Origin of the sequence: Demequina sediminicola (assembly GCF_000975055.1) — a bacterium.
In the GTDB taxonomy this organism is placed as follows: Bacteria; Actinomycetota; Actinomycetes; order Actinomycetales; family Demequinaceae; genus Demequina; species Demequina sediminicola.
In genome coordinates this window covers 173,015-229,540 of record NZ_BBRB01000005.1, presented here as the reverse complement: position 1 = coordinate 229,540, position 56,526 = coordinate 173,015, and the positions used below count along the sequence as shown (strand labels likewise).

Annotated in this window: 57 protein-coding genes and 1 tRNA gene (2 of these 58 only partly in view); 44 read left to right on the top strand and 14 right to left on the bottom strand. The window is 61.6% G+C overall.

The annotated features are described in order from the left end of the window. From AOP79_RS10685 to AOP79_RS10670, 4 genes are all read left to right on the top strand, one after another. Window positions 1-109: the end of a copper transporter gene (locus tag AOP79_RS10685; RefSeq protein WP_062073401.1), read on the top strand. 824 nt of this gene lie to the left of the window's left edge; 109 of the gene's 933 nt are visible here — the last part of the coding sequence; its start codon lies off the left edge, out of view; the stop codon is at window positions 107-109. A gap of 55 nt (window positions 110-164) precedes the next feature. Further along, window positions 165-1,826, top strand: a complete 1,662-nt coding sequence (pyrG, locus tag AOP79_RS10680) for a CTP synthase (protein WP_062073399.1) — start codon at window positions 165-167, stop codon at window positions 1,824-1,826. A gap of 72 nt (window positions 1,827-1,898) precedes the next feature. Further along, entirely contained in the window at window positions 1,899-2,480 is a 582-nt protein-coding gene (locus AOP79_RS10675; RefSeq protein ID WP_236683400.1) for an NUDIX domain-containing protein, read from the top strand. Between the two features lie 150 nt (window positions 2,481-2,630). Then, a complete protein-coding gene (locus tag AOP79_RS10670) occupies window positions 2,631-3,197 on the top strand; it encodes a TetR/AcrR family transcriptional regulator (protein ID WP_062073397.1) in 567 nt (188 codons plus the stop codon). A 10-nt stretch (window positions 3,198-3,207) separates the two neighbouring features. Here the strand turns inward: AOP79_RS10670 and AOP79_RS10665 are convergent, their stop codons facing one another. Next, on the bottom strand, window positions 3,208-4,146 hold the full coding sequence (locus AOP79_RS10665; RefSeq protein ID WP_062073395.1) for a COX15/CtaA family protein: 939 nt from the start codon (window positions 4,144-4,146) through the stop codon (window positions 3,208-3,210). A gap of 312 nt (window positions 4,147-4,458) precedes the next feature. On the opposite strand from AOP79_RS10665, the gene AOP79_RS10660 reads away from it, so the two are divergent. The 8 genes from AOP79_RS10660 to AOP79_RS10625 are packed head-to-tail and all read left to right on the top strand — an operon-like array spanning window position 4,459 to window position 10,931. Next, entirely contained in the window at window positions 4,459-5,109 is a 651-nt protein-coding gene (locus tag AOP79_RS10660; RefSeq protein WP_062073393.1) for a helix-turn-helix transcriptional regulator, read from the top strand. Then, entirely contained in the window at window positions 5,106-6,548 is a 1,443-nt protein-coding gene (gene sufB, locus AOP79_RS10655) for a Fe-S cluster assembly protein SufB (RefSeq protein WP_201774459.1), read from the top strand. The genes AOP79_RS10660 and sufB overlap by 4 nt, the downstream gene beginning before the upstream one ends. Further along, window positions 6,545-7,747: a Fe-S cluster assembly protein SufD gene (gene sufD, locus AOP79_RS10650; RefSeq protein WP_236683398.1), complete on the top strand. Its 1,203-nt coding sequence runs from the start codon at window positions 6,545-6,547 to the stop codon at window positions 7,745-7,747. The genes sufB and sufD overlap by 4 nt, the downstream gene beginning before the upstream one ends. Continuing rightward, window positions 7,744-8,082 (top strand): Rieske (2Fe-2S) protein, encoded by a 339-nt coding sequence (locus AOP79_RS10645; RefSeq protein WP_062073387.1) that lies wholly within the window; start codon window positions 7,744-7,746, stop codon window positions 8,080-8,082. The genes sufD and AOP79_RS10645 overlap by 4 nt, the downstream gene beginning before the upstream one ends. Window positions 8,083-8,104: 22 nt before the next feature. Continuing rightward, complete coding sequence (gene sufC / locus AOP79_RS10640; RefSeq protein WP_062073385.1) at window positions 8,105-8,860, top strand: Fe-S cluster assembly ATPase SufC; 756 nt, start codon at window positions 8,105-8,107, stop codon at window positions 8,858-8,860. 15 nt (window positions 8,861-8,875) lie between these two features. After that, window positions 8,876-10,150 (top strand): aminotransferase class V-fold PLP-dependent enzyme, encoded by a 1,275-nt coding sequence (locus tag AOP79_RS10635; protein ID WP_062073383.1) that lies wholly within the window; start codon window positions 8,876-8,878, stop codon window positions 10,148-10,150. Next, window positions 10,147-10,608, top strand: coding sequence for a Fe-S cluster assembly sulfur transfer protein SufU (sufU, locus tag AOP79_RS10630; RefSeq protein ID WP_062073380.1), 462 nt, complete (start codon window positions 10,147-10,149; stop codon window positions 10,606-10,608). Before AOP79_RS10635 ends, sufU begins: the two co-directional genes overlap by 4 nt. Then, a complete protein-coding gene (locus AOP79_RS10625; RefSeq protein ID WP_062073378.1) occupies window positions 10,605-10,931 on the top strand; it encodes a metal-sulfur cluster assembly factor in 327 nt (108 codons plus the stop codon). Before sufU ends, AOP79_RS10625 begins: the two co-directional genes overlap by 4 nt. Before the next feature lie 131 nt (window positions 10,932-11,062). On the opposite strand, the gene AOP79_RS10620 is transcribed toward AOP79_RS10625, so the two are convergent. From AOP79_RS10620 to AOP79_RS10605, 4 genes are all read right to left on the bottom strand, one after another. Beyond that, window positions 11,063-12,514 (bottom strand): basic amino acid/polyamine antiporter, encoded by a 1,452-nt coding sequence (locus tag AOP79_RS10620; RefSeq protein WP_062073376.1) that lies wholly within the window; start codon window positions 12,512-12,514, stop codon window positions 11,063-11,065. A gap of 64 nt (window positions 12,515-12,578) precedes the next feature. Further along, window positions 12,579-13,409, bottom strand: coding sequence for an energy-coupling factor transporter transmembrane component T family protein (locus tag AOP79_RS10615; RefSeq protein ID WP_062073373.1), 831 nt, complete (start codon window positions 13,407-13,409; stop codon window positions 12,579-12,581). Then, a complete protein-coding gene (locus AOP79_RS10610; RefSeq protein WP_062073371.1) occupies window positions 13,406-14,116 on the bottom strand; it encodes an energy-coupling factor ABC transporter ATP-binding protein in 711 nt (236 codons plus the stop codon). The genes AOP79_RS10615 and AOP79_RS10610 overlap by 4 nt, the downstream gene beginning before the upstream one ends. A gap of 9 nt (window positions 14,117-14,125) precedes the next feature. Beyond that, entirely contained in the window at window positions 14,126-14,737 is a 612-nt protein-coding gene (locus AOP79_RS10605; RefSeq protein WP_062073369.1) for a biotin transporter BioY, read from the bottom strand. A 155-nt stretch (window positions 14,738-14,892) separates the two neighbouring features. Between AOP79_RS10605 and AOP79_RS10600 the strand changes: the two genes are divergently transcribed. Next, complete coding sequence (locus AOP79_RS10600) at window positions 14,893-16,467, top strand: ABC-F family ATP-binding cassette domain-containing protein (RefSeq protein WP_439644687.1); 1,575 nt, start codon at window positions 14,893-14,895, stop codon at window positions 16,465-16,467. 20 nt (window positions 16,468-16,487) lie between these two features. On the opposite strand, the gene AOP79_RS10595 is transcribed toward AOP79_RS10600, so the two are convergent. Continuing rightward, complete coding sequence (locus tag AOP79_RS10595; RefSeq protein ID WP_161794262.1) at window positions 16,488-17,399, bottom strand: SURF1 family protein; 912 nt, start codon at window positions 17,397-17,399, stop codon at window positions 16,488-16,490. A 122-nt stretch (window positions 17,400-17,521) separates the two neighbouring features. On the opposite strand from AOP79_RS10595, the gene fabG reads away from it, so the two are divergent. The 4 genes from fabG to AOP79_RS10575 all read left to right on the top strand — a co-directional run bounded on the left by fabG (window position 17,522) and on the right by AOP79_RS10575 (window position 20,159). Then, entirely contained in the window at window positions 17,522-18,226 is a 705-nt protein-coding gene (gene fabG, locus AOP79_RS10590) for a 3-oxoacyl-ACP reductase FabG (protein ID WP_062073363.1), read from the top strand. Window positions 18,227-18,307: 81 nt separating this feature from the next. Continuing rightward, window positions 18,308-19,075, top strand: coding sequence for an enoyl-ACP reductase FabI (gene fabI, locus AOP79_RS10585; RefSeq protein WP_062073361.1), 768 nt, complete (start codon window positions 18,308-18,310; stop codon window positions 19,073-19,075). A gap of 1 nt (window position 19,076) precedes the next feature. Further along, complete coding sequence (locus AOP79_RS10580; RefSeq protein ID WP_062073359.1) at window positions 19,077-19,583, top strand: SixA phosphatase family protein; 507 nt, start codon at window positions 19,077-19,079, stop codon at window positions 19,581-19,583. A gap of 21 nt (window positions 19,584-19,604) precedes the next feature. Further along, entirely contained in the window at window positions 19,605-20,159 is a 555-nt protein-coding gene (locus tag AOP79_RS10575) for a pyridoxamine 5'-phosphate oxidase family protein (protein ID WP_062073357.1), read from the top strand. Between the two features lie 68 nt (window positions 20,160-20,227). Here AOP79_RS10575 and serB read toward each other — a convergent pair whose 3' ends face one another. Both serB and AOP79_RS10565 read right to left on the bottom strand, forming a co-directional pair. After that, window positions 20,228-20,866, bottom strand: a complete 639-nt coding sequence (serB, locus tag AOP79_RS10570) for a phosphoserine phosphatase SerB (RefSeq protein WP_062073355.1) — start codon at window positions 20,864-20,866, stop codon at window positions 20,228-20,230. Beyond that, window positions 20,863-22,104: a glucose-1-phosphate adenylyltransferase gene (locus AOP79_RS10565; protein ID WP_062073353.1), complete on the bottom strand. Its 1,242-nt coding sequence runs from the start codon at window positions 22,102-22,104 to the stop codon at window positions 20,863-20,865. Before AOP79_RS10565 ends, serB begins: the two co-directional genes overlap by 4 nt. Before the next feature lie 71 nt (window positions 22,105-22,175). Here AOP79_RS10565 and glgA point away from each other — a divergent pair, with 71 nt between their 5' ends. From glgA to AOP79_RS10535, 6 genes are all read left to right on the top strand, one after another. Beyond that, the gene (glgA, locus tag AOP79_RS10560) at window positions 22,176-23,378 is read left to right on the top strand and encodes a glycogen synthase (RefSeq protein ID WP_062073444.1); all 1,203 of its coding nucleotides are present in this window, start codon (window positions 22,176-22,178) and stop codon (window positions 23,376-23,378) included. 10 nt (window positions 23,379-23,388) lie between these two features. Continuing rightward, window positions 23,389-24,171: an ABC transporter ATP-binding protein gene (locus AOP79_RS10555; protein WP_062073351.1), complete on the top strand. Its 783-nt coding sequence runs from the start codon at window positions 23,389-23,391 to the stop codon at window positions 24,169-24,171. A 76-nt stretch (window positions 24,172-24,247) separates the two neighbouring features. Further along, the gene (locus tag AOP79_RS10550) at window positions 24,248-24,688 is read left to right on the top strand and encodes an NfeD family protein (protein WP_062073349.1); all 441 of its coding nucleotides are present in this window, start codon (window positions 24,248-24,250) and stop codon (window positions 24,686-24,688) included. 4 nt (window positions 24,689-24,692) lie between these two features. Then, entirely contained in the window at window positions 24,693-25,769 is a 1,077-nt protein-coding gene (locus tag AOP79_RS10545) for an SPFH domain-containing protein (RefSeq protein WP_062073347.1), read from the top strand. 119 nt (window positions 25,770-25,888) lie between these two features. Further along, window positions 25,889-26,680, top strand: coding sequence for a TrmH family RNA methyltransferase (locus AOP79_RS10540; RefSeq protein ID WP_236683396.1), 792 nt, complete (start codon window positions 25,889-25,891; stop codon window positions 26,678-26,680). 47 nt (window positions 26,681-26,727) lie between these two features. Further along, window positions 26,728-27,921: a hypothetical protein gene (locus tag AOP79_RS10535; RefSeq protein WP_062073343.1), complete on the top strand. Its 1,194-nt coding sequence runs from the start codon at window positions 26,728-26,730 to the stop codon at window positions 27,919-27,921. A gap of 147 nt (window positions 27,922-28,068) precedes the next feature. Here the strand turns inward: AOP79_RS10535 and AOP79_RS10530 are convergent, their stop codons facing one another. Further along, the gene (locus AOP79_RS10530; protein ID WP_062073341.1) at window positions 28,069-29,043 is read right to left on the bottom strand and encodes an IS481 family transposase; all 975 of its coding nucleotides are present in this window, start codon (window positions 29,041-29,043) and stop codon (window positions 28,069-28,071) included. 31 nt (window positions 29,044-29,074) lie between these two features. Continuing rightward, window positions 29,075-29,314 (bottom strand): shikimate kinase, encoded by a 240-nt coding sequence (locus AOP79_RS11625; RefSeq protein WP_439644686.1) that lies wholly within the window; start codon window positions 29,312-29,314, stop codon window positions 29,075-29,077. A gap of 173 nt (window positions 29,315-29,487) precedes the next feature. Between AOP79_RS11625 and imuA' the strand changes: the two genes are divergently transcribed. From imuA' to AOP79_RS10510, 6 genes are all read left to right on the top strand, one after another. Then, entirely contained in the window at window positions 29,488-30,192 is a 705-nt protein-coding gene (gene imuA', locus AOP79_RS10525) for a DnaE2-dependent mutagenesis accessory factor ImuA' (protein ID WP_062073339.1), read from the top strand. Next, window positions 30,192-31,886 (top strand): Y-family DNA polymerase, encoded by a 1,695-nt coding sequence (locus AOP79_RS11920; RefSeq protein ID WP_082093567.1) that lies wholly within the window; start codon window positions 30,192-30,194, stop codon window positions 31,884-31,886. The genes imuA' and AOP79_RS11920 overlap by 1 nt, the downstream gene beginning before the upstream one ends. After that, window positions 31,879-35,265: an error-prone DNA polymerase gene (locus tag AOP79_RS10520; protein WP_236683395.1), complete on the top strand. Its 3,387-nt coding sequence runs from the start codon at window positions 31,879-31,881 to the stop codon at window positions 35,263-35,265. Before AOP79_RS11920 ends, AOP79_RS10520 begins: the two co-directional genes overlap by 8 nt. Before the next feature lie 225 nt (window positions 35,266-35,490). After that, window positions 35,491-35,576 (top strand) — tRNA-Leu (locus tag AOP79_RS10515). Window positions 35,577-35,775: 199 nt separating this feature from the next. Further along, window positions 35,776-35,922, top strand: coding sequence for a GPGG-motif small membrane protein (locus AOP79_RS11895; protein WP_162836188.1), 147 nt, complete (start codon window positions 35,776-35,778; stop codon window positions 35,920-35,922). Between the two features lie 91 nt (window positions 35,923-36,013). Further along, window positions 36,014-37,309, top strand: coding sequence for a M20/M25/M40 family metallo-hydrolase (locus AOP79_RS10510; RefSeq protein ID WP_062073335.1), 1,296 nt, complete (start codon window positions 36,014-36,016; stop codon window positions 37,307-37,309). A 13-nt stretch (window positions 37,310-37,322) separates the two neighbouring features. On the opposite strand, the gene AOP79_RS12000 is transcribed toward AOP79_RS10510, so the two are convergent. Continuing rightward, window positions 37,323-37,574 carry a DUF5703 family protein gene (locus AOP79_RS12000; protein ID WP_236683394.1) on the bottom strand — a complete coding sequence of 84 codons (252 nt, stop codon included), beginning with the start codon at window positions 37,572-37,574 and terminating at the stop codon, window positions 37,323-37,325. A 42-nt stretch (window positions 37,575-37,616) separates the two neighbouring features. Here AOP79_RS12000 and AOP79_RS10500 point away from each other — a divergent pair, with 42 nt between their 5' ends. Further along, complete coding sequence (locus AOP79_RS10500; RefSeq protein WP_174435658.1) at window positions 37,617-37,943, top strand: primosomal protein; 327 nt, start codon at window positions 37,617-37,619, stop codon at window positions 37,941-37,943. Between the two features lie 18 nt (window positions 37,944-37,961). On the opposite strand, the gene AOP79_RS10495 is transcribed toward AOP79_RS10500, so the two are convergent. After that, window positions 37,962-38,924 carry an aldo/keto reductase gene (locus AOP79_RS10495; protein ID WP_062073333.1) on the bottom strand — a complete coding sequence of 321 codons (963 nt, stop codon included), beginning with the start codon at window positions 38,922-38,924 and terminating at the stop codon, window positions 37,962-37,964. A gap of 86 nt (window positions 38,925-39,010) precedes the next feature. Between AOP79_RS10495 and AOP79_RS10490 the strand changes: the two genes are divergently transcribed. Beyond that, window positions 39,011-39,871: an undecaprenyl-diphosphate phosphatase gene (locus AOP79_RS10490; protein ID WP_062073331.1), complete on the top strand. Its 861-nt coding sequence runs from the start codon at window positions 39,011-39,013 to the stop codon at window positions 39,869-39,871. 15 nt (window positions 39,872-39,886) lie between these two features. On the opposite strand, the gene AOP79_RS10485 is transcribed toward AOP79_RS10490, so the two are convergent. Continuing rightward, window positions 39,887-40,753: a PAC2 family protein gene (locus tag AOP79_RS10485; RefSeq protein WP_062073329.1), complete on the bottom strand. Its 867-nt coding sequence runs from the start codon at window positions 40,751-40,753 to the stop codon at window positions 39,887-39,889. Window positions 40,754-40,777: 24 nt separating this feature from the next. Here AOP79_RS10485 and AOP79_RS10480 point away from each other — a divergent pair, with 24 nt between their 5' ends. Then, a complete protein-coding gene (locus tag AOP79_RS10480) occupies window positions 40,778-41,467 on the top strand; it encodes an HAD family hydrolase (RefSeq protein ID WP_236683392.1) in 690 nt (229 codons plus the stop codon). On the opposite strand, the gene AOP79_RS10475 is transcribed toward AOP79_RS10480, so the two are convergent. Beyond that, window positions 41,464-42,324: a RecB family exonuclease gene (locus tag AOP79_RS10475; protein ID WP_201774458.1), complete on the bottom strand. Its 861-nt coding sequence runs from the start codon at window positions 42,322-42,324 to the stop codon at window positions 41,464-41,466. The two genes, AOP79_RS10480 and AOP79_RS10475, sit on opposite strands and share 4 nt — an antisense overlap. 62 nt (window positions 42,325-42,386) lie before the next feature. Between AOP79_RS10475 and AOP79_RS10470 the strand changes: the two genes are divergently transcribed. The 12 genes from AOP79_RS10470 to AOP79_RS10415 all read left to right on the top strand — a co-directional run. Then, window positions 42,387-43,529, top strand: a complete 1,143-nt coding sequence (locus tag AOP79_RS10470) for a site-2 protease family protein (protein ID WP_161794261.1) — start codon at window positions 42,387-42,389, stop codon at window positions 43,527-43,529. A gap of 19 nt (window positions 43,530-43,548) precedes the next feature. After that, window positions 43,549-44,571 carry a tRNA (adenine-N1)-methyltransferase gene (locus tag AOP79_RS10465; protein WP_062073323.1) on the top strand — a complete coding sequence of 341 codons (1,023 nt, stop codon included), beginning with the start codon at window positions 43,549-43,551 and terminating at the stop codon, window positions 44,569-44,571. Between the two features lie 6 nt (window positions 44,572-44,577). Further along, the gene (gene arc, locus AOP79_RS10460; RefSeq protein ID WP_062073322.1) at window positions 44,578-45,987 is read left to right on the top strand and encodes a proteasome ATPase; all 1,410 of its coding nucleotides are present in this window, start codon (window positions 44,578-44,580) and stop codon (window positions 45,985-45,987) included. Between the two features lie 3 nt (window positions 45,988-45,990). Continuing rightward, a complete protein-coding gene (gene dop, locus AOP79_RS10455) occupies window positions 45,991-47,520 on the top strand; it encodes a depupylase/deamidase Dop (RefSeq protein WP_062073320.1) in 1,530 nt (509 codons plus the stop codon). Between the two features lie 20 nt (window positions 47,521-47,540). Further along, window positions 47,541-47,720, top strand: coding sequence for a ubiquitin-like protein Pup (locus AOP79_RS10450; RefSeq protein ID WP_062073319.1), 180 nt, complete (start codon window positions 47,541-47,543; stop codon window positions 47,718-47,720). Window positions 47,721-47,785: 65 nt separating this feature from the next. Further along, complete coding sequence (gene pafA, locus AOP79_RS10445; protein WP_062073317.1) at window positions 47,786-49,141, top strand: Pup--protein ligase; 1,356 nt, start codon at window positions 47,786-47,788, stop codon at window positions 49,139-49,141. Between the two features lie 50 nt (window positions 49,142-49,191). Beyond that, window positions 49,192-50,184, top strand: coding sequence for an FKBP-type peptidyl-prolyl cis-trans isomerase (locus tag AOP79_RS10440; protein ID WP_062073315.1), 993 nt, complete (start codon window positions 49,192-49,194; stop codon window positions 50,182-50,184). After that, window positions 50,184-50,954, top strand: a complete 771-nt coding sequence (gene hisF / locus AOP79_RS10435; protein WP_062073313.1) for an imidazole glycerol phosphate synthase subunit HisF — start codon at window positions 50,184-50,186, stop codon at window positions 50,952-50,954. The genes AOP79_RS10440 and hisF overlap by 1 nt, the downstream gene beginning before the upstream one ends. Beyond that, window positions 50,951-52,825, top strand: a complete 1,875-nt coding sequence (locus AOP79_RS10430) for an ABC transporter ATP-binding protein (protein WP_062073311.1) — start codon at window positions 50,951-50,953, stop codon at window positions 52,823-52,825. The genes hisF and AOP79_RS10430 overlap by 4 nt, the downstream gene beginning before the upstream one ends. After that, window positions 52,822-54,606 carry an ABC transporter ATP-binding protein gene (locus tag AOP79_RS10425; RefSeq protein ID WP_062073309.1) on the top strand — a complete coding sequence of 595 codons (1,785 nt, stop codon included), beginning with the start codon at window positions 52,822-52,824 and terminating at the stop codon, window positions 54,604-54,606. The genes AOP79_RS10430 and AOP79_RS10425 overlap by 4 nt, the downstream gene beginning before the upstream one ends. Before the next feature lie 77 nt (window positions 54,607-54,683). Next, window positions 54,684-55,043 carry a phosphoribosyl-AMP cyclohydrolase gene (gene hisI / locus AOP79_RS10420; protein ID WP_062073307.1) on the top strand — a complete coding sequence of 120 codons (360 nt, stop codon included), beginning with the start codon at window positions 54,684-54,686 and terminating at the stop codon, window positions 55,041-55,043. Next, window positions 55,040-56,526, top strand: partial view of an anthranilate synthase component I gene (locus AOP79_RS10415; protein WP_062073305.1) — the 5' portion only. The gene runs 64 nt beyond the window's last position; 1,487 of the gene's 1,551 nt are visible here — the first part of the coding sequence; its start codon is at window positions 55,040-55,042; the stop codon falls past the right edge of the window. The genes hisI and AOP79_RS10415 overlap by 4 nt, the downstream gene beginning before the upstream one ends.

The window sequence follows — 56,526 nt, the reverse complement described above, 5'->3', positions numbered from 1 at the left end:
GGGATACTTCGGACAGCTGTCGACGGCGCTTGTGCTCGCCGAGAACATCGGCGGCAATGTGGCCCAGTATTCGGCGGGTGCGGATGCCTCATACGTACCGACACCCTAAAAATTGATGCGATTACGCGCCCGTGATGCCCCGGTGACTGTTAGAGTTAAAGCCCGTGGAGCGATCTAGAAACTCGTCCGGTACGGACCATGTCACACGGCACATCTTCGTCACAGGTGGGGTAGTTTCCTCCCTTGGCAAGGGCCTCACCGCATCTTCCTTGGGACGCCTGCTGCGTTCACGCGGGCTCAGGGTCACGATGCAAAAGCTCGATCCCTACCTGAACGTGGATCCGGGCACCATGAACCCCTTCCAACACGGCGAAGTCTTCGTCACCGAAGACGGCGCCGAGACCGACCTGGACATCGGCCACTACGAGCGCTTCCTCGACGTCAAACTCTCCGCGAGTTCGAACGTCACGACCGGTCAGGTGTACTCACAAGTGATCGCGAAGGAACGTCGCGGCGAGTACTTGGGTGACACCGTGCAGGTGATCCCGCACATCACGGATGAGATCAAACGGCGCATGCGCGACCAGGCAGGCCCCGACTGTGACGTGATCATCACCGAGGTAGGCGGAACCGTCGGTGACATCGAGTCGCAGCCGTTCCTCGAAGCAGCTCGACAGATTCGCCACGATGTGGGTCGCGACAACGTGTTCTTCCTTCACGTGTCGTTGGTGCCGTTCATTGGCCCCTCTGGAGAACAAAAGACCAAGCCGACGCAGCACTCGGTGGCGACACTGCGTTCGATCGGAATCCAGCCTGACGCCCTCGTGCTTCGTGCTGACCGCGACATCCCCGCTTCCGTCAAGGCCAAGGTCGCACTCATGTGTGACGTGGAGAACGAAGCAGTCGTGACGGCAAAGGACTCGCCGAGCATCTACGACATTCCTAAGGTCCTGCACTCTGAAGGCCTCGATGCCTACGTTGTACGCCGCCTGGACCTCCCATTCCACGACGTCGAATGGGGTGCGTGGAACGACGTCCTCGAACGTGTGCACCGTCCACAGCATTTTGTTGAGGTCGCATTGGTGGGCAAGTACGTTGACCTTCCCGACGCATACCTGTCGGTCTCCGAGGCTTTGCGCGCAGGTGGATTCCACCACAACGCGAAGGTTCGCGTGCGCTGGGTCGCGTCCGATACGTGTCAGACCCCCGAAGGTGCAGAAGAAGCGCTCTCTGGTGCGGACGCCATCCTGGTCCCCGGAGGCTTCGGTGTACGCGGCGTCGACGGCAAGATCGGGGCACTCCGTTGGGCACGCGAAAACCAGGTGCCGACGCTCGGAATCTGCCTGGGTATGCAGACGATGGTCATGGAGTACGCACGAAACGTGCTGGGCCTCGACGGAGCCTCGAGCTCGGAGTTCGACCCTGAGACCCCGCACCCCGTGGTCGCCACGATGGAAGAGCAGCGACAGATCGTCGACGGCGGGGGAGACCTCGGCGGCACCATGCGCTTGGGTGAGTACCAAGCAGTGCTCAAAGAAGGGTCTGTGGTCGCCGACACGTATGGCACCACCACCGTCGGTGAGCGCCACCGTCACCGCTATGAAGTAAACAACACCTACCGTGCCCAGCTTGAAGAAGCAGGCCTCGTGGTGTCAGGTGAGTCGCCCGACCGTGAATTGGTGGAGTTCGTGGAACTGCCACGCGAGACGCACCCGTACTACGTCGCCACCCAGGCACACCCCGAGTACCTGTCTCGACCCACCAAAGCCCACCCGCTGTTTGCTGGACTTATCGGCGCCGCCATTACCGCTCAGCAATCGGCGTAGACAGTGGAAGAACTGTGTGACACGCCCCGTTCCGCACCGGTGATCTCTCGTACGCGAGGGTTCACTGGTGCCGTGTGGGATATCGACTCGGACGTGATCGACCTTGGCGATGACGAGCGCGTCACACGCGACTATGTGCGGCACACCGGTGCCGTAGCGGTCATGGCGATGAATGAGCGCCGCGAGGTTTACCTCGTCAAGCAATACCGGCATGCAGTGCGCGCCGAGTGCTGGGAGCCACCCGCGGGGCTGCTCGACATGCCCGGCGAAGACCCACTTGAGGCTGCGCGCCGTGAACTCTGGGAAGAAGCCGATCTCACCGCATCGCAATGGGACTTGCTGATTGACGCGTACACGTCGCCTGGCGGTTCCACCGAGGCAATACGCATCTTTCTTGCGCGTGATCTAGTCGAAGTCCCGGAGGCGGAGCGCTTCTCGCGGGAAGCAGAAGAAGCCCAGATGGAGGGCGCCTGGGTGCCCCTCGATGAGCTGATGGCTGCGGTGCTCGAGGGACGGGTCCATGGCCCCACGACGGTCATCGGCGCTTTTTCGCTTTCCGAGGCGTTGCGTAGCGACGGTGCGACATTGCGACCGGCTCAGAGCGATTGGAACCGGCCGCCCGCGCGCGACGCTCAGAACTCGGAAACTGCCTAGTCCATAGCTGGAGTGCCGGCAACGGTACCGGTCGCAGAGCTGCTTGCGACCGTGCGCGTTGCTTGGCCTGTCGCGACCAGGTGTCACGAAGTTGCACCACGCTCGTGAGCATCCGCACGCGACGAAGAGCAGTGAACTACGGTTGTCGCCATGGTGGATTCCCCTTTGGCAGAGCAGCGAGCGGTGATCGGTGACGCCGCTCTGTTAGTACTGCGCTCGCATGGCGTTGCTGGCATGACGGTCCGTCGCGTAGCGGAAGAGGCGGGCTGCTCAACCACGGGCGTGTATACGTGGTTTGGCGGCAAGCAAGGGCTACTTGATGAGCTCTTCATTCAAGGATTTTCGGACTTCATGTGCACCGTCTTCCCTCAGGAGCAGTCGTTGCCGCTTGTGCAGGCCTCCTCGCGCTACCGGCGATGGGCTCTCGACCACTCTGACGAGTACCTACTAATGTTTGCTGCGCGTGCGTCCGGTTACAGTCCAGGGTCAGTGGCGTGGGAGGCTGCCGATGCGGCCTACGGTGCCCTCGTGGAGGCCGTCGCTGGCGAGGCAGGAAGTAGCCAAGACTCGCCATTGACAGTACGCATCGCGGCTCAACTGTGGGCTTTCCTCCATGGACGCGTCATGTTGGAGCTGGCCGGGCCGCCCGAGCAACCGCTCGAGCCCGAAGAGGTGCTCCTCTCCGGCGTCGATGTAGTCCTGGCACAGATTCGCTAGCGCAAACTCGCTACGAGCGCGGTAGGGCCGGGTCGTCTGCCGTCTTGAGCAGATAGTGAGTTGCGGCATGGGCCGCAGTAAACAGGCCGATGCCCAGAAGGTGCACTGCGACGAGGACTTCCGGCAAGCCAGTGAAGTACTGGACGTAGCCCACCAGGCCTTGGGCGGCAGTCACACAGGCGAGGACAATCCATGCCCGACGAACCTCGTCACGGTCACCTTCAGAATGGTCGCGACGCACGCGCCACACGAGGACGATGAAGAGCGCGAGGAAGATCCACACAGCTGCTGCGTGTGTTCGCGCGATCAAGGCTGGGTCGAGTGCAAGGCGTTCCGTTGCCTCAATATCGCCCGAGTGTGGTCCCGCTCCTGTGGTGAGCGCACCGAGGAACACAATGGCAAACACTGCGATCGCGATCGCGCGCTGATGCCACATCACCGATGATCCTGATCTGCGCGGTGCTCTCCGATATGTGAGCGAGAGCCATACGGCGTACCAGACCAGCCCGGCGGAAAGCATGAGATGCGGTGCCACCACCAGTGGGTGAAGCTCCACCAACACGGTGATTCCACCGACGACCGCCTGAATGATGATCCCGATTCCGGGAATCAGCCCCCACCACTTGAGGTCGGGACGTGAACGCCACACCGCAATCGCGACGCCTAAGGCGACAGCCGCGAGCACGAAGGTCAGCAGCCTATTGCCGAACTCAATCGCGGGGTGGAACCACTGTTCGGGGTGGAAGTCAGGTGTGAAGCTTCCCGGCTCGCACTGAGGCCACGTCGAGCAACCCAGGCCTGAACCGCTGAGGCGCACAATTCCGCCCGTCACGATAATGCCTGCTTGCGTCGCAATGTTGGCAAGGATGAATCCGCGGCCGTGACGGGTGATCCAGTCGAGGACTGCCGTCCAGGCGCGGACAAGAGGGGAAGCCGTGCGGGAAGTCACCGTGCCATCCTAGTTTCGCGTGGGAGTGGTGATGGACATCGCCTGCTCACGAGCGGCCGAGGGACGTACCGTCGCTCGCTCCGGGATGTCTTCCACGTGCTGACAGGCACTGTCTCGTCCTGTCAGGAACACTCTCGTAGGCCTCCGCGTTACCGATGTGTGCGGCGTGTAGAGAGGTCGCCCGCTCGTCCCCAAGAAACCGAATTACGCAACACTGAGGTAAGGCTTCCCTTGCTTGCAGGGAACGAATTTAGCAACAAGAATGTTGTCTACTAAGAACACCATGACAACGGCACCAGTTGGGAGAGCGTCTTGACGGCAGACACCACACGCGACCGCGTGCTGGGGCTCATCACCTCGGCAGGCCCTATCACGGCATCGGCATTGGCCCATGAACTTGGTGTCACAGCCGCTGGCGTTCGACGCCACCTCTCGGCTCTCATCGCCGATGGCCTTATTGAGGACCACGAGCCTCCCGGCCAACACGCGCGCGGACGTGGCCGACCCGCGAAGTCCTACGTGGCGACTACCGAGGGACAGCAGTCGTTGACGGCCGCCTACTCGAGCGTCGCTGTAGATGCGGTGGCTTTCATGCGTGAGCATGGCCAACTCGACGAGTTCGTCGAATCCAAGGCCCGTGAACTTGAAGAACAACTGTCCGCGTCGATTCCCGAGGGAGCTTCGATCGAAGAGCGTGTGAAGTTGCTCTCCGACGGCCTTGCGGAGCAGGGCTATGCCACGTCGGTCCGCCCGGGCCCCGGCGGCTACACCGTTCAACTTTGCCAGGGGCATTGCCCCGTGCAGTCAATTGCCGAGGAGGCTCCCGAGTGGTGCGAGGCCGAGACCCGCGTCATTTCCCGCCTCCTTGACGTCCATGTCCAGCGCTTGTCGACTCTGGCAGGCGGCGCACACGTGTGCACCACGACCATCCCCGTCGCAATGGCGACGTCCCAGGAAGGATGACTATGAGCACCCCTACCGAAAACGCCCCTCAGGCGACTGACGATGAGATCATCGCGTCAATCGGCGGCTACGAGTACGGATGGCACGACTCTGATGAGGCCGGCAAAATTGCCGAGCGTGGCATCGACGAGTCGGTCGTTCGCAACATCTCGGCTCTCAAGAACGAGCCCGAGTGGATGCTGAACATGCGTCTCAAGGGCCTGAAGATGTTCGAGAAGAAGCCCTTGCCGCACTGGGGATCCGACCTCTCCGGCATTGACTTTGACCGCATCAAGTACTTTGTGCGCTCCACCGAGAAGCAGGCGACGACGTGGGACGAGCTCCCAGACGACATCAAGGAAACCTACGACAAGCTAGGAATCCCTGAGGCTGAGAAGCAGCGCCTCGTTGCCGGTGTTGCCGCTCAGTACGAGTCTGAAGTCGTCTATCACCAGATTCGCGAAGACCTTGAAGAGCAGGGCGTTATCTTCATGGACACCGACACCGCTCTCAAGGAGCACCCGGAGATCTTCGAACAGTACTTCGGCACTGTGATCCCCGTCGGCGACAACAAGTTCGCCGGCCTGAACACCGCAGTGTGGTCGGGTGGATCGTTCGTGTACGTACCTCCGGGCGTACACGTCGAGATTCCGCTGCAGGCCTACTTCCGTATCAACACGGAGAACATGGGCCAGTTCGAGCGGACGCTGATCATTGCGGATGAGGGCTCGTACGTTCACTACGTTGAGGGATGCACCGCGCCGATCTACTCGTCGGACTCGTTGCACTCCGCCGTGGTGGAGATCGTCGTGAAGAAGAATGCCCGGGTGCGTTACACGACCATCCAGAACTGGTCGAACAACGTGTACAACCTCGTCACCAAGCGTGCGACCGCTGCTGAAGGCGCGACCATGGAGTGGGTGGATGGCAACATCGGCTCCAAGGTCACCATGAAGTACCCCGCGATCTACATGCTCGGTGAGCACGCTCGTGGAGAGACGCTCTCGATTGCGTTCGCCGGCGAGGGCCAGCACCAGGACGCGGGAGCGAAGATGGTGCACGCGGCGCCCAACACCTCCAGTTCGATTGTGTCGAAGTCGGTTGCCCGTGGTGGCGGCCGCACCTCGTACCGCGGTCTGGTTCAGGTGCTCGAGGGCGCCAAGAACTCCAAGTCGAACGTGCTGTGCGATGCGCTGCTTGTCGACCAGATCAGCCGCTCCGACACCTACCCCTATGTGGACGTCCGTGAAGACGATGTTCACATGGGTCACGAGGCCTCTGTCTCCAAGGTGTCCGAGGACCAGCTGTTCTACCTGATGTCCCGCGGTATGGACGAGACCGAAGCCATGGCGATGATTGTGCGCGGGTTCGTTGAGCCCATTGCGCGCGAGTTGCCCATGGAGTACGCGCTCGAGCTGAACCGCCTTATTGAACTGCAGATGGAAGGATCCGTCGGTTGACCGTCACTGACCACTCACAAGCAACTGCCGACACCGCGCACAGCCACGGTCTCGGTACCCCCACCCCAGACGCATCGCGCGCCGACCGGCCCACCTCGTGGGACGTGGACACGTTTACCGTGCCCAGCGGCCGTGAGGAAAACTGGCGTTTCTCACCGCTCAAGGACATCAAGCCGATGCTCCAGGCAGAGGACACAGACGGTCACCTTGAGTGGGACATCCCCACTCTTCCTGAAGGCGTGACCATCTCGGATATCGACACCGCCGCTGCCCAGGAACGTTCCGTTCGCGCGCCAGGGGACAGGGCGTCTGCTGTAGCCGCTGCCCACTCTGGCGGCGCACGCGTGCTGTCGATCGCCCCCAACACGGTGCTGGATGAACCTCTTCAGATCACTGTGACGGGGACTGGACAGGACGTCCGTGGACACCTGCTCGTGGAAGCAGGCGCTTCATCCGAGGCGACCATCATCCTCGAACGCAAGGGCACCGCCACGTACTCGGAGTTCGTCTCCGTGGACCTCGCACAGAATGCTGGGCTCAACCTGGTGCTCCTGCAACTGTGGGACAACGACTCTGTTCACGCAGGTGAAGTGGTGGCGCGTTTGGGCCGCGACTCACGCCTCCGTGGATCTGTGGTGACGCTTGGCGGTAAGTCGGTACGCCTGAACACCTCCGCGGCATTTGCCGGCGAGGGTGCACGCGTCGACCTGTTCGGCCTGTACTTCGCTGACTCCGGCCAGCACCAGGAGCACCAGCTCTTCGTGGACCACGCGGTGCCGCGCTGCACCTCGCGCGTGACGTACAAGGGTGCACTCGCAGGCAAGACAGCCCGCACCGTGTGGATTGGCGATGTGCTGATCCGCAAGGAAGCCGAGGAGACCGACACTTACGAGCTCAACCGCAACCTTGTGTTGACGGATGGCGCGCGTGCAGACTCGGTGCCAAACCTCGAGATCGAAACCGGCGAGATTGCTGGCGCAGGTCACGCATCCGCGACTGGCCGCTTTGACGATGAGCAGATGTTCTACCTACGTTCACGCGGTATCTCGGAGGACCAGGCACGCAAGCTGGTCGTCCGCGGGTTCTTCGCTGACCTGGTGCAAGAGATTGGCGTCGCGAGCGTTGAGGAATCCCTCATGAAGGCCATCGACGCTGAACTGGACCACGTGAATGAGGAACTGGCCGAGGAGGACGCGTGAGCGAGCAGCTCGCCTGCATGGTCGCTGACCTGCAGCCCGGCTCTGCGATGGATGTCGAGTTGACGCTCGAGTCCGGCAGCGACACACCGGTGGCGATTGTCCGCAGCGACGACGGCGACTTCTACGCCATCGGCGGCATGTGTACCCACGGCGAAGTGCCGCTGGGTGAAGGCGACGTCGAAGGCTGCTTCATCGAGTGTTGGGCCCACGGCTCACGTTTCGATGCGCGCACAGGTGTCCCCGATGAGCTTCCGGCCATCACGCCCGTAGCGACCTATCCCGTACGTATCGACGGCGAGCGCGTGCTCGTCGACGTCGACAACCCCAAGTCTTAAGAAGAGTGAATCAAGGAGCATCATGAGCACCCTGGAAATCAAGAACCTCCACGCCTCCGTGGAGACCCCTGAGGGCACCAAGCAGATCCTCAAGGGCGTCAACCTGACCATCAACTCCGGCGAGACCCACGCGATCATGGGCCCCAACGGTTCGGGCAAGTCGACGCTGGCCTACGCCATCGCCGGTCACCCCAAGTACGACATCACCGAGGGCTCCGTGTTCCTTGACGGTGAAGATGTTCTCGAAATGAGCGTCGACGAGCGTGCCAAGGCCGGTCTGTTCCTCGCGATGCAGTACCCCGTTGAGGTTCCTGGCGTATCTGTCTCGAACTTCCTGCGTACCGCGAAGACCGCCATTGACGGCGAAGCCCCCAAGCTCCGTACCTGGGTCAAGGACGTGAAGGTCTCGATGGAGCAGCTGCGTATGGACTCGTCCTTCGCCGAGCGCAACGTGAACGAAGGCTTCTCTGGTGGTGAGAAGAAGCGTCACGAGATCCTCCAGATGGAGCTGCTCTCGCCGAAGATCGCCGTTCTTGATGAGACGGACTCGGGCCTGGACGTCGACGCACTGCGCATCGTCTCCGAGGGCGTGAACCGCGTCAAGGAGAACACGGGCTTGGGCGTCATGCTCATCACCCACTACACGCGTATCCTGCGCTACATCAAGCCCGACTTCGTCCACGTGTTCGTCAACGGCCAGGTTGCTGAAGAAGGCGGCCCTGAACTCGCCGAGCGTCTTGAGGCAGAAGGCTACGACCGCTACCTGGTCGAGGCGTAAGGACCGCTGACACCGATGCTGCTGCCCGACCTACGAGGAGACTTCCCGATCCTGGCCCGAACGGTCAGGAATGGGAAGCCCCTCGTATACCTGGATTCGGGTGCCACCGCACAGAAGCCGCGGGTGGTACTCGACGCTGAACGCGAGTTTTACGAGCGTCACAATGCTGCGGTGCAGCGCGGCGCCCACCTCATGGCCGAAGAAGCAACGGAAGCATTTGAGGGAGCCCGTGCCGCAGTAGCAGCCTTTGTTGGTGCGGACAGCGACGAGATTGTGTGGTCGGAGAACGCCACCGCAGCGCTGAATCTTGTCGCGAGTGGCATCGCGAACGCCTCGGCGGGTATTGGTGGTGAGGAGTCTGCCCGATTCCGCGTGGGTCCAGGTGACGAGATATGTGTCACTGAGACCGAACACCATGCCAACCTCGTTCCGTGGCAGGTGCTCGCCGCCAAGACTGGCGCGGCACTGCGCTGGATTCCGGTTGACGACGAGGGTCGAATGATCCTTGACGACCTTGAGACGCTCGTCAATGAGCGGACTCGAGTCCTCGCCTTTACACATGCGTCGAATGTCACCGGCATCATTTCTCCTGTGCAGGCCCTGGTGGCCAGGGCACAGGCCGTCGGAGCGCTGACCGTTCTCGATGGGTGCCAGTCGGTGCCGCACATCCCCGTCAATGTCAAGGCGCTCGACATTGACTTCATGGCGATGAGCGCGCACAAGATGCTCGGTCCCACGGGCATCGGCGCGTTGTATGGGCGCAAGGACCTGCTCGATGTGCTCCCGCCGTCGATCTTGGGCGGTGGAGCCGTCAAGGTCGTGACGATGGAGGAGACCAGCTGGCAGGCCGCGCCTACGCGCTTCGAAGCGGGCTCTCAACCTGTGGCGCAAGCCGTGGCTATGGGAGCTGCGGTGGGGTACCTCAGTTCTCTAGGTATGGACCGCGTGGAAGCTCACGAGCGTGAGATCGCCGCGATAATGCGCGAAGGTGTCGCTCAGATCCCGGGAGTGCGGCTCTTGGGACCTGTGGGAGATGCCAATGCGCGCGATGTCATCGGCGTTGCCGCGGTGTCAGTTGAGGGGGTCCACCCTCACGACGTCGGTCAGGTTCTGGACGATTCCGGTATAGCTGTACGTGTCGGGCACCATTGCACTCAGCCCCTGCATCGGCGATTTGGAGTGACTGGCTCAACCCGAGCCAGCGCACACGTGTACACGACCGCTGACGACGCACACGCCTTTGTCGAGGCGTTGGCGACCGTCCCTGCATTCTTCGGAGTGAATCGATGAGCAGTCTTGAACAGATGTACCAACAGGTGATTATGGATCATGCCCGTGAGGCTCACGGGCGAGGTTTGAAGGACCCTGGACTCATTCAGGTGGGGGAGTCGCATCAGGTCAACACCACGTGCGGTGATGAAATCAGGCTCCGCGTGGGACTGGACGGCGACACTGTTGCTTCCGTGTCCTGGGAGGGCCAGGGATGCTCGATTTCCCAGGCATCCGTCTCGGTGCTTCACGAACTCGTCGAAGGTGAATCCCTCGAGACTGCGGAAAAGACCGCTGAAGCATTCCGTGATTTGATGCAAGCCAAGGGCGAGGCCCTTGGTGACGACCGTGACGACCTGCTCGACGACGCAACGGCGTTTGTCGGTGTGGGCAAGTACCCAGCACGCATCAAATGCGCCATGCTGGGATGGATGGCTTTTAAGGATGCCCTCATCCAGGCACGAAAGGACCAGTCATGACTGAAACGACCACTCCTCCCAATGCGGCGGACGTCGAAGAGGCGCTGCGCGATGTCATCGACCCGGAGCTCGGCATCAATGTCGTGGACCTGGGCCTGGTGTACGGAGTTTCTCTCGACGAAAACCAGCACGCTGTTGTCGACATGACGTTGACCTCTGCCGCGTGCCCTCTTACCGACGTGATTGAAGACCAAGCTGGACAGGCGCTTGAGGGGCTTGTGAATGGCTACCGGATCAACTGGGTCTGGATGCCGCCGTGGGGTCCGGACAAGATTACGGACGACGGCCGCGAGCAGTTGCGCGCTCTGGGATTCAACGTCTAAACCGCACCAGATTTAGAGCGATCGATGGCCTGCGGCCCCGGCATCCACGCCGGAGCCGCGGGCCATCGGTGTGTGTGGCAGCGTAAACGGGCGAAGCGCATGAATCCGTGGCGTGTGAAGTTCTCCGTGGGCTAGAAGGATATTCGGCCGGTAGCCAACGCAATGACGCCCAGGATTGCCCCCACGGTAGCCAGAGCGCACAACACTGCTTCGACGCGGGTGAAGACCCGGGCCCCTTGTTCCCTACGCGACCAGACATACAACACAGTCGAAGGCGCATAGATGATGAGAGCAATGAGCGCGTACACCAAGCCCATGGCGTAGACCAGATAGATGGAGTAGATCGTCGCGACTACTGCTGCGACCGTTGCCGTCGCGACTCGCGTTCCCTTGAACGCGAGTTTCGCCGCGAATCCTGCCGTCAGCAGGTAGGGGAGGATCACCAGTGCTGACGTCAGTTCCAAGGAAAACTCGAATGCACTCTCAGCCGTAAACGCCACCAACAGAAAGATCTGCGTGACAACCGACGTGGCAAGCAGTGCGCGATGTGGCACGTCGTTGCGATTCGTCGCAGCGAGAGCTCGAGGTGCGTCACCGTGGGCGGCAGTCATGTAGAGCGATTCCACGGCAAGTAGAGACCATGCGAGGTAGGCGCCAAGGACGGAGACGATGAGCCCGATGCCCACCACCCATGCACCCCAGGGCCCGACCACCGATTCAAGGACACCCGCCATGGAAGGCTGGCGAAGGTCCGCAATGTCGTCGCGTGGCATGACGCCGTAGCTCAGCATGGTCACACTGACAAAAACTGTCAGGACCGTGAGGAAGCCCCACACGGTGGCCTTGCCGATGTCTTCGCGCCGCCTAGCCCATCTTGAGTAAACGCTCGCTCCCTCGATGCCAATAAAGACGAACACCGTGACGAGCATGGTGTTACGGACCTGGTCTGGCAGTGATCCGAGCGACCCGTCCTCGGCATAGAGGTTGTCGGTGAAGACCTCCCATGAAAACCCTCCGCCCATGATGAGGACTACAAAAATCGCGAGCGGCACTAACTTTGCGACCGTCGCGATGCCGTTGATGAGCGTCGCACGAGTCACACCACGTTGAATCACGAAGTGAAACACCCAGATACCAAGTGTGCCGAGGCCGAGGGCCCAGATAGTGTCTCCGTCACCGAATTCAGGGGCAACGCCGCCCAATGTCGAGCCGATCAACACCCAGTACGTGACGTTCGCGACACAAGCGCTCACCCAGTAGCCGATTGCGGAAAAGAACCCCACGTAGTTCCCGAACCCAGCGCGCGCGTACGCAAACACACCCGAGTCAAGGTCGGGGCGTGCGAGTGCAAGCCGTTGAAAGACGAACGCAAGCGCGAGCATTCCCGTGCCAGCGATCGCCCAAGCAATGGCCGCACCCACCACTCCCGTGGTGTCTGCAAACTCTCCCGGAAGCGAGTACACACCCGCGCCGATCATGGTGCCGACCACCATTGCAGTCAGCACTGGCGCTGACATGGTGCTACGGGTGCGCGGTGCTGGCTCGATGGGCGCACCTAGCGGCGAATCGCCGTTTGCTTTCATGCGGGCTCCAGGAAGTGGACGGGTATCGCCAGCGTAGACCTAGAGCAACGTCCTGGCAGGGTGTCTACTTGTCGTTTTTCCCACGCGGTGCGATGAGCCGTTCGAACGCCTCTTCGGTAGACATTGCTTCGCCAGTGGACTCCGATGAGCGCGTCTCGATGTCTTCGGACCCCTCTGGACCAGTTCCACGCGAAGGAGCTTGCTGAGCCTTGCGACTGCGCGTCGACGCCTGGGTGCGTTTCTTGGTGCGCTTCTTGTCGCGTGCGTCGCGCGCTTCATGGGAAGCGTCAAACTCCTCACCGATGCCACGAGCGTGGATAGCCTGACCAAGTTGCAAAGCGAAGCCGACGGTCCGCGTCGTGGTGGGGAACACTACGGCGCGGATAGATTTGTCGAGACCTCGGGCACGAGCGGCTTGGCGGGACTCCATGTAGATGCGGGCGACTTCTGGAAGCGCTCTGAGCATGAGAGCGAACATCAGGCCTAGAGTTTCAGGAGGGAGCACAGCTCGGATGGGCCGTGCCGCATAAGCGACGAAGTCCAGCATCTCCGCCATCGACGTCGAGGTGGTGATGGCGAGCGCGAGAGACACGATGGTCAGAAGATCGGCAGTGACATCGAGAGCTCGGTCGTAGTCACCGCGCCACAGGAACAGTGTGGATGACACCAGGCCGATGAGCGCAGTGCCCACGAGGGTCCACATCGTGACGCGAAGCGGGGGAGCGGTGCTTGCCAACAGGAGCAAGGCTGCGCACATGATGCCGAGCGACGTCACGGTGTCGCTGGTGACGAGCACCACGACCGTAGTGATGATGAGCAGCAGGACCTTGAGCCACGCTGGCGCGCGGTGAAGCGGGGTGTCTCGTGGCCGGTATAGGCCAAGAGTGGAGATCATTCTGGCGGCGCCTGACGTGCGGCGCGTCCAAACATGAGGTCGCGGTAGTGCTGAATCGCCTCGCGCGGGTCGCCGTCAAAGGCGATGCCCCCGTCGTCAATGACGATGGTGCGTTCGGCACGCGAAGCTGAGTCGAGGTCGTGTGTCACTTCAATAAGTTGCACGGGAAGTGAACGAAGCAGAGCGCCCACGTGTGCCCGCCACCGAAGGTCCAGCAGCGTGGTGGGCTCGTCCGCGATAAGGACGGAGGGAGTCACCGCGAGGACGCCTGCGAGGGCAAGAAGCTGACGTTGGCCACCAGAGAGGGCACTCACAGAGACATCGGCACGCTCGCCTAGCCCCATCTCTTCAAGAGCTGCCAGTGCTGCACGTGTTCGTTCGTCTTTGTTTTTGACAGACCTGCGCAACGACAGCATGACGTCTTCGACGGCGGTCGGCATGATCAGCTGTGCGGATGGGTCAGTAAAGAGGAAGCCCACACGGCGCCGCACCTCGGCACCGTGCTTCGCGACATTGAGTCCTTCGACTTCGACGGACCCCTCGGTTGGAGGGATCAGACCGTTGATGAGGCGAACTAGCGTGGACTTCCCGCCGCCGTTTGCGCCCACGATGCTGATGTGGCGTTCGGCCAGCGTCAATGTCGTTGGCCGGAGAATCGTCACGCCCGTATCGGGCGCGACGACACTGGCCCCCTTGAACTCGATCATGCGTTAAGGCTATGCGGTCGCGGGCTCTTCCACGTCCACAGCAGACGATTTCTTGGTCTGAGCAGGCAAAAGTTGGGGATAAGCGCGGTGGATGATTGCGGCCAGCGATGCGGCGATGACGACCTTGATGACGTCGGGAAGATAGAACGGGGCGAGAACCACGGCAGCTTGCGACATGCTGAGGCCCGTGACGATCGACATCCATGGGATCCCTACCGCGTAGATGATGGGAATAGAGACAAGCCCTGCCAGTGTGAGCGTGAAGAAGTTTGCCTTGACCCGATTGCGCAGAAGCTGGGCCACGAGCCCAACCGCGAACGCGGCCGGCAGGAACCCGACGATGAACCCTCCGGTGGGGCCAACGAAGACGGCAAGGCCTCCGATGTTGTTGGCGAAGATCGGCATGCCTGCGGCGCCGACGACAATGTAAAGAGCGACTGCAGCGGTTCCTCGCCACGGTCCGAGGCAGAGTCCGGCAAGCACCACAGCCAACGTTTGCAGGGAGAATGGCACTCCGAATGCAAGTGTGACTTCCGGGACAAGTGTGGACGCGGCGATGAAAGCGGCAAAGACAGCGATCAGGGCGATGTTGGGCCCTGAGAACGTGTGGCGCGGGGACATGCATTCTCCTTGCGATAATTGATCGGCGCCACGCTACTGTGGCCGTTGCCCGTGGACTTTGCCTTTCGTGCTCAATGCGCGATCGTTGTAGACATCCCACCAAATGCATGTCACCTGAGGAGTTGTTTTTAGTGATCAGCGCGCAAAATCTTGAGATGCGCATCGGCGCACGGGTGTTGTTGAACCCGACGTCGTTTCATGTGAACGCGGGCGACCGCATCGGCTTGGTGGGACGCAACGGCGCAGGCAAGACCACCATGACGCGCATTCTTGCGGGGGAGGGGCAGGCCTCCGGTGGAACGGTGACCCACAAGGGCACCGTGGGCTACCTTCCCCAGGACCCGCGTTCCGGCGATCTGTCGCAGTTGGCGATGCACCGCATTTTGGCCGCACGTGACCTCGCCGGCATCGTCGCGAAGATGCGCGAGGCTGAAGACGCCATGGCAGGAAGTGACGAAGCCGCCTCGATCAAGGCGATGGAGCGTTACCCGCGGCTTGAAGAGCGGTTCCGTGCGGCAGGTGGCTATGCAGCCGAATCTGAGGCGTCGCGTATTGCTTCAAACCTTGGGCTCGATGAACGGATTTTGGCTCAGCCTCTTGAGACTCTTTCTGGTGGTCAACGCCGCCGTGTCGAATTGGCGCGAATATTGTTCTCCGACGCTGAGACGTTGCTTCTGGACGAACCGACTAACCACCTTGACGCGGACTCGATCGTCTGGCTCCGTGAATTCCTGCGCCAGTATTCGGGCGGTCTCATTGTGATCAGTCACGATGTCGACTTGGTTCGTACCGTGGTGACCAAGGTGTTCTATCTCGATGCCAACCGCGGCCAGTTGGATCAGTACGCGATGGGGTGGGATCTGTATCTTCGCCAGCGTGAGGACGATGAGAAGCGTCGTCACACCGAGCGCCGTATCGCGGAGAAGAAGGCGGGGGCACTGGTTGCTCAGGCGGAGAAGATGCGGGCAAAGGCGTCCAAGGCGGTCGCCGCTCAGCAGATGCTCAAGCGGGCGGAAAAGATGCTGGAGGGCACCGAGGGTGAGCGTGTCTCAGACAAGGTCGCATCCCTGCGATTCCCGACGCCTGCTGCGTGTGGCAAGACGCCGTTGCGAGGCTACGGCTTGTCCAAGAGTTATGGCTCTCTTGAAGTCTTCATGGACGTGGATCTCGCCATTGACCGTGGCTCACGTGTGGTCATCCTTGGGTTTAACGGCGCCGGCAAGACCACATTGTTGAAGCTGCTGGCAGGCGTGGAGCAGCCTGACACAGGCGAGATTGAGCCGGGACACGGCTTGAAGCTCGGGTACTACGCCCAGGAGCACGACACCCTGGATATGGACGCCACCGTGGCTGAGAACATGCGTCACTCCGCGCCCGACTTGGGTGATACGGAGGTGCGCAAAGTCCTGGGTTCGTTCTTGTTCTCCGGTGACGACGCAGACAAGCCCACGCGCGTCTTGTCCGGTGGAGAAAAGACGCGTCTGGCGTTGGCGACACTCGTGGTCAGCCAGGCGAACGTCCTCCTCCTCGATGAACCGACGAACAACCTTGATCCCGCGTCACGCGCAGAGATTCTTGGTGCATTGCGGACATACGAGGGAGCTGTTGTCCTCGTGACACACGATGAGGGCGCCGTTGATGCCTTGGAGCCGGAACGCGTTCTGCTCTTGCCCGATGCCGACGAGGACCTGTGGAACGACAACTATCGCGATCTCATCACGCTCGCCTAGCCGGGGCCCGGCGCACTGAGTTACAGCGCGTCCTCAATCTCCTCATCGGAAGGGCCACGACGTCGTTGTCGACGCGACTTTTTGGTGTGGGAAACCGCCGATGTTGGTGCGGGTGACGGGGTCGACGCTGGGGTGTCGTCTGCGAGATCGTTCGGGGGATGTGCCGGGCCAGTTCCGGAGGCATCGTCGCGGCGATCAATGAGTGCCTGTTCACGGCTATCGCGGCGCAAGAGAAGCACCGCGCCGAGCGGAGCGAGTGCGGCGAATACCCACCACTGCCAAGCGTAGGAAAGGTGTGGCCCCACAGAGAGCTCAGGTAGCGGGACTTCTTGACCCACGAGGGTGTTTCGGCAGCCACTGTCGTCGCAGTACTCACGCATCATGAGGTAGCCAGGCACGGCCGGATGGTGTGGCTCATCTAACTGCGCTGGCGTGATGCGTGAGACGGAGTCATCGGCGCTCTTGCCGTCGTCTTCTTCCCACTCGCGCACCACGCCTGTCACCGTCACGACTTGGTCTGAATAGGGAACGGCGACGGGGTCTTCATTGGGGCCGGGCTGCGGGATCCACCCCACAGAGACAAGTACCGATTCGCCGCTGTCAGTGTCGAGCCATGCGAGGTACTGCCATGCGGGTGTTGAGTCGATCGGTCGCCCGCGCAACACTGTGGCCGTCTCAGAGTCGAAAACACCAGTAACGGTCACCGTTCGCCATTGTGCACTTTCGGGGAGGTCGGTGGAGCCCGGAGGAACCACCACCTCGAGTGGTGCGACTGGTTCCTCCTGCGCGGCGGCATACGCGTCGCGCGCATCAGTTTTCGCTTCGTGGCGACCGTGCTGCCAGTCGCCCAGCACAATCGCGACAGCGCTGATCGCGACAGCCACACCGAGCGTGACGATCACGCGAACGGGAGATAAGCCACGAAAGATCACGCCTGCGATAGTAGTCGCGTGACAACGGACCTCGTGTCGCTACGCACAACTCCATCCACGAGACGGCGAGTGCGTGACGGGTATGGCCCTACGGCGCGTCCAGGTTCGGTACCGTGGCACCCATGACACGACATGTCCTCGTCACAGGAGCCAACCGCGGCATCGGCCGTGCCATCGCTGAGTCTTTTGTCGCCGCCGGCTATAACGTCAGCTCAATTCACCGCAGCGGGCAGTTACCCGAAGGTGTCGACGGCGAGATTGCCGACATCACCGACACCGACGGAGTCAATGCGGCGTTTGATGCGCTTGAGGAACGGCATGGGCGTGTCGAGGTACTCGTCGCCAACGCCGGCGTCACTAAGGACGGACTCCTCATGCGGATGTCCGACGATGACTTCGCTTCAGTGCTCGACGTCAACCTCACCGGAACATTCCGGACCGTCCGTCGTGCGGTCCAGTCCATGATGCGTCAGCGCTTTGGCCGGATCATCCTGGTCGGCTCCGTCGTGGGCCTGATGGGCAACCCCGGCCAGGTGAACTACTCATCGTCGAAGGCCGCATTGGTGGGCATGGCGCGGTCCATTACCCGCGAGGTCGGCCAGCGAGGTATCACGGCGAACGTCATCGCCCCAGGGTTTATCACCACTGACATGACAGACGAACTTGCTGAAAATCTTCAGAAGCAATACGAAGCCAACATTCCCGCCAAACGTTTTGGCACCACGGACGACGTGGCCGCTGCAGCGCTGTACCTTGCATCTGACAGCTCTGGCTACGTCTCAGGCGCCGTCCTGCCCGTGGATGGCGGCCTGGGGATGGGCCACTAACGCTTTCCACAACTTCACGCTCAAGCTCACGCCAGTAACCGTGAGCGACCGCTAGGCTTCCGCACAGGAGGAAACACATTCATGGGAATTCTTGACGGGAAAAACATCCTGGTCACTGGTGTATTGACCGAAGGGTCAATCGCCTTTGACGTTGCACGTCTCTGCCAGGAGCAGGGCGCCACCGTTGTGCTCACCGGCGTGGGTCGCACGGTAAAGATCACGCAGGCCATGGGGCGTCGATTGCCCGTCGAGGCCCAGGTGGTGCCGCTTGATGTCACGGACCCAGAGCAGCTTGAGGGCCTCGCGGATGCTGTGCGTGAGCACGTTCCTCACCTTGACGGGGTCGTGCACTCCATTGGTTTCGCGCCACAGAACGTGATGGGTGGAAACTTCATGGAGGGGCCGTGGGAAGACGTTGCCACCGCCATGCACATCTCTGCGTTCTCGCTCAAGGCGCTCGCGCAGGCAACGCTGCCCCTGATGCCCAACGGCGGCTCGATCGTCGGCCTCACCTTCGATGCCACTGTCGCATGGCCCGTCTATGACTGGATGGGCGTCGCAAAGTCGGCGCTCGAGTCGACAAGCCGGTACTTGGCTCGTGACCTCGGGCCGCAGGGGGTGCGTTGCAACATGGTCTCCGCCGGACCTATCAAGACGACGGCAGCGAAGAACATCCCGGGCTTCGAACAGATGGAAGGCACCTGGTCGGAGCGGGCCCCTCTGGGCTGGGACTCTGCAGCGACCGAACCAACAGCCAAGGCCGTGACAGCACTTCTCAGTGACTGGTTCCCCGCGACCACAGGAGAAATGGTGCACGTCGACGGTGGCGTGCACGCGATGGGACAGTGACATGCCAACTTTGATTCTTGCCCGCCACGCCAAGGCCGAAAAGCCTGGTGGCATCCAGGATATGGACCGCCCTCTGGCGCTCATCGGCCGCCAGGCTTCAGCCAAGCTCGGCGCCGAACTCGTTGAAGCGGGCCTCAAGCCCACGCTGGCCTTAGTGTCTCCAGCGAACCGTACGCAGCAGACGTGGAACCTCATGTCGAAGGCGTTCGCTGACTGCCAAGAGCGCATCGTTGACGACCTCTACGAGACTCACGTTGACGGACTACTTGAGGTCCTTCACGACATTGAGGACGAGGAAACCGTCATTGTCGTGGGTCACGAGCCCACGTCATCAGCGGCGACCGCATATCTCGCAGCCGATGGCTCGGACACACCGTCCTTGAAATTTGTTGCACACGGTTTGCGCACGGCCACTGCAGCAGTGCTGACCTTCGACGGTCCCTGGTCCAGCCTGGGTTCGCGCACCGCAACGCTCACGACTGTGATCTCCGGCCGCGACGTCGACTAGGCCCTACGACAAGGGATTCACATGGCCAACGAGCACGACACGCTCGACGGGTTTATCGGGGACTTCATCAGTCGCCAACCGATGTTCTTCGTTGCCACGGCAGCTGCCGACGGCTTGGTCAATGTGTCGCCCAAGGGTGGCGACGGCACCCTCGTGGTGCTCGATAGCCGTCGAATCGCCTACCTCGACCTCACTGGCTCAGGTTCGGAAACGATCGCGCACGTGCGAGCGCTGAACCGCATCACTGTGATGTGGTGTGCGTTCGAGGGGCCACCCATGATCGCGCGCATTCACGGTCGAGCCGAAGTGATCACCAGGGACACGCCTGAGTGGGATGAGATGGCGTCCCGATTTCCCGACAAGCCCGGAGCTCGCGCCATCATCGTGGTCACGGCTGATCGCATCAGTGACTCGTGCGGCATGTCGGTACCGTTGTTGGAGTACCGCAGTGACCGGGACCAGCTTGACCGGTGGGCTCGAGGTAAGGGAGACGAGGGCTTGCGTGACTATCGGGACCGCAAAAACGCGACGAGTCTCGATGGTCTCCCGGCACTCAAGGAGCACGAGCGAGGCTAAGTATCGCCGTTCAACCGTGTGCAGTTCGCGCCGCGTGTCTCCTGAACCACGCTTGATACCAGTGTGGCTCAGGCCCGAGCGTCGATCACGTCGAGAACCGCCGCGAGGGAGGGCTCATTCACCGCGGCATCGGCGTGGCTCTGAACCACGGGCTTTGCGTTGAACGCGATGCCGAGCCCTGCCACTGCCATCATGTCCAGGTCATTCGCACCATCGCCGACGGCAACGGCATCGGCCGTATCGATGCCCAACTGTGAGCAGTACTCCCGTAGCGCCTGGGCTTTTGCTGCACGGTCGATCACAGGGCCGTAGGTACGGCCAGTGAGCCTCCCGTCGGCGACCTCAAGGCCGTTGGCACGGAACAGATCGATATTGAGCTGTCGCGCCAACGGGCCGACGATCTCGTGGAAGCCGCCAGACACCAACGCGGCGGTCCAGCCTCGCTCCTGGAGAGTTGAGATGAGGTACTCGGCACCAGGAGTGAACTGGACTTCCTCGATGACCTCGTTGAAGACCGTGTCGGAGACACCCGCAAGCGTTGCCACCCGTTGGGTCAGCGACTCTCCAAAGTCGATCTCTCCGCGCATCGCTGCTTCTGTGACGCGAGCTACCTCAACTTGAGTACCCGCCCGGGCCGCAATGAGTTCAATGACTTCGGAGGTGATGAGCGTCGAATCAACGTCGAGGACAATGAGACGACGGGTCATCCGGCAATCACCGTGTTCTTGGGTACAACCGTGATGCCTGACTCCGTGACGGTGTATCCACGCTCGATATCGGCTTGGCGATCGATACCCACGCGTGCGCCTTCCTCGACAATGACGTTCTTGTCCAAGATGGCGCGGTGAACCTGCGCGTGGCGGTTCACGATCACATCGTCCAGGAGAATCGAATCAGAAACTGTCGACCACGAGTGGAGACGCACGCCAGGGGAGAGAACCGAACCCGTGACAGTCGCACCCGACACAATGGTGCCGGGAGAGACAATCGAATCCGCGGCGTGGCCCAAACGACCCTCTTCAGAGTGGATGAACTTCGCCGGAGGCTCAGTGATAAGCCCCTGGTGCACTGGCCACTCACGGTTGTAGACGTTGAAGATCGGCTCTACCGCGATGAGGTCCATGTGCGCGTCGTAGTAGCTGTCCAACGTTCCAACATCACGCCAATAGTCGCGATCGCGATCCGTCGAACCGGGCACGTCGTTGTCAACGAAATCGTAGAAGCCACAGGTGCCCTTGTCGACGAAGTACGGAACGATGTCTCCACCCATGTCGTGCTTAGAGGTGGGCGACTCAGCATCGGCCTTGAGGGCCTCGAGGAAAGGTTCCACCGAGGCGACATAGTTGCCCATGCTCGCCAGGACTTCGTCGGGGCTGTCGGGCAAGCCCTCCGGCTCCGTGGGCTTCTCGAGGAACTTGTTGATGAAACCTGGGCGGTCCTTGTCGGTGTCAATGACGCCGAACTGATCCGCCAAAGAGATGGGCTGGCGGATTCCCGCGACCGTGAAGTCGGCACCGGAGGCGATGTGTGCATCGACCATCTGCGAGAAGTCCATGCGATAGACGTGGTCAGCGCCCACGATCACCACGATGTCCGGCTCTTCATCTTCAATGATGTTGACCGTCTGATAGATGGCGTCCGCACTGCCGAGGTACCAGTGCTTGCCGCGACGCTGCTGAGCAGGAACGGGAGCAACATAGTTGCCGAGCAGTGGCGACATTGGCCATGTCTGCGCGATGTGACGGTCCATCGAGTGGGACTTGTACTGCGTTAGCACAACGATGTGCAGATAGCGGGAGTTCGCCAGGTTCGACAGTGCAAAGTCAATGAGTCGGAACGTGCCGCCGAAGGGGACAGCAGGCTTGGCACGGGCTGCAGTGAGGGGCATCAGGCGCTTGCCCTCACCTCCAGCGAGGACGATCGCGAGAATCTTGGGTGCAGGCATAACTTCACCATAGTGGCGAATAGTTGTTGAGGGAATGCGCAACACCACATTCGAGCGATAGCGTGTCCTTTATGCGAGCAGACATCCTCACACGTGAATATCCACCTCACATTTATGGCGGCGCCGGCGTGCACGTCACAGAGTTGGCCGCGGTGCTCCGTCAACACATGGACGTGGAGGTACGTGCGTTCGATGGCCCGCGTAGCGAGCCTGGTGTGACCGGGTATGACGCTCTCGGTGGAGGGGTGGGGGACGCATCGCTGGATGTGTTGGCGCACAACCTGCCGATGGCCAATGACTGCAAGGGTGCCGACCTCGTACATTCACACACGTGGTACGCAAATATGGCCGGCCACCTCGCGGCAAAACTCCATGGAATCCCTCATATTGTGAGCGCACATTCACTTGAGCCGATGCGGCCATGGAAGGCAGAACAGCTCGGCGGCGGGTACCGAGTCTCGTCGTGGATAGAGAAGACCGCGTATGAGGGGGCCGATGCGATCATCGCCGTCTCTGCGGGCATGCGGGATGACGTCTTGCGGTCATACCCCAATGTTGACCCCGACAAAGTGAAGGTCATCCACAACGGCATCGATGTCGACGCTTGGGCCGCTCCTGCCACGCCGGAAGAGCGCGCCAAGGCCGATGCCGTAGTCAAGAGGTGGGGTATTGATCCCAGTCGCCCCGCCATCGTCTTCGTGGGCCGGATTACCCGTCAGAAGGGGCTGCCGTACTTCCTGAGGGCCGTAGAGACGTTGCCTGATGACGTTCAGGTGGTGTTGTGTGCGGGTGCTCCCGACACCCAGGAGATCGCCGCCGAGGTGAGCGGGCTGGTCGCCGGCCTCCAAGAGCGTCGTAGCGGAGTCATCTGGATCGACGAGCACTTGCCACGCCCCGAACTGGTGGCAGTCCTTGATGCCTGCACCGCATTCGCTTGCCCGAGCGTGTATGAACCGCTCGGCATCGTGAACCTTGAGGCCATGGCAGTGGGACTGCCGGTCGTTGCTACTGCCACGGGCGGAATCCCTGAGGTCGTTGTCGACGGCGAAACAGGGATTCTGGTACCCATCGACCAAGTCTCTGATGGCACGGGCACTCCCACTGATCCCGACGCCTTCATTGCAGACCTGGCTGCAGCACTGACTGACGCAGTGTCCGACCAGGATAGGGCCAGAGCGTGGGGACGAGCAGGACGGGAACGCGCCACCGAACACTTCTCGTGGCACACCATCGGTGAACGTACTGCTCACCTGTATCGGGGAATCCTCGGATAGGCTGAGCGACATGACCGAGGTGCTCAGTTTTTCCGGTGTTCAGTTGCGTCGTGGCGACAACCCCATCCTGCGTGACATCAACTGGTCCGTGGACTCCGCGGAGCGATGGGTTGTACTTGGACCCAATGGCGCAGGCAAAACCACACTGACAAACTTGGCGTCGGCACGAATGCACCCAACGGAGGGCACTGTCATGGTCCTCGGAGAGACACTTGGTCACTCCGACACCCAAGATTTGCGTACCCGGGTGGGACTGACATCGGCCGCCTTGGCTGACAGGATTCCCGACGACGAAACTGTGCGCGACGTCGTGATGACCGCCGCTTATGGAGTCACGGGGCGGTGGCGCGAAGAGTACGAGCACATTGACGAGTCACGTGCCGACGATCTTCTTGCCGCGTTCGGAATGTCGGACTTCGCCGAGCGAGCTTTCTGGACGCTGTCCGAGGGCGAGCGTAAGCGGGTTCAGATCGGGCGCGCCCTGATGACAGACCCAGAACTCCTGATCCTCGATGAGCCTGCCGCGGGCCTCGACCTCGCCGGGCGCGAAGAACTCCTGGCAGCCCTCGCTGAGCTCGCAGGAGACCGCCGTTCGCCAGCGATCGTGATGGTCACCCACCACGTAGAAGAGATCCCGGAAGGCTTCACCCACGCGCTGCTCCTACGTGAAGGAGAAGTTGTAGCCGCTGGCCCGCTCCATGCCACCATCACGTCAGCAAACCTGACGCAGGCATACGGAATGCCCGTTGCTCTTCATGCGCACCAAGGGCGTTGGACCGCACGAAAAGGCTGACTCAAGAATCATCCTTCAGGCCGATGCTGTCGCATCGTCAGCGCTGATAGATTGCCGGTCATAGGAGGTGAATGCCATGGATTCACTGTGGTGGTTTATTGCGGCGCTAGTGTTCGGAATCATCGAGATCTTCACTCTAGATCTGGTGTTCGCGATGCTCGCGGCGGGTGCGATCGCCGGTGGAGTTGCCGCTGTGCTGGGAGCCCCGCTGTGGCTCATTGTCGTGATCGCCTGCTCGGTTGCCGCGTTGATGCTCTTCACCTTGCGGCCCTGGCTACTGAAATCAATCCGAGCTCGTTCGGTGCTGGTGGAAACCAACTCTGCGGCGCTCGTCGGAGTCGAGGCCCGATCACTTGATCAGATCACGGAGTTCCGTGGCCGAGTCAAGTTGAATGGTGAAGTGTGGTCCGCCCGGACGCGCGATGATGCGCCCGTGATTGCGGAAGGCACGGATGTGACCGTAGTGGAAATCAAGGGGGCGACGGCCATCGTCGCCCCAGAAAACCAGGGGGAGTAGTCCAATGACACCCGTACAAGTGGCGATTACAGTGCTTGCCGTTGTCCTTGTGATCTTCGTGATCTCGGCACTGGCAAAAGCAGTCCAAATTGTCCCGCAGACCGAGGCCCGCGTCGTTGAGCGGCTAGGTCGCTACAGCCGCACGATGGAAGCTGGCATGCACCTGCTGGTGCCGTTCATCGACAAGGTCCGCCAAAAGGTTGACCTACGTGAGCAGGTGGTCTCGTTCCCCCCACAGAACGTCATCACCTCCGACAACCTGAACGTCGAAATCGACACCGTGATCTACTTCCAGGTGACCAACGCGAAGGCTGCCGTCTACGAGATCGCTAGTTACATCGTCGGTATGCAACAGCTGACCGTGACGACGATCCGTAACGTCATCGGAACCATGGACCTTGAGCAGACGCTCACCAGCCGTGACCAGATCAACGGCCAACTCCGTAGCGTGCTCGATGAGGCCACCGGCAAGTGGGGCATCCGCGTGGGTCGTGTGGAACTGAAGGCCATTGACCCGCCGCTGTCCATCAAGGACTCGATGGAAAAGCAGATGCGTGCCGAGCGTGATCGCCGTGCAGCGATTCTGACCGCTGAAGGTGTCAAGCAGTCGCAGATTCTCACCGCTGAAGGTGAGAAGCAGTCCGCGATTTTGCGAGCTGAAGGTGAGGCGCAAGCTGCGATCCTGAACGCTGAAGGTGAAGCGCGTGCGATCCTGCAGGTCTTCGACGCGATCCACCAGGGAGATGCGGATTCCAAGCTCCTTGCCTACCAGTACCTGCAGGTCTTGCCCGAGATCGCGAAGACGGATTCGAACAAGGTGTGGTTCGTGCCTACCGAGTTCACCGGCGCTTTGAAGTCCATCTCTGCGGCCTTCGGTCAGGAAGAGGACCTTGAGCCACTGACGCGTGACCGCGAGCGCGACAGCGAACGAGGCTCTCGCATCACCTCGGCTCTGGCAGATCCGGCTGAAGCGCTGCGTCTGGCAAAGCAGGAGGTCGAAGACGCTGCGTCCGATGCCACTGACGCTGGCACGCGGTCCGGCCGTCCGTTCAACCCAGACGCTGAAAAGGGCCAGCAGTAAACCAGCGTGGTACCGCCAAGCGGTGGTAGTGAAGCGCCCCGTCACCCTGTGGTGGCGGGGCGCTTTGCTGATGCCTGGCCCGCGTCCCCGGTATTGCTTGCCCCTGCCACAATGAACACGTGATCACAGACCCCGCCGACCCACTGCTCGACGACTACCGCAACCTGACGGATGTGGCACTCCGACGCAAGATTGAACCCGAGCGTGGTCTCTATATGGCTGAGGGCGCCAAGGTCATCGAACGAGCCTTGGCTGCCGGGCATGTTCCGCGATCGGTGCTTGCGAGCCCCAAGTGGGCGACTGGAATTCGCGAAGTGATGGATCACATGGGTGTCTCAGCTCCTCTTTTGGTGGGGGCCGAGGAATTACTGGAGAACGTCACCGGCTACCAAGTGCATCGAGGAGCGTTGGCTGCGATGCATCGGCCTTCCCTGGCAGATCCGCAAGAGCTCGTCGCGACTGCGCGGCGAGTCGTTGTCCTCGAGGGCATCGTGGACCACACCAACGTCGGCGCGATCTTTCGCTCGGCCGCAGGCATCGGAGCGGATGCGATTATCTGTGCCCCGACCTGCGCTGATCCGCTCTATCGTCGTGCCGTGAAGGTGTCCATGGGTACGGTCTTCCAAGTCCCGTGGACTCGCTTCGAAGCCTGGCCCCAGGGGATCGAGCTCCTGCAGGACGAAGGCTACGTCGTCGCCGGCATGACTCTCGGTGCCGGGGCCATCACCCTCGATGAGTTGGTCGCCGAGGATCACGAGAAATTGGCCATCGTGCTCGGCTCCGAAGGCCACGGCATCACGCCGAAGGTTGATCGCCGACTCGACCGCCGCGTGACCATCCCGATGATGAACGGCGTGGACTCGCTCAATGTCGCGGCAGCCTCGGCCGTGGTGTTCTATGCGACGCGGTAGCGTGCTGATCACGCCCTCGTCCTCAACGAAGAATCGACGGAGACCATTTGAGTTCAAAGCGGATCGACGCTGTCCAATGGCGGGATGACGGCATACTTGCGTTCAAGTTCGGCGATGGACGTGTCACCGGCGTGCCTGCGCCAAAAGACTTGGCGTTCAATGAAATGGGAATGTCTGTCGTCGAGTACCGCCCCTGGGCGCGCAAGCTGACGTTCGCCCAGACCAATGGCATGGGGTTCACCCTCGACGTAGGTTCATCGAGAAACTGGTCACCTCTTCGAGGGCGACCCGTGATCTACCTTGACCAGAATCAGTGGAGCACGCTCAGTAAAGCGTGGTCTGCGCCCCACCGACTGCGGAGCGCTGAGGAACATGCAGCAGCAGTCAAGCTACTGAAGCTCGCAGAATCTGGCCAGGTGATTCTCCCAATGTCGGCAGCTCATCTTTCTGAGACTGGGGCCTGGACCCGCGAGGCTGATCGAGCAGCGCTTGCTTCAACGATTCTCTCGGGGAGTTCCGGCTGGCAAATGCGCGATCCGCTAGAAGTTCGTGCCGCAGAGTTGCGCATAGCGCTGAGGGCATCAGCCGGGGTTGACCAAGAACCGCTGCCAGATGTCTTTACCCTTGCCCCATACGCCGCGCTTGACGTCTCGTCGCGCGGCGGGAACGCTCGTCCCCAACCCGAGGGGATTCCGAAGGAATGGCGGGATGCCCACGATGCCTTGTTGTCGAACGTTGTGTATGCAGCTTGTCTGTTCGATCAAGAGCCCACACCGCGCGGTGACCTTAGCGGCTGGCTCGAACGTGTTGAAAAATTCGCATCGTGGCTTAGAAGCGAAACAGAGAGATCGAAGGAGCTGAAGAGGCGCTCTGCCTACGTCTTCATGGTGTCGGACACCTCAAAAGAAGTCGCCCACGCAGCGTTCGCAGCAGGACTCAGTCCCGAACAAATGAGTGCCTGGACTCGGCGATCCTGGTACAAAGCCTGGGATGAAGCACCGGGCATGTCCCACTTCCGCGAAGCCATGGTCGACAAAATGGTTGACGGCGCGAAATGGGAAACCAACGACCTGACGGACTTGATCTATCTTTGCACCGCCGCGGCGTATGCCGACCATGTGGCCGGGGACAAGCGAACCATCGCGTTGCTTCGCCAAGCCACGAGAAGGCTCAAGAATCCAGTAGGTCTGCACACCGACCTGATGTCGCTCGTTGCGGCGCTTGAGCGCTCAATCGACTAACGCGCTGTAATCCCTGAATTCTTCCCCCAAAACTCAATCACTTATTGAAGTAACGCCACGACGTCCGGCAACTTCACTGCAAGAAGTAGCCATCCCCTTGAGGCAGGCTTAGCCTGCCTCGGGTGAACAGCTAGATGTATTCGGCCGTCACGTTGGTGACAGTCGGCTGGTCGGGGGTAGTCCTCCGAGTGCGGTGTGGCGTCGTTCAGTGTTGTAGAACTCGAGCCAGGGTGCAGGGGCGGCGGCGCGGTCGGCGTTGGTGAGGAATACGCGCCGGTGGGCCCACTCGGTTTGCAAGGTGCGGTTGAAGCGTTCGACCTTGCCGTTTTGCCACGGGCAGTGGGGTTTGATGAGGCGGTGTTTGGCTCCCAGCGCGGCGATGACGTCGCGCGTGTCGTGGGACTTGGCGTAGCTGAAGTGGTTGTCCGTCATGACCTCGCGGATCCGGGTGATGCCGTGGGCGGCGAAGTAGGCGGCTGCGCGGGCTAGAAAGCCGGCGCAGGTGGGGCCTTTTTCATCGTCGAGGATCTCGGAATACGCCAGTCGTGAGTGGTCATCGACGAGGGAGTGGACGTAGTCGTAGCCGATCCGGGCTCGTTTCTTCGCGCCGGTGGAGCCCATCTGTCGGCCGTGAGCTTTCCAGCCTCCACCGTCGGGGATCTCGCCGATCTTCTTGCCGTCCATGTGCACCAGATCGCCTGGGGCGTCGCGTTCGTAGCGCACCGCGGTGGTCTTGGACGAGCGGATCACCTCACCAGTGAGGGGATCGCATTCACGCAGATGGGGCACACCGTGGCGGCGCAGGATCCGCGACACCTTCCGCGGTGCCACGCCCACCTCGGGACGGATCCAGTCCTGACCGCGACGCTGCTCACGGCGGACAGCAAGGACGCGCTGCTCGACATCGACCGGGGTCTGGTAGCGGCTCCGACGCGGTCGCGAGGACCGGTCGACCATAGCATTCGCGCCCTGCTCGTCGAACCGGGAGAGCCCGCGGTGAGCACACTGACGCGACACCCCTTGGGCCTTCGCGGTATGAGCCACGGCCCACCCCTCGACGCGGACACGCTGGACAAGGGGCTGACGGCCGCGCTCATTCAAGCGCGCGTTACGGTGGGACACGAGGACCTCCGGTCGGTGGGCGACTTAGACATCACCCACCGCATCCGGGGGTCCTCCCTCGCGTCAAGCACCAAACCCGAGTGTCACCAACCTCCAGGCCGGGTACAGCTAGCCATCCGACTTCACGAGAACGTTCCACCAAGCGAGGGACGCTCCACCCCACCTCTGCATACCAAGGCCCAGCAACATCGTCGAGGTCGACGAACGTGGTGCCCAGACGTGCGGCGAGGGCGATGCCCATTGTGGTTTTACCTGCCCCCGCAGGGCCCATCAGGACTACTAGGGGTGGTGGCATGCGGCAATCCTATGGGTGTGGGACTGTTCTCGTGGGGAGCGGGGGTCCTCTGCTGCCGCAGTTGACGTGGACATGGATGTCAGGGTCTACTGAGATAATCGAACATATGTTCGAACGCGAGGCTGACTCGCGGTGATCAGTGGAGTGAAATGTCGACCGATTTGCCGGCCCCCGGCGCTGCCCAACAGCAGCGCTTGGTAGCAGCGCGCGCCGCGCTCCAAGATGTGCAGGCGCGCTGGGGTGTGACGCGAGAGGCCAGTGAGCCGGTCGCGGCGCTAGCAGTAGCAGACAGCATTGCGGCACTCTTGCCGAAGGGTCTGGTACGTGGGCAGGTAGTGAGGGTCGGTGGATCCACTTCTTTGGTGTTGGCGCTAGCGGCAGAGGCTTCCAGGCGAGGAGCCTGGACTGCGATGGTAGGGATGCCTGCAGTGGGAGCGATCTCAGCGGCACGCCGCGGCATGGACCTCTCCAAGTCAGTGCTCATTCCCCACCCCGCTGCTCATGCCGCCGATGTCGCCGGAGCATGCCTCGACGGCATGGATGTAGTGATCCTTGGGAAGAAACTTGCGCTATCTGACGGGGATCGGCGAAGGCTAGCTTCCCGAGCTAAAGAGCGGGGCTGTGTCATTCTCACAGTAGATCGGTGGCCCGGGGCTCACCTGGAACTCGACGTCGAACGGACTCAGTGGAGGGGCCTGCACGCTGGTGAGGGCCGGCTACGGGACAGGGACATTACGGTCGCGGTCACGGGACGTCGCCAACCCGGTGTGCAACGGGTGCGTGTCTCGCTCGATCGGGACCCTTCCTGGGTGTCGCGCGCCGTGCCGAGCGCGGTGAATGAAGGGGTGCTGTGATGCTCTCCGCGTCGGCAGGAGCAGTGGCGACGACCCGACGCATGGTGTTGTGGGTCCCTGACTGGCCTGTAGCTGCAGCAATGCGCGAATCTGGTCTCAGCGCCGATGCGCCAGCGGCAGTACTCCATGGGCGTGCAATGACGGCGGTGTCAGCAGCCGCGAGATCTGCTGGCGTGAAACGCGGCAACACCAAACGGGTGGCACAGCGCGCCTGCCCGGAACTCGTGATCATGCACCATGACGAGGGAAGGGACTCGCGGGAGTTTGAGGCCGTCGCCGCAGCGGCAGAAGAGGTCGTCGCTGGAGTGGAGATTTCCCGTCCAGGGCTCTTGATGATCCCCGCTCATGGCGCCGCACGGTTTCATGGGTCAGAAGCCGCACTCGCCGAGGCCCTGATCGGTGCAGTCGCGGAACTGAGCGGCCACGAGAGTCTCGTGGGAAGTGCTGATGGCCTCCTTGCGGCAGTAGTAGCGGCACGGTCTTCGCTATTGGTGCCGCCGGGAGAGTCCCGTGAGTTCCTGTCATCTGCGCCAGTCAGTACTTTGGCGCTCGCGGCAATGGAACGTCGCCAACGGGAATCCGTTGAAGATCTCGCTGAGGTGCTCATCAGGCTCGGCATTCATACGCTTGGCGAGTTCACCGCGTTGCCCCGCAAAGATGTGGTGGCTCGCTTTGGGCAAATGGGCCAGTGGGCACATCGCATCGGTGTGGGGGAGGACGTCCGTCCTCCAGTACTGAGGCGGTCCAGTGATGACATCGAGGTGTCGTACGAGTTTGATGAGCCGGCGCAGCGGGTGGAGCAACTTGCTGCAGTAGCCACGCATACTGCCGCTCAGTTGGACGCTGCACTCCTGAGCGCGGGCGTGCGTTGCGGTCGGGTCGCGATCGCCGCTCGCACCGACAAGGGAGACGTACTAGAGCGTGTCTGGCGTACCGATGTGGGATCCAGAACAGGGGCATTCGCGCGGCACATGTCGGATAGGGTGCGCTGGCAGTTGGAGGGATGGCTATCGGGGACCTCGGCTGGTCCTGATCCTGCGCCCTTGACGTCGTTGACGTTGACTGCTCAGGACGTCGTGGCGCTCGGAGATGAGCAGGCGTATCTGTGGGGTGGGACCTCTGGGGCGGATGCTCGGGCGCATCGTTCCGTGGAACGCATGCAGGCATTGTTAGGGGCGGACGGCGTGTTATCCGTGCGTGAACAAGGAGGACGCTCGCCGCGAGATCGTATGGTGACGGAACCCTGGGGGCAGGAACCTCGGCAGGGGCGCGCCATCTCCCACCCATGGCCTGGCCGTATCCCCGACCCGGCGCCGGCGACCGTTCTCCCCTTGGCTGAGCCGCTCGAGGTCCTCGATGCAGGTGGTTCTCCTGTGATCGTGGGCCGTAGGTTGTCCATGAGTGCGACTCCCACCTGGGTCAGGCTCCAAGCAGAGCCTGGCAAGGCTCCCCACAGTGCGATCGCACGTCACCCGTCTGCAGGCCATGTGGGGCAGGAAAGCACGTGGGGACCGGCGCGACCAGTGGAAGCGTGGGCAGGCCCATGGCCTGTCGTTGAACGATGGTGGTCAGACGAATCTTCGCGGCGCGCCTACCTGCAACTTGCGCTACGAGAACATGATGGCGCCTCCATGCTGGCCGTCCTCGCGGCATTCAGTGCTGGGCAGTGGTGGCTGGAGGCGGTCTATGACTAACTCAGCGGAGTATGCCGAACTTCACGCCCATAGTTCCTTCAGTTTTCTTGACGGTGCCAGCCAGCCGGAAGAGATGGTCGCGGAGGCCGGGAGGCTGGGGTTGAGTGCGCTGGCGCTGACCGATCATGACGGACTTTACGGGGCGGTGAGGGCCGCCAATGCTGCGCGTTCCATCGGGATGCCCGCGGTGTTCGGGGCAGAACTCCACCTTGGCGCTCCGGAGACTCCGGGAGGCCCTCCCGTCCTAGACCCGCCATCGGGGCGGCCGGACCCTCGGGGGAGTCACCTTCTTGTGATCGCACGGGGCGCGCGTGGGTACTCCAGGCTCTCTCATGCAATCGGGATGGCCCACCTCGCCACGGGAGAGAAAGGGCTTGCTCGTTACACCGTCGAGGAGCTCGCTGACACCGGCGCAGGGGAGTTTCTGGTGCTGACTGGATGTCGCAAAGGGGTAGTTCGGCGAGCCCTTTCCGGTGTAGGAGTGCCTGGGGCATCCGCGTTGAGTGGCGCCGTTACACCTGCGGGATTTGCTGAGGCGCGGCGCGAGATCGACAGACTCACCTCGCTCTTTGGTCGCGACAACGTGGCGGTTGAGATCACCGATCATGGCGATCCCTTTGATTCGGAACGCAATGATGCCCTTTCCGATCTAGCGTTCGATGCACAGGTTCCACTTGTCGCAACAACAAATGCGCACTATGCCACTGAGCGGGATGCTGACCTGGCGGCAGCGATGGCGGCTGTCCGGTCCCGTTCATCGCTGGACGATATGGACGGATGGCTCCCTGGTGGGGCCGGGAGCCACCTGCGGTCAGCGGCAGAGATGCTTTCCCGTCACCCGCGTCATGCGCACGCGGTCCCCGCAGCTGCGCGACTTGCGGCTGAATGTACCTTCGATCTCAACCTGGTAGCGCCCAATCTTCCTCCCTATCCCGTTCCAGAGGGGCACACGGAGGCATCGTGGTTACGCGAGGAGGTTCGCCGGGGCGCTTACGCCCGTTACGGGCCGCCGCATGAGGAGCGGGTCAAGGGGGCGTGGAAGCAGCTCGAGCATGAGCTCAATGTGATCGAAGCCTTGGATTTCCCCGGCTACTTTTTGATCGTCCATGACATTGTGAGTTTCTGTCGGGAGCAGGACATCCTGTGCCAGGGGAGGGGATCAGCTGCGAACTCTGCGGTCTGCTATGCGCTTGGCGTCACTGCAGTCGACGCCGTCACGCATGGGCTTCTCTTTGAACGTTTTTTGGCCCCCGAGCGTGATGGCCCGCCCGATATTGATGTCGACATCGAGTCGGATCGTCGTGAAGAGGTCATTCAGTATGTTTTCAGGCGATTCGGCAGGATCAATGCCGCCATGGTGGCCAATGTCATTCAGTACCGGCCCCGGTCTGCGATCCGGGATGCCGCTAAGGCCCTGGGGTATGACGTCGGCCAACAAGATGCTTGGTCAAAGAGCATTGACCGTTGGGGCGACCTTCGTGTCTCTGAATCCCAGCACGAAGAGTGGGCGGCGCGGCAGCGAGACGCGACGTGGCCCGAGCCGACTCCGCCTCAAGACATTGATCACATCCCTGAACCTGTGGTCTCGCTTGCGGAGCGCTTCATGCGCCTACCGCGTCACCTAGGTATTCACCCGGGAGGAATGGTGCTGTGCGACCGTCCTGTGATCGACGTGTGCCCTGTGGAATGGGCCCGCATGCCGGGCCGAACAGTGCTGCAGTGGGACAAGGATGACTGCGCGGATGCGGGGCTAGTGAAGTTCGATTTGTTGGGACTCGGGATGCTGTCGGCGCTAAGGTACGCGTTTGGATTTATCCGGGACACCCAAGGTGAGGAATGGGGCCTACACACCCTGCCCCAGGAGGACCCGGAGGTCTACGACCTGCTGTGTGCTGCCGATACGGTCGGGGTTTTTCAGGTGGAGTCACGCGCTCAGATGGCGACGTTGCCTCGGCTGAGGCCACGGCGCTTTTACGACATTGTGATTGAGGTGGCTCTCATCCGGCCCGGGCCTATCCAAGGAGGTTCGGTTCATCCCTATATCTCGAGAGCGCGCGGGCGCGAACCCGTGACCTACCTGCACCCGCTGTTGGAGCGATCCTTAGGAAAGACCTTAGGGATCCCGCTCTTTCAAGAGCAACTCATGCAGATGGCAATGGACTGTGCTGGATTCGACGGAGCGCTGGCCGACCAACTGCGCCGTGCCATGGGGTCGAAGCGTAGCCCCGAACGGATGGAGGAGCTTCGTGCGCGGTTCATGGTGGGCGCCCACGACAACGGAATCACCGCGGACGTAGCAGCCCAAATTTTTGAGAAGCTCAAAGCCTTCTCCGACTTTGGCTTCCCGGAGTCTCACTCGTACTCGTTTGCATACCTGGTCTATGCCTCAAGCTGGCTCAAGGTTCACCAGCCCGCTGCGTTTTACGCAGGCCTTTTGGCGGCGCAACCGATGGGCTTCTACAGCCCCCAGTCCTTGGCTGCCGATGCGCGGCGTCATGGGCAAGTGGTTCTTCGCCCGTGTGTCAAGCAGTCCTATGCTCTCGCTCGTGTGGAAAGACTCAGCCGTCCGTATGAAACCCCGGGTGAAGTGCGTGAAGACATGGCGGTGCTCACCCATGTTGACCGGCATCTTGCTGTGCGCATGGGGCTTGCCTCCATCAAAACGTTGGGTAGGGAAGCCGCCGATGCGATTGTGGCGGCTCGGGAAGATGGCCCGTTCCGTTCCCTGACAGATATGGCCAGGAGAGTGAGAGTGCGGCCGGCAGGGGTGTCAGGGCAAGGCGGACTTGCGCCTTCAAAGGGGCTTACCGTGGCGCAATGGGAGGCACTTGCCACCGCTGGTGCGTTGGAGTCGCTGGGGGTAACGCGGCGTGAGGGCCTGTGGGCCGCGGGTGGGCTTGCGAAAGAGGGGCCAGATACCTTGCCTGACGCGGTTCCTGGCATGCAAGCACCGATGCTCCCCGGAATGAGCGTGGTGGAGGAGGCCGTTGCTGACGTATGGGCATCAGGGGTCTCCACTGACAGTTACCCCACGGTGTTCGTCAGAGAGGGCCTTAATGCTCAAGGGGTGCTCACCGTCAGTGAAGTACTGAGTCATGAGGCAGAACGTCGCGTGAGTGTCGCAGGCGTCGTGACGCATCGTCAACGTCCAGGGACGGCAAAGGGGGTGACGTTCATTTCGCTTGAGGACGAGACCGGTTTCCTCAACGTGGTGTGCTCGGTAGGAGTGTGGAAACGGTTCAAGGCGGTGGCACGCAGGTCTGCTGCGCTCGTGATCCGGGGTCGTATCGAGCGCGCAGACGGTGCGACGAACCTGATTGCAGAGCATTTAGCGGCATTGTCACTAGCGGTACCGGCTAAGAGTCGAGACTTCCGGTGAGTGAGGTCGTCACGTCTGGAGCGAGCTTGGGGGCGCCGCGGGGTCATTGCTGCACGGCGAGTAGCCATCGACACTCCGAGAGGTATGTGCGACGGCGCATGAACGTGCTGACTGGGCACCTGGATAGTCCCGTCAATGCGGTGCCTGACATGGTGATTCGTCGTGCGAAAGCCATGCTAGAGTTTCTTCTCGCTGAACCGTTCGGAAGAGCGGGTCAGACACCTCGTCCGGGTGGCGGAATTGGTAGACGCGCTAGCTTGAGGTGCTAGTGCCCTTATTTGGGCGTGGGGGTTCAAGTCCCCCCTCGGACACGAACAGTCAGGGACCGGAGCAACCGCTCCGGTCCCTGACTTTTTTGTTGGCTCAGCATGGGCTACGAGACGCACTTCACAGCGTCAACGCACTGCCATCATCGGGAACCTCCTGGCACATCATGGAATACGTCGAGACTTCCTTCTGTTGAACCTGATGTCCGAAGCAGTACTGCACATAACGCAAGGAGAGACCCTCATGGGCACCATTTTGTGGATCATCGCAGTCATCGTCGGAATCATTGGCGTTATTCGCCTCATTCAGAGGGACTTCCTTTGGGGAGCCGTGCTGATTGTCGCGGCCTTCCTGATTGGACCGGCCGGAGTGAGTATCTTCAACCCGTAGCGGATCAATCTTGCGAGCGACGGCACTCAAAGAGCGCGTCCATCGTTCGCTGGACGTCGAGGCTCATCCCCAAGGGCGCTAGCCTGAAGGGATGAGCCTCGACGTCGTCAAGATCTGCCAGGACCTTATTCGTATCGACACCTCGAACTATGGCGATGAACCTGGTCCTGGAGAGCGGGAAGCGGCTGAGTACGTCGCCGCGCTCCTACGTGACCTTGGCCTTGATCCGACCATCCGGGAGTCGACTCCTGGGCGAGCCTCGGTCGTTGCGCGATGGAAGGGAAGCGACCCTTCTCGTCCCGCACTGGTAGTTCACGGACACCTTGATGTGGTGCCGGCGTTTGCAGAGGACTGGTCTGAGGATCCCTTTGCTGCTGTCATCAAGGACGGCCTCCTTTATGGGCGCGGCGCTGTCGACATGAAGAACATGGACGCCATGATTCTGGCAGCCGTAGCCGAGTTGATCGAGGCTGGTGTGACACCGCCGCGAGACATCATCATCGCGTTCTTCGCAGACGAAGAGCACGGGGGCCACCATGGTGCCAAATGGATGGTTGAGAACCATCCGGAGGACTTCGCGGGAGCGACAGAAGCTATCAGTGAGGTCGGAGGCTTCAGCGCCTATGTCAACGGTCAACGCGCTTACCTTGTCCAAACAGCTGAGAAGGGTATCCAGTGGCTCAAGCTGATCGCCACAGGGAAGCAGGGGCACGGCTCACTGGTTCACTCTGACAACGCTGTCGCCCACCTGGCTGGGGCGTTGCAACGTATCGCAGCGCATCGATGGGATGTCGATGTGACGCCCACCGTTGAACACCTGCTGCGCGGCGTGGCGGACTTGCAGGGCGTGGACTACGAGCCTAGTGACGACGGTGTCGCGAAGCTCGTTGCGGGTCTGGGTGCCATGGCTCCCATGATCGATGCTTCGATTCGCAATACTTCGAATCCCACCATGATGGATGCCGGATACAAGACAAATGTGGTTCCTGATCATGCCGTCGGGTATGTCGATACGCGCTATCTTCCCGGTCAACAGGAGCAGGTGCTGCGCACTATCGAAGAACTCGCGGGCACTCACGTGAAGGTTGAGCCGTACATCACTGAACGCAGCCTTGAAGCGCCATTCGAGGTCCCGTTGGTTGACAAAATGATCCAGGCGCTCGGCCACGAGGATCCGGGCGCGGCCGTGCTCCCATATTCATTGATGGGAGGCACCGACAATAAGCACCTTGCCGCTCTTGGTATCGCGGGCTATGGGTTCGCGCCCCTGCTTCTGCCGCCGGAACTAGATTTCCCGTCGCTTTTCCACGGCATCGATGAGAGAGTGCCCGTCGAGAGCCTGTACTTCGGCACTCGAGTACTGGTGAATTTCCTTACTGACTGCTGACGGTCAGCGGAGCTCAGTAGACGTCGGTGCGCTGAAGTTTGTAGACCCTTCGGCGCAACCAAATCCGCCGTTGGCCGCCCACGAGTATTTGTGATCGCGCCAGCTCCCAGCGACCGTACTCGGCGTGCTCCGTCATCATCGTCCGCACCTGTGAATGGCTCGTGGTGCGCGGAAACTCCAGCACCCTCCATTCGTACTGTTGGGGAGAGCGTTGCGCACCTCGAGTTGCTACCACTTGGTGGCCTGACGTGGCGTCGTGGAACATTACACCTCCCATGGATCCGTGTTCGGGGTTATCGTCGAGAACATGAGTGTTGAAGCACGTGATGCGTTGAGACGTTTGATTGCGGCTTTTGAAACCCATCTCGAGGCGGTTGCATCGAAGCGAGATGACGACGACGCGGTCGTGGATGACGCGTATGAAGGCGTAGCGCTAGCGTTTACGTCGTACGAGATGGCCCTCGATACCCAGTTCGCGGAGACGCTACCACTGGTGGTCGACGAGGAATTCGAGGACGACCTCGACGATGCTGACACGGTCCTTGATGATCCGGGCGATCGAGAACTCGACGGCCATGCCCAGACAGATGAGGAAGCGCTCGATGACGACATCGAGGACTTCGACCTGCGCTGACCTCCGCCCACCACGGTGCTAACGCCGTTCTGGGTATCCGAGAGGCGGAGCGGAGACTTCGTCGAGCGCGTCCATGATCGCGTCGGGAAGTGGTTGGAGAGTTGCCTTCAGTGACGGAACGAGTTGTGCCGCAGTGCGGGCGCCGATCGTGGTCGCGGCGATGTGATCCTTCGTGAGCGCCCACGCAAGAGCTGTCTGTTGCATGCTCCAGTCCAGCCCATCCGCAGCCGTGGCGAGCGCCCGTGTGATTGTCATCGACCGTTCACCAAGGTACGGGTCAACGAATCCTGCTAGGTGCTCCGACGCGGCTCGAGAGTCTGCTGGGATTGCATCGAGGTACTTCCCGGTCAGGACACCACGCCCGAGCGGAGCCCAGCCAATGACGCCCATCCCTGTCGCCTCAGCTGCAGGCACGACTTCGCGTTCGATTCCACGCTCCAAGAGCGAGTATTCACATTGGGTAGCGGCAATGGCAGGGCGCCCGGTTGCCATGGTGGCGATGCGGGCGGTAGCCCAACCGGGGAAGTTGGAGACACCGACGTAGCGGGCTCGCCCGGAGTTCACCGCAATTTCGAGGGCGTGGAGCGTCTCTTCGAGGGGGGTGACTGTGTCAAAGGCGTGCACGAGCCACAGGTCGACGTAGTCGGTGTTGAGACGTTCTAGCGATGCATCGAGCGTGGCCAGCATCGTGTCCCGGGACGAGTCGATCACTCCACCCGTTCTCGTTCGGCGGATTCCCGCTTTAGTGCAAATCTGCACATCGGACCGCGAGAGTGTTCCGCCAAGCATGGCGCCGATGGTGGCTTCCGCGCCACCTTCGGCATACGACGCGGCTGTGTCGAGGAAAGTTCCGCCCGCGTCGAGGAAGAGATCGAGTTGAGCGCCGGCTTCTTCAACGCTCGTGTCTCGGGACCATGTCATGGTTCCCAGTGCCAGGCGTGACACCTCAAGTCCGGTTGATCCAACCCTCCGTCGTTCCATATTGGGGACGCTACCGCGTACGCCCTTGTGGGAGGTGGTGCGACTCGCGGACGAATCTGTGTGCTGGGGGCGCTAGCCTTGCGGTCATGGGTTGGTGGGAAGCAGTCATCCTCGGCACGGTTCAGGGCATCACGGAGTTCCTGCCGATTTCTTCAAGCGCGCATGTGCGCGTGGTCGGTCCACTCCTTCCCGGAGGCGGTGATCCGGGCGCTGCGTTCTCCGCCATCATTCAGCTCGGTACTGAGGCCGCGGTCTTGCTGTACTTCCGCAAGGACATCGCTCGCATCATTGCTGCATGGTTCCGTGCTCTTGCAGGCAAAGACGGCGCGTCCCGGGCGGAGCGCTTTGGCTCGAAGAACGCCGATGCTCGCATGGGTTGGTGGGTCATTCTGGGCTCGATTCCCATCGCTGTTCTGGGCTTTGTGTTCCAAGACTTCATTGAGGGGCACCTGCGCAACCTTTACATCACGGCAGCCATGCTTGCGATCTTCGGATTGGTGTTGGGGTTCGCAGACAAGATCGGCCGCAAGGAACGTGAACTGACGTCCTTGCGTGGCAAGGATGCGCTGCTATTGGGTCTAGCCCAAGCCATGGCACTGGTGCCTGGAGTGTCGCGTTCGGGTGGCACCATCTCGATGGGTTTGTTGTTGGGTCTCACACGTGAGGCTGCGGCACGGTACTCGTTCTTGTTGGCTATTCCGGCGGTGCTGGGCTCGGCTGGGCTCGAGTTGGTGACGAACGCTGACGAGCTGACGGCTCCGGGCGGGCCTGGTGTGGCCAACACGGTGATCGCGACTGTGGTGGCGTTTGCCGTGGGATATGCGGTGATCGTATGGTTCCTCAAGCTGATCACGCATCACACGTTCTGGCCGTTCGTGTGGTACCGCATTGGGTTCGCGGTGCTGATCGTGGCGCTGCTTGCGGCGGGCACCATTCCCGCATTGTGAGAGAGCCCTTGAGCTCTAGTCGGTGCTCTTGGGGCCCCCGCCGCCGCGCCTTCGGAGGAATCGCTCAAACTCCGCCGCGATGGCATCGCCTGACGCTTCAGGGAGACTCGTTTCATCCATCAGTGCCTCGAGTTGCTCGACGTGAGCTGAGATTTCCTCGTCGTCCGCGGCGAGTTCGTCTGCTCCCCGGACCCACGCATCGGCTTCCTCGATGAGTTCACCTAGATCAATGCTGGTATCGAAGAGCCGTTCAAGTTGGACCAGCAGCGCTGCAGTCGCTTTAGGGCTGGGTGGATGCCCGAGGTAGTGGGGCACGCCCACCCACAAACTCAAGACTGAGATGCCTCGCTGCTGAGCCTCGTGTGCCAGGACGCCCACAATGCCTGTCGGTCCTTCGTAGTCCGACTTCTCGAGTCCAAAGCGGGCACGAGTCGCCTCTTGTTCAGAAGTGAGGAACGTGGGCAGTGGGCGAGTGTGCGGGACATCCACAAGGAGCGCGCCGCACGTGACAAGAGTGCTCACACCGAGGTTTTCGGCGTGGTCCAAGATTTCTTTGCAGAAGGTGCGCCACCGCATCGAGGGCTCGATGCCGCGTGCGATAGCGAGGCGTGGCGCCCCATCGACGTCAGCCGTGGAGATGATCGTGCCAGGCCACGAGACCACCCTCTCCCCGGTACTGTCACGGCTGATGGTCGGTCGCGACACCTGGAAGTCGTGATAATCCTCGGGATCAAGCGTCGCGTGTTCCTTCGCGTTCCATGCCGCGGCGAGGTGATCTGTTGCTGCGGTCGAGGCGCATCCCGCGTCGTTCCATCCCTCGAACGCGGCGAGCATGACGGAGTCATCGGGGCCAAGAACAGGGGTGAGATCATCCGGGGTCATGTTGCCAGCCTAGACTCGGGGACTGTGACAACGCACATTACTTCGCCCTCGGCCGTCCTCTGGGATATGGATGGCACACTCATCGACTCTGAGCCCTATTGGATAGGGGCTGAAACAGATCTCGCGGCACAGTGGGGCATTGAGTGGACTCACGACGATGGTCTTCAGCTCGTGGGGAACCCACTGCCGGTGTCCGCGCAGGTGCTCCGTGGAAGGGGTGTGGACCTTCCGGGAGACGAGATCGTCGCCTACCTTCTGGGACGTGTGCGAGACAGCGTTAAGGAGCACGTCCCTTGGCAAGACGATGCTCGTTCGCTTCTCGAAGAACTCCACGGCGCAGACATTCCGTTGGCGCTGGTGACGATGTCTTACACGCCGTTGGCGGAGGCATTGACCTCGGCGCTCCCGGGAGTTTTTGACGTGGTGGTGACGGGAGACACGGTGTCGCGGGGCAAGCCAGATCCTGAAGCATTCCTGACCGCAGCTAAAAAGCTTGGCGTTGACATTGAAACGTGTGTCGCATTTGAGGATTCGCCTGCGGGAGTTCAGTCCGCCTGGTCGTCAGGTGCTCGTACCGTCGGCGTCAAGCGACTGACCCCGATCCCTTCACTCCCAGGGTTGTCGCGTGTCGCATCACTGGAGGATTGGGGCCTGGACGTTGTCCAGCGTGTCGCCAACGGAGAAGTGATCGACGAACTGAGCGCCCACGACTAGGTGACCGCGGGAGCACTGTCGGCTGCACCGGGTCGCACGCCCAGCGCTCGTTCGACGGCGTCTGGATCGAGTTCAGGTGGTGTGCCCCCAAAAGCCGGGCACAGCTCCTGGAAATGACACCAGTCACAGAGTTTGGACTTCTGGGGGCGGAACTGTCCCGTTGACGCGGCATGGGTGATGTCGTTCCACAGTTCTCGAATCTCGTGTTCGACGAGGTCGAGGTCTTCCGCAGTGGGGCGCAGCACCAGTGTCCCGCCGTCCTTGAGGAAGAGCAGCTGAAGGATCGCTGGTCGCCGGCCACGCAAGCGTTCCACGAGAAGCGCGTAGAACTTCATTTGAAAGCGCTCTTTTTGCCCGTACTGCGGGCGGGGAGTCTTCCCGGTCTTGTAGTCGATGATGCGAATTGATCCATCGGGTGCGACATCAACACGGTCGATGAATCCTCGCAGGAGAGGGCCGTCGGGAAGCTGAAGTTCTACAAACTCTTCTCGCGCGTTGGGTTCAAGTCGCTGCGGGTTCTCCATCGTGAAGTACGTGCGCAGACGTGTGGCACCATCCGCGAGCCAAGCTTGCTCAGCTGCCTTGTCGTCATGGAGGTCCGCAAGCGTTGGATCCTTGACTTTCATGGCGTCCCACAGTGGTGACAGCATCGCCGTGGCAGCGTCTTCATTGCGTTCGTGGGCTGGAAGGTCGTAGAGCTCTTCGAGCACACTGTGGACCAAGGTGCCTAGGGTTGCAGCGGCCGACGGAGGCTCAGGGACGCGATCAATGACGCGGAGTCGGTAGAGATGGGGACACTGGCGGAAGTCGCCTGCGCGTGATGGGGACAGTGCAGGAGCGCGACGTGGTGCGGACATGCACCCCAGGCTACGGGGAACCCGTGACATGGCGGCTGCTTTCAGCGTCTACGGTGGTGGTCATGACTTCACACGACCCGCGTACGCGTGGATTTTCATTAGGACATGTGTTTGGGGCAAGGGTCGTCGTGCAGCCGTCCACACTGTTGATGGTGTTGATCCTCGCGTTGTTGTTCAGCACCGCTGGTGGTGGTGAACTGAACCGGCGCAGCTTCTCGATGGGTGTGCTGTTTGCCCTCTTGCTCTTTGTGTCCGTATTTCTGCATGAACTTGCGCATGCGGCGACGGCCAAGGGGTTCGGTCGGACCGTGAATGAAGTCGTCCTCACGCTGTGGGGCGGCCACACGAGTTTCGATGCCCGCGGGCTGACCCCTAAGGTCGCGGGAGTCACCGCGATTGCTGGCCCTCTCGCGAACCTCGTGGTCGCGTTGTTGGCCGCACTGCCGATCTGGCTTGGGTGGGTCGAACTGGATTTGCTTGACCGGGTTGCGGGTGACATCTGGCTTTACGCCGCCTTGCAGTGGTTGGTGTGGACCAATGTGCTGCTGGCGATCTTCAATGCGTTGCCCGGAATTCCGATGGACGGTGGTCGGGTTGTCGAATCGATCGTCTGGGCCTCAACCGGGTCCCGGTTCCGGGGCATGTATATCGCGGCATGGTGCGGGCGCGTCATCGCGATCGGACTTGTCATCTACGCAGTGGCGGCGCCGTTGGTGCAGGGCCGCACTCCAGGCCTCTTTGACATCGCGTGGGCGGCATTGATTTTCATGGTGCTATGGCCCGCTGCTTCACAGGCGATCAAAGTGTCCCAGGCGATGCTGGCCAGAGAGTCCATTTCTCTTCGTCAACTCATGGTGCCGGCTGTGGCGCTTCCGCACACCGCGTCCGCAGCACAGGCCGCAACGGTGGCGCGTGACACTGGTGCTGGAGAGATCATTGTGGTCAGTCCTGATGGCCATGCCGCAGGTCACTTCCCGGTGACACTGTTGAACGCCGTCCCGGAATCGGACTTTGAACAGACCCGACTGGTGTCGGTGACGATGCCGTTACCGCGAGGGGCCACAATCTCGATTGATGCAACAGGCGAGGCGTTAGTCCAAGCGCTCAACGAGTGGTGGGGAAAAGCGGACGTCCTTGTGGTCATTGACGCTGGGGGCTTCGCCGGCGTGCTTCGCCTGGCCGACGCGATGAAGGCCCTGCAATAGCGCGCCCTAGACTGGGGGTATGACTTCAACCCTTCCTACTGGCGCCACAGAGCGCCGCGGCCCCTTGCGGCCAGGCGACCGCGTGCAACTGACCGATGCGAAGGGCCGTCACCACACCATCGTCCTTGAGCCGGGCAAGACCTTCCACACCCATCGGGGACAGTTCAGCCACGACGACATCATCGGTGGTCCGGAAGGCGCTGTGGTGAAGAACACCGCGGGCTACGAATACCTCGTGTTGCGCCCCCTGCTGAGCGACTACGTCATGTCGATGCCACGTGGTGCGGCGGTGATCTATCCCAAGGATGCTGGCCAGATCATTCAGATGGCAGATATCTACCCCGGTGCCCGGGTAGTCGAGGCTGGCGTCGGCTCCGGTGCGCTCACCATGTCGCTCCTGCGCGCCGTGGGCGACGACGGTGAACTGATATCGATCGAGCGGCGTGAGGATTTCGCGGACATTGCGCGCGCCAACGTGGAGCAGCACTTCGGTGGTACCCACCCAGCGTGGACTCTGACAACGGGTGATTTTGCCGACAGAGTTGCCGATGTCGCGGAGCCGGGAACTGTGGACCGTGTCGTCTTGGACATGCTCGCGCCCTGGGAGAACGTTGAAGCTGCGTCGAAGGCGCTTACTCCAGGTGGCGTCTTCCTCGCCTACGTGGCTACCGCCACCCAGTTGTCCCGACTTGCGGAGGCACTGCGTGATCACGGTGAATACACCGAGCCCCGTGCCTGGGAAACGATGGTGCGAACCTGGCACCTTGAGGGCCTCGCCGTTCGTCCCGATCACCGTATGGTCGGTCACACCGGGTTCCTGCTGACGAGCAGGCGTATGGCGCCAGGAGTGCACGCGCCATTGCGCAAGCGCCGTCCTGCCAAGGGGTCGTATCCCACCGAGGCCGAGTGGGAGCCGGAGGATTTGGGTGAGCGCGCGGTGTCAGACAAAAAGGTTCGCCGTGTACGTCGAGATGTCACTGCCCAACAGCAGAACATTCAAGGGAAGCAGGACGAGCTCGAGCAGCAAGCAGATGGAGAGTAGTAACGGATGGTGACTGAAGGACAGGATCGGATCGCGGTACTCCAGGCACGCAACGCGGAACTGCAGCGGCTGCTTGAAGTCTCACGCGAGGCGCTTGGTGAGATGCGCAGCAAACTGGCTGAAGCATCGGCCCCACCCCACACGTTTGCCACGTTTGTACAGGCCGTAGGCGATCACGTCGACGTGGTGAGCAATGGTCGCCGCATGCGGGTGTCAGTCATGCCTGACCTCGACGCCACTTTGCGTCCAGGGGACGAAGTGTTGCTCAATGCCGTCAGCGTGGTCGTGGGTGTGGCGAGTCCGGAGCGTACCGGCCAAGGGGCGCTGGTGCGTGAGGTACTTGACGAAGATCGCATTCTGGTGGTGTCGCGAGGAGAAGACGAGCGCGTAGTCCGGTTGGTGGGAGGCGATGCGCGTGGCCGTGTGACCGAGGGGGACACCGTCATCATCGACGCTCGTAGCGGCTTTGCCAGCGAGCGCGTGGATCGCTCCGGAGTGGAAGCATTGCTGCTCGAGGAAGTCCCTGACGTGGACTTTGACGCGATTGGCGGCCTCGGCGGTCAGATCGAGCGTATTCGCGACGCCATCGAACTTCCGTTGCGCCACCCGGAGCTGTATCGCCAGCACGCCCTCACGCCACCGCGCGGGCTGCTGCTCTACGGTCCTCCAGGGTGTGGCAAGACGCTCATAGCAAAGGCCGTGGCACGGTCGTTGGCCGATGCCGTGGGTGCGGATCAGTCCTATTTTCTCTCCGTTAAGGGCCCCGAGCTCTTGAACAAGTACGTGGGCGAAACCGAGCGGTACATTCGCACGATCTTTGAACGTGCACGAGCCAAAGCGTCGATGGGTGCGCCGGTGGTGGTGTTCTTTGACGAGATGGAAGCACTGTTCCGTTCCCGCGGCAGTGGCGTGAGCTCCGACATGGAGACCACGATTGTGCCGCAGCTGCTGACGGAACTCGATGGAGTGGAGCAGCTCGGCAACGTGATCGTGATCGGCGCTTCGAATCGCGAGGACATGATCGATCCGGCAATCCTGCGTCCCGGGCGCCTCGACGTCAAAATCGAAATCTCTCGTCCCGATGCCTCGAGCGCGCGCGACATTTTCTCCAAGTACCTCACCGCGGACCTACCGCTAGCATCGGCCGTGCTCGACGAAGCCCAGGGCAACAAAGCCGATGCCGTGAAAGCCTTGTCCGAGCACGCGGTGGACCGCCTCTATGCCGATCCTGCCAACGGTGAGTACATGTCGGGAGCGCTCCTGCGCAATGTTGTTGACCGTGCCAAAACTCTCGCGATCAAGGACGTGATCCGTGGCGGCGAGCCCGGCATCGCCACCCGACATGTCGAACGTGCCTGCGAACAGGAGCTCGCAGAGGCACGCGCGGTCGCGGCAAGCACGCTTCGGGAGGGTTAGCCCATGCGGATTGTCGGTATCGAAACCGAATACGGCATCGCGGACCCGCGCAATCCGCAGGCAAACCCCATCCTCATGTCCTCACGACTTGTTGAAGCTTGCCGCGCACAAGCGGGTGGACACACGGCCCGATGGGACTACGGCGGTGAAGACCCACTCCAAGACCAGCGTGGACATAGGCGAGACAGATCGCAGGCGCATGCAGATCTCCTCACCGATGCACCCGAATGGGACGGCACGGCCGGGGGAGTGACACTGCGCCGCAGACGAGGCTCGTGGGAAGACCCCGCCCATCTCAACGCAGTCCTCGCCAACGGCGCACGGTTCTACGTCGACCACGCACACCCTGAGTACTCCGGACCTGAAGTTCGCAGTGCTCGCGACGCAGTGCTGTGGGACCGTGCCGGTGATGCCATCGCGCTGAAGGCCGCCGAGCGCTACACCCGCGACGAGGGGCTTGCGCTGGCGCTCTACAAGAACAACGTCGACGGCAAAGGTGCGTCTTATGGCACCCACGAGAACTACCTTGTGCGCCGAGACATCGACTTCGATGACGTTTCTCGGTACCTCACGGCGCATCTGGTGACCCGTCAAGTACTGATCGGAGCAGGCCGCGTAGGACTCGGACAACGGGGCGAACAACCCGGATTCCAGATTTCCCAACGTGCGGACTACATGGAGGCCGAGGTCGGCCTGGAAACCACGCTCAGGCGTCCGATCATCAACACCCGAGATGAACCACACGCCGACAGGTCACAGTGGAGGCGTCTGCACGTCATCATCGGTGACGCCAACTGTTTTGAGGTCCCGACCCTCATTAAAGTTGGCGCCACCTCCATGGTCTTGTCCGCAATCGAGGCTGGTGACGACCGTCTCGAGACCCTGGTCATCAAGAATCCCGTTGCTGCCGTGCAGACCGTGTCACGGGACCTGTCGCTCTTGGTGCCGCTCGAGCTCGAGTCAGGAGAGCACGCCAGTGCAATGCAGATTCAAAGGGCGCTGTTGGGTATTTGCCGTGCCTATGCAGAAGATGCCAGTGACCACACAGTGTTGGCGCACTGGGAACGTGTCCTCGATGCGCTTGAACGGGACCCTCTGTCGGCGGCCAAGGACGTGGAATGGGCGGCGAAACTGTCGCTGCTTGGGCGTCTCAGAGAACGGCACGCGACCACAGACCGTGACGGCAACACCGAACTTCTGGATTGGGGCGACGCACGTTTGGCGGCAGTGGACGTTCAATGGAGCACGCTCGGCGACGGGTGGGCAGCTCGACTCGAGAAAGCTGGCCAGGTCGCGCGCCTGACGGACGATGCTGAAGTGGACGAAGCCACGCGGCGTGCACCGCGAGATACACGCGCAGCGGTGCGCGCGAAGCTGATTCGTGCCCGGCCTGAACTGGTCGATGCAGCCGGATGGGCATCTGTCGTCATCGACCACGAAGCTGACCACGGGGAGCTCGAGGTCGTGCACCTCGATGACCCGCACATGAGCACGCATCCATACATCGATGCGCTCGCGGCCCAGCGCGGCTAGTCGCGCACTAGACTGCAAAGATGCCTCAGACACACTCATCAAGCCACGGCTACGAAGACGACGCCCCGGAGCCCATGCCGGCACCGGCTAAGGCCGAAAGTACCGATGCGCTCGACAGTCTTCTCGACGAGATCGATGACTCTTTGCAGACGAACGCTGAGGAGTTCGTACGGTCCTTCGTGCAAAAGGGTGGGCAGTAGTCGCGACCTCCCCAGCCGTAGGATTCGACGTCCCGCCGCCGCTTGACGTTCCACGCGAGCGGCGCATCTTTGGCCTTGAGACTGAGTTCGGCCTTCACCTCGACGCGCCACAGGCACGCGCGGTCACTCCTGAAGAAGTCGCGGGGCACCTGTTCCGTTCTGTGGTCGAGTGGGGGCGCTCGTCGAATGTCTTTCTGCCGAATGCCTCGCGTCTCTACATAGACGTGGGCGCGCACCCTGAGTACGCGACGGCGGAATGTGACACGCTCACGGACCTGATCGCCTCCGACAAGGCAGGTGAGCGCATCGTGCACGACCTCATCGCGGATGGCGAGCGACGGCTCTCTGAGGCCGGCATCGACGGCACGATTCATCTCTACAAGAACAACACGGACTCAGCAGGTAACAGTTACGGATGCCACGAGAACTACCTGGTGCGCAGACGTGCAGATTTCCGTGCCTTCGCATCGGCCCTCTTGCCATTCCTGATCACGCGGCAAGTCGTGACGGGAGCGGGATGCATCACTCGAACCCCGCAGGGCGCGCACTACAGTTTCTCGCCTCGTGCTGACCACATGTGGGAGGGGTTGAGCTCCGCGACCACACGTTCACGGCCCATGATTAACACGCGGGATGAACCGCATGCCAACGCTGAGCTCTATCGACGCATGCACGTCATTGTGGGCGATTCGACCATGGCAGAGCCCACGGCCTTGCTCAAGGTCGGCGCCACGGATTTGATGCTTCGCCTGATGGAAGCACACGCGGTTCTGCCGGACTTCACTCTTGCGAACGAGATGCAAGCGATCAGGACCGTCGCTCACGACATGACGGGTACGGCCACCGTGGAGTTGGCGGATGGCCGGCACCTGAGCGCTGTCGACATTCAGTGGGCCTACCTGGAGGCCGTTCAGTCGCACGTGGATGGCACTATCGAACGCACCGCAGAGGTGGACAAGATCCTCGACCTGTGGGAGCGCGGACTTCGCGCCGTACGGGAGCAGCGCTTTGACCTCGTCGCGACAGAGCTGGATTGGGCCATCAAACATCGGCTTGTGACTCGTTATCAGGAAAGGTTGGACTGCAGCCTCGATGACCCGCGCTTGGCGCGTCTAGAGCTCGCTTTCCATGATGTTTCGCCCCAGCGCGGCCTCTACTACAAGTTGCTCGACCAAGGCTTGGTGAAGCGAGTCATCACGGAGGAAGAGATCGAGCGGGCCAAGGCTGTCGCTCCGACCTCAACTCGGGCACGGCTGAGAGGCGAGTTCATCAAGGCGGCACTCGGGTCCTCGCTGGACTACACCGTCGACTGGGTTCATCTGAAGCTCACCGGCGCCCACCAGACGGTACTCCTCAAGGACCCTTTCAGAAATGAAGACGCACGTGTGCAAGCCCTGGTCAAGGAGATTGAAGGGCACTAGACCGGGTTAGAATCCTGAGTCTGCCTCGACCACCCTGAAAGGACTACCTCATGCGCCGCATTGCCATCATCGCCACGGTGAGTGCAGTCGCGCTGGCGGCATGCACGGGGCCGTCGCCAGAGACTGAGGCATCGCCGTCGTTGTTGGGGGACATCGACCAGATCGTGGTCGGTACAAGCGACTCCCTTGCCCCGTCCTTGGAGTACGAAACGGGCCTCGAATACGAGTCCGCGCAGACGGAATTGCTGTGGGACGGGGAAGGTGAGGCGCTCGTTCCAGGTCAGTCGCTTCTCCTCGACGTCTACGGAGAGTCACTCGACTCGGCGGATGTGGTCATTAACACCTTCGATGGTTCTCCAGCGCCATATGTCCTGAGCCCCGAATCTGTAGGCCAGGCGCTCTACGACGTCCTGATCAATGCGCACGAAGGTGCCCGTGTCCTCACGGTGGAACCCGCCGAACTCGTCACTGGAGGTGGGGACAATAACCTCGGCGAAGGCCTTGATACGGAAAATGGCGAGCCGAGTGAAGCGCCTCCGCTAGGCCTCGTCGTGGACGTGCGAGCGGACCACGCCGTAGGTGAGGACCAGGAACCCGTGCCCGGCATGCCCGTTGTGGACATCGGTGAGGACGGGGCGCCAAGCATCACGATCGCTGAGGACGCGCAACCGGTGTCTGAACTACAAACTGCAACGTTGGTCAAGGGCGCGGGACCACAGATTACTGCCGACTCGCGCGTGACGATGAACTACACGATGTTCTACTACGCCGACGGTGAGGGAACATTCGATGATGGTGACGGTGCCGCGCATGAGTCATGGTCCGCTGGTGACATTTTTGACTCCACCTGGGAAGCTGAACGAGCCCCTTTGCTCCTCGATATGAGTGCCGGAAAGGCAACCCCAGGAATGGTGTCGGGGCTCCTCGACCATTCCGAGGGATCCCGCGTGGAGATGCTGATCCCGGGTAGCGCCGGATACGCGTTGCGCGGCACGATGGTCGTAGTGGTCGATATCCTCGATGTTTGGAGTCCGAAAGCGTAATGGGCGCAGCAGTCAGAGTTATTCCCTGTCTCGATGTAGATGCTGGGCGGGTCGTCAAAGGCGTGAACTTCGTTGACCTCCGCGACGCCGGCGACCCCGTTGAGCTGGCCCAGGCGTATGGCAGCGAAGGCGCTGACGAACTGACTTTTCTCGACGTCACAGCATCGTCTGGCGACCGGGCCACGACATACGACGTTGTGGGCCGCACCGCAGACCAGGTCTTTGTCCCCCTGACGGTGGGCGGGGGAGTGCGCTCACCCGAAGACGTCGACCGGTTGCTCCGCGCCGGTGCGGACAAGGTCGGAGTGAACACGGCCGCCATTGCTCGCCCCGAACTCATCAATGAGATTTCGTCACGTTTTGGCGCGCAGGTCTTGGTCTTGTCCGTGGACGCGCGTCGCTGCCAAGGCGAATCCACCACTGAATCGGGATTTGAAGTGACCACTCACGGCGGGCGCCGCGGCACAGGGATCGATGCTGTGGAGTGGGCCGCACAAGTGCAGGATTTGGGTGCGGGGGAGATCCTGTTGAATTCGATGGACGCGGATGGCACCACGTCGGGCTTCGACCTGGAGATGCTTGAGCAGGTGCGCTCTCGTGTCACGATCCCAGTGATCGCCTCTGGCGGGGCGGGTAGGCCGCAGGACTTTGTGGATGCCGCCCGAGCTGGAGCCGACGCAGTCCTGGCTGCCAGCGTGTTCCACTTTGGCACCTTGAAAATCAGTGAAGTGAAGGACTACATGCGCACGCGCGGAATTGACGTCAGGTGAGCCGCCTGAACGGAGCTGCTGAAGACTACGAGTTGTCAGGCTCCTTTAACCACAAAGCATTCCAGCTTATTCGGCATGCGATGCGCACTGAACGCAAGTACTTCACATGGGCCATTGTTTTTGCGGCGCTCTTCTCCACCCTGACAGTGGTGTTCGGCACGCTCCTTGGCGACATCACCGACGACATCGTCATCCCCGCTTCTGAAGGCTCAGCCATTCAGGGCCCATGGACGCGGTTCACCGATGACCCTGTCACCGCCATCTGGATTGCTGGCGCTGTCTTCTTGAGCATCGGCCTTGTCAACGCAGTGCTTGTGGGACTCCGTCGCTGGGCACAGGGAGTTGCTGTGGCAGGAGTGGCAGCACGCCACCGCCGCGTGGTGGCTGATGCCTTGGCGAGCCTTCCCCTGGGGTGGCACCGGTCGAACCCATCCGGACGCTTGCTATCAGCGATGTCTTCCGATTCAGAGTCGGCTACGAACACGCTGCACCCCTTCGCTTTTACTGTGGGGTCCTTCGTGATGATGTTCGCGGCTGGCTGGTCAATGTGGCAGATGGACCCATGGCTCGCTGTCACCGGTCTCGCTGTCGTCCCCGTCATCTTCGCGATCAACGTGGCCTACGAGAAGGTCATTACTCCTCAGTGGGACCTCGGACAGTCACGTCGCGCAGAGGTTTCCACCATCGCGCATGAGAGTTTCGAAGGCGGCACCGTCGTCAAGGCTTTGGGTGCCGAGGGTATCGAGAGTGCCCGGTTCCGTGAGTCCGTGACAGGGCTACGCGATGCTGACATTCGTGTGGGCCGCACCAGCGCCTGGTTCGAGCCACTGATGGATCTCGTGGTTCCGCTTGGCGCTGTGGCATTGATGGTGGTGGGCGCATTCCGAGCCGATGCCGGCTTCGTTTCCGTAGGTAACGTGGTGTCCGCGATCTACTTGGTCACCCTCATGGCGGTGCCCATTCGTGGTCTGGGTTGGGTGCTCGGGCAGATGCCGCAAGCCTTGGTGGCATTCCGTCGAATCGGCGCGATTGCACAGGCCGCGACCGAGGTCGACGAGCCCGGCACCCGGAAGGTCGCTGCTGAAGGCGCAGGTGCGGTGAAGTTCGACAGTGCCGATATTGGCGCCGACGACGGTGACGGCAACCTCGCAGTCATTTTGCGTGAGGTATCTCTTGAACTGAAGCCGGGGACCATCACGGCGCTCGTGGGTGCTACGGGTTCGGGCAAGTCCACGGTGGCTCTCGCGGCATCGCGCTTGGCAAGCCCGACAAACGGCACTATTACGCTCGACGATCATGACCTAGAGGTCATTGCGAGCCTTGGCTCCCACGTTGCGCTCGTACCTCAAACTGCTTTTGTATTCGCAGGGACAGTGCGGGCTAACATCACTCTCGGCGAAGATTTCTCAGACGAGCAGGTGTGGGAGGCGCTTCGCAACGCAAATGTCGCGGACGTCGTTGAGGCGATCGCACCGGAAGGCCTCTCCGGGCTGGACGCCACGCTCGCAGAACGCGGAATGAACCTCTCCGGTGGTCAACGCCAGCGCATCGCGTTGGCTCGCGCGCTGGTGAGACAGCCGCGTGTGCTCGTCCTCGACGACGCCACGAGCGCCGTTGACCCTAAGGTCGAACAGGACATCCTCAAAGGCCTGAGCGCCGATGGTGCGGGTCCGACGGTGTTGATCATTGCCTACCGTTTGGCCTCAATCCTGCTCGCGGACCATGTGGTGCACGTCGAAGATGGTTCAGTCGTCGATTCCGGATCGCATGCGGAACTCGTTGACCGTGACCCGGGATACCGCGAACTGGTACTGGCATATGAAGAAGACTCACGCCGTCAGGCGGACCAGGAAGCGGGGTACATCGGATGAAGCGGTCGAAAGCAGATTCCAGCACCGCACGCGGCATGTTCCGTCGCGGTCTTGAAGTGAGCCCTGAACTGAAGGCGGGCCTCTGGGTCACCTTGGTGTTGGCAGCGCTCGCCGCGTCGGGGCGCGCAGCAGTGCCGTTCCTCACCCAGCGCATCACTGACTTCGGATTGCTGGCGCCAGGCGGCGTTGACCTGGACGTCGTCGTGATTTACGCGTCGATTGGTGCGGTGCTTCTGGTCATCACATCCGTTTTGGCGTGGCGTGTCCGGATCCGCATGGTGAAGGCCTCCGAACGTGGCCTCGCGACGCTTCGCATCACTGCCTTCGACAAAGTTCACGAGCTCTCCGTCCTCACACAAAATGAAGAGCAGCGCGGTCGCTATGTGTCACGCGTGACCGGCGACGTCGAGACGGTTCGAGACCTCATGCAGTGGACTGGTGCCGCGATGATCATTGCGGCCCTTGAGTCGGTCATTGTGTTCTTCGTCATGGTGGCCTACTCGTGGGAGCTCGCACTGATCATCCTCGCGGCATTCGTGCCGATGGTGTTCTCGCTGCTGTGGATCCAGCCCCGTGTGCAGGAGGCTTTCCGCCATGTCCGCGAGCAGATGGCCGATCTACTCGGGCGCACCTCGGAACAGATCGTCGGTGTTTCAACCATCCGCGCCTACGGTGTGCAGCAGCGCATGCGCGACGAACTGAACGAGGAGAACGACGACATCCTCGCCGCGGAGAAGCGGGCTTCGCGCCTGGCTTCGGTGAACTTCTCGTCGACGGTCGTGGGGCAGTGGCTTGCGACCGGACTAGCGCTCGTGGGCGGCACCGTCATGGTCGTGAACAGCGACATGAGCGTCGGAACCGTCGTGGCAATGGTGTTCCTTGTGTACCAATTCTCTGGTCCCCTGATGTGGATTATTGAGATGCTCGCTGAGATGCAGCGTGCTGTTGTGGGCTGGCGACGAGTCCTGGAACTCGTGGACCAAGAAGTCACCGTCGACGACCCCGGTCAGGACGGTACGCCCATTCCTCATGGCCGAGGAGACCTCGATATTGAGGGCGTGCGTCTGACCTACCCCGGAGGCCCTGAGGTTCTGAAGGGCATTGATCTCAAGGTCGCAGCAGGAGAACGTATCGCGCTTGTCGGCACCACGGGTTCGGGCAAGACGTCATTGGCCCGACTCATGTCGAGGTTCTTCGACCCTACCGAAGGCACCGTGAAAGTCGGCGGGGTTGATGTGAAGAATGTGCCACACGATTCGTTGCGACGGTCAATCGCTGTTGTGCCGCAGGAGGGGTTCCTCTTCGACGGCTCAATCTTGTCGAATCTGGCCTATGCGCTCCCTGAAGCGTCTGAGTCCGAACTCGAAGATCGCTCTCGCGCAGCATTTGAGTCGCTGGGCCTTGAAGGCTGGGTCGACGCCTTGCCGCTCGGCCTTGCCACAGAGGTTGGCCCGCGCGGCGAGCTCCTGAGCGCAGGGGAACGCCAACTAGTGTCGATTGCGCGTGCGTATCTGCGTGATCCCGAGCTGCTGATCCTCGACGAGGCCACCAGCGCCGTTGATCCCGCCACTGAGGTCCGCATCTCGAGGGCTCTCGAAGGCCTGATGCAGGGACGTACCGCCGTAGTCATCGCCCACCGCCTGTCGACGGCTGAGCGTGCTGACACAGTGGCGGTGATGAAGGACGGCGAACTTATTGAAGTGGGGCCGCACCGGGAGCTCGTCGCCGCAGATGGCGCCTATGCTGCACTGCACGACGCGTGGGTTTCACAGACTCGCTAGCCACGGCCAATATTGTCTCGGCTGCGCCGATGTACTGATGCACGATCCACCTGGTGGGTCGTGGAAGGATAGTCGCCATGTCACTAGACCCCAGTATCGCCCAGCGGTTGAAGCGCACGCCCGACGGTTTGGTGTGCGCGGTAGTTCAGGAACGTGACACCCGGCAGGTCTTGATGGTCGCGTGGATGGACGACGACGCACTCAACTTGACGCTGACGACCGGTCGAGCGGTCTACTGGAGTAGGTCACGCCAAGAACTGTGGCGCAAGGGCGACACATCAGGACACGTACAGCAGGTCCACTCAGTCGAGCTCGACTGTGATGGCGATGCGTTGCTGCTCACAGTGTCGCAAACTGGACCTGCGTGCCATACCGGCACCGTCAGTTGCTTCGAGGCCGGTGGGGAACTTCCTGTAAGCCTGGGACAGGTCCCATGAGCAAGCTCCATGTACCAGCCGAGTGGGGACAGACGTGGCCGCCCCTCGACACGTTCTCGGAACTCGCGAGCACGCACCGGGTGGTGCCTGTCGTGCGGCGTGTGCTGGCCGATAGCCTGACACCGATCGCTGTGTACTCCGCGTTGGCGCAGGAGCGTCCAGGAACATTCATCCTGGAGTCGTCAGAGCCAGATGGGACGCGCGGCCGCTTCTCATTCGTCGGGGTCCACTCACGCGCGACGCTGTCTGTGCGTGGAGATGATGCGAGTTGGGCAGGCGATGTGCCTGTGGGACTTGCAGATGGCGCACCCCTTTCGGCAATCCGTGAAGTCCTCAAGGAGCTTCACACCGCTCCGATCCCTGGAATGCCTCCATTAACGGGTGGCATGGTGGGCGTGCTCGGCTGGGACATCATTCGCCAGTGGGAGCCGACACTTCCCGCGAAGGCGCCTCGAGACATTGACGTACCCGATGCGATGCTCTTGCTCGCCACGGATGTTGCGGCAATCGACCACCATGACGGCTCGGTATGGCTGATCGCCAACGCGATCAATGCCAATGCCCGCGACACTGGCGTCGAAAGTGCGCACGCGCACGCGGTGACCAGGTTGGACCAGATGGAGGCAGCCCTTCGGGATGCCCCTGCGGGAGAGGTTTCCGTGATGGGTCCTGAGTCCGGCGAACAGGACGTGCGGCAACGCAGCGCACCAGGGGAGTACGAGGCGGCTGTGCGGTTCGCGAAGGATGCGATTCGTGACGGCGAAGTCTTTCAGATGGTTCCTTCCCAGCGCTTTGAGGTGGACTGCGATGCATCGCCTTTAGATGTGTACCGCGTTTTGCGCACACTGAACCCGTCGCCATACATGTATTACTTCCAGTTGCGCGATGATGAGGGGCGCGACTTTGCGGTGGTGGGCGCGAGCCCCGAGTCGCTTGCGACTGTCAAAGACCAGCGTGTGACAACGTTCCCCATCGCGGGTTCGCGGCCTCGAGGAGCAACCGTCATCGAGGATCAGCGCCTCGAAGAGGAACTGCGCGCGGATCCCAAGGAAATCGCCGAGCACGTCATGTTGGTGGACCTAGCGCGCAACGACCTGGTCAAGGTGTGCGAACCCACGTCGATTGAGGTTCTCGACTTTATGACAGTCAAGCGGTACAGCCACATCATGCACATTTGCTCCACGGTGGTCGGTGGTTTAGAACCGCAATACGGCCCTGTGGATGTGCTTGCCGCGACGTTCCCTGCGGGCACCCTCTCGGGCGCGCCAAAGCCGCGTGCCATTGCGCTTATCGATGAGATCGAGCCTACGCGCCGCGCGTATTATGGCGGCGCCGTGGGGTACTTCGACTTCGCAGGCAATATGGATATGGCCATCACGATTCGCACGGCACTCATTGAGAACGGCGTTGCCCACGTCCAGGCCGGCGCGGGTGTCGTGGCTGATTCCGTCCCCTCGAGTGAAGACCAAGAGACGAAGGACAA

Excerpts from the sequence above, each read along its gene's own strand:
- AOP79_RS10450 (WP_062073319.1), top strand. The coding sequence starts at position 47,541 with ATGCCTCAGACACACTCATCAAGCCACGGCTACGAAGACGACGCCCCG.
- AOP79_RS10475 (WP_201774458.1), bottom strand. The coding sequence starts at position 42,324 with ATGTCCGCACCACGTCGCGCTCCTGCACTGTCCCCATCACGCGCAGGC.
- AOP79_RS10565 (WP_062073353.1), bottom strand. The coding sequence starts at position 22,104 with ATGCCTGCACCCAAGATTCTCGCGATCGTCCTCGCTGGAGGTGAGGGC.
- AOP79_RS10635 (WP_062073383.1), top strand. The coding sequence starts at position 8,876 with ATGCTGCTGCCCGACCTACGAGGAGACTTCCCGATCCTGGCCCGAACG.
- glgA (WP_062073444.1), top strand. The coding sequence starts at position 22,176 with ATGCGAGCAGACATCCTCACACGTGAATATCCACCTCACATTTATGGC.
- AOP79_RS10470 (WP_161794261.1), top strand. The coding sequence starts at position 42,387 with ATGACTTCACACGACCCGCGTACGCGTGGATTTTCATTAGGACATGTG.
- AOP79_RS10620 (WP_062073376.1), bottom strand. The coding sequence starts at position 12,514 with ATGAAAGCAAACGGCGATTCGCCGCTAGGTGCGCCCATCGAGCCAGCA.
- AOP79_RS10575 (WP_062073357.1), top strand. The coding sequence starts at position 19,605 with ATGGCCAACGAGCACGACACGCTCGACGGGTTTATCGGGGACTTCATC.
- AOP79_RS10490 (WP_062073331.1), top strand. The coding sequence starts at position 39,011 with ATGGGTTGGTGGGAAGCAGTCATCCTCGGCACGGTTCAGGGCATCACG.
- AOP79_RS11920 (WP_082093567.1), top strand. The coding sequence starts at position 30,192 with ATGCTCTCCGCGTCGGCAGGAGCAGTGGCGACGACCCGACGCATGGTG.
- AOP79_RS10605 (WP_062073369.1), bottom strand. The coding sequence starts at position 14,737 with ATGTCCCCGCGCCACACGTTCTCAGGGCCCAACATCGCCCTGATCGCT.
- AOP79_RS10670 (WP_062073397.1), top strand. The coding sequence starts at position 2,631 with ATGGTGGATTCCCCTTTGGCAGAGCAGCGAGCGGTGATCGGTGACGCC.
- AOP79_RS10580 (WP_062073359.1), top strand. The coding sequence starts at position 19,077 with ATGCCAACTTTGATTCTTGCCCGCCACGCCAAGGCCGAAAAGCCTGGT.
- AOP79_RS10545 (WP_062073347.1), top strand. The coding sequence starts at position 24,693 with ATGACACCCGTACAAGTGGCGATTACAGTGCTTGCCGTTGTCCTTGTG.
- AOP79_RS10440 (WP_062073315.1), top strand. The coding sequence starts at position 49,192 with ATGCGCCGCATTGCCATCATCGCCACGGTGAGTGCAGTCGCGCTGGCG.
- AOP79_RS10550 (WP_062073349.1), top strand. The coding sequence starts at position 24,248 with ATGGATTCACTGTGGTGGTTTATTGCGGCGCTAGTGTTCGGAATCATC.
- AOP79_RS10555 (WP_062073351.1), top strand. The coding sequence starts at position 23,389 with ATGACCGAGGTGCTCAGTTTTTCCGGTGTTCAGTTGCGTCGTGGCGAC.
- AOP79_RS10510 (WP_062073335.1), top strand. The coding sequence starts at position 36,014 with ATGAGCCTCGACGTCGTCAAGATCTGCCAGGACCTTATTCGTATCGAC.
- serB (WP_062073355.1), bottom strand. The coding sequence starts at position 20,866 with ATGACCCGTCGTCTCATTGTCCTCGACGTTGATTCGACGCTCATCACC.
- fabG (WP_062073363.1), top strand. The coding sequence starts at position 17,522 with ATGACACGACATGTCCTCGTCACAGGAGCCAACCGCGGCATCGGCCGT.
- AOP79_RS10500 (WP_174435658.1), top strand. The coding sequence starts at position 37,617 with ATGAGTGTTGAAGCACGTGATGCGTTGAGACGTTTGATTGCGGCTTTT.
- hisI (WP_062073307.1), top strand. The coding sequence starts at position 54,684 with ATGTCACTAGACCCCAGTATCGCCCAGCGGTTGAAGCGCACGCCCGAC.
- AOP79_RS10495 (WP_062073333.1), bottom strand. The coding sequence starts at position 38,924 with ATGGAACGACGGAGGGTTGGATCAACCGGACTTGAGGTGTCACGCCTG.
- sufC (WP_062073385.1), top strand. The coding sequence starts at position 8,105 with ATGAGCACCCTGGAAATCAAGAACCTCCACGCCTCCGTGGAGACCCCT.
- sufB (WP_201774459.1), top strand. The coding sequence starts at position 5,106 with ATGACTATGAGCACCCCTACCGAAAACGCCCCTCAGGCGACTGACGAT.
- AOP79_RS10485 (WP_062073329.1), bottom strand. The coding sequence starts at position 40,753 with ATGACCCCGGATGATCTCACCCCTGTTCTTGGCCCCGATGACTCCGTC.
- dop (WP_062073320.1), top strand. The coding sequence starts at position 45,991 with ATGCGGATTGTCGGTATCGAAACCGAATACGGCATCGCGGACCCGCGC.
- AOP79_RS11895 (WP_162836188.1), top strand. The coding sequence starts at position 35,776 with ATGGGCACCATTTTGTGGATCATCGCAGTCATCGTCGGAATCATTGGC.
- AOP79_RS10520 (WP_236683395.1), top strand. The coding sequence starts at position 31,879 with ATGACTAACTCAGCGGAGTATGCCGAACTTCACGCCCATAGTTCCTTC.
- imuA' (WP_062073339.1), top strand. The coding sequence starts at position 29,488 with ATGTCGACCGATTTGCCGGCCCCCGGCGCTGCCCAACAGCAGCGCTTG.
- AOP79_RS10625 (WP_062073378.1), top strand. The coding sequence starts at position 10,605 with ATGACTGAAACGACCACTCCTCCCAATGCGGCGGACGTCGAAGAGGCG.
- hisF (WP_062073313.1), top strand. The coding sequence starts at position 50,184 with ATGGGCGCAGCAGTCAGAGTTATTCCCTGTCTCGATGTAGATGCTGGG.
- fabI (WP_062073361.1), top strand. The coding sequence starts at position 18,308 with ATGGGAATTCTTGACGGGAAAAACATCCTGGTCACTGGTGTATTGACC.
- AOP79_RS10425 (WP_062073309.1), top strand. The coding sequence starts at position 52,822 with ATGAAGCGGTCGAAAGCAGATTCCAGCACCGCACGCGGCATGTTCCGT.
- AOP79_RS11625 (WP_439644686.1), bottom strand. The coding sequence starts at position 29,314 with ATGGGCCCTGCGGGGGCAGGTAAAACCACAATGGGCATCGCCCTCGCC.
- arc (WP_062073322.1), top strand. The coding sequence starts at position 44,578 with ATGGTGACTGAAGGACAGGATCGGATCGCGGTACTCCAGGCACGCAAC.
- AOP79_RS10465 (WP_062073323.1), top strand. The coding sequence starts at position 43,549 with ATGACTTCAACCCTTCCTACTGGCGCCACAGAGCGCCGCGGCCCCTTG.
- AOP79_RS10610 (WP_062073371.1), bottom strand. The coding sequence starts at position 14,116 with ATGATCGAGTTCAAGGGGGCCAGTGTCGTCGCGCCCGATACGGGCGTG.
- sufU (WP_062073380.1), top strand. The coding sequence starts at position 10,147 with ATGAGCAGTCTTGAACAGATGTACCAACAGGTGATTATGGATCATGCC.
- AOP79_RS10615 (WP_062073373.1), bottom strand. The coding sequence starts at position 13,409 with ATGATCTCCACTCTTGGCCTATACCGGCCACGAGACACCCCGCTTCAC.
- AOP79_RS12000 (WP_236683394.1), bottom strand. The coding sequence starts at position 37,574 with ATGTTCCACGACGCCACGTCAGGCCACCAAGTGGTAGCAACTCGAGGT.
- AOP79_RS10600 (WP_439644687.1), top strand. The coding sequence starts at position 14,893 with ATGCGCATCGGCGCACGGGTGTTGTTGAACCCGACGTCGTTTCATGTG.